This is a genomic window from Pantoea sp. Morm, from assembly GCF_016643525.1.
Classification (GTDB): domain Bacteria; phylum Pseudomonadota; class Gammaproteobacteria; order Enterobacterales; family Enterobacteriaceae; genus Pantoea; species Pantoea dispersa.
The window spans coordinates 1-57085 of record NZ_VOQX01000026.1 but is presented as its reverse complement, the minus strand read 5'-3'; the positions used below and the strand labels follow the sequence as shown (position 1 = coordinate 57085).

The following is a 57085-nucleotide window of genomic DNA, read 5'->3' as shown; positions in this document are numbered from 1 at the left end:
CAGCCTGTGCTTCATTGGCGCAGTAAGCTATGCCGCAGTGCAGGAGGCGTTTGACGAGGCGTTAGCTGTGCGCATGATGGCGCTGATGGCTAACGTGGCGCTGCTGGCACCGCTGGCGGGTCCGCTGGCCGGTGCCGCCTGGCTAACGGTGGGCGAATGGCGCAGCATGTTCTGGCTGTTTGCGGTTTGCAGCCTGCTGGCGTTTGTGGTGCTGTGGCGCATCATGCCGGAAACCGCCGGCGATCGCAGCCACTCCATTGCGTTACCGAACCTGGCGCGCGGCTACGGACGGCTGGCGCGCGATAAGCAGGTGATGTACGGCTCCTTCGCTATCGGCCTGGTGTTCATCCCGATTCTTACCTGGGTGGCGCTGTCGCCGGTTATTCTGATGCATGAAGAGGGCTTATCCCGCCTGCAGTATGCATTGCTGCAATTACCGGTGTTTCTGGCGATGATCGCCGGTAACCTGACGCTGGGCAAACTGGCGGGACGCGTGGCCATCGAGCAACCGGTGAAATTTGCCGCCTGGCCGATTCTGCTCGGCCTGAGCATCGCGCTGGTGGCGAACCTACTCAACAGCCACAGTTACCTGCTGCTCACCGCCGGTCTTAGCCTGTATGCGTTTGGTGCCGGGATGGTCAACGCCGGGCTGTACCGGTTGACGCTCTATTCCAGCAGCGAAGGCAAAGGCAGCATCGCCGCCATGCTGGGGATGATCAGCATTCTGACGCTGGCGGCAGGGATTGAAGTGGCGAAAAACGGTTATTTCAGCGGCGGTACGCCGTGGTTCAGCGCGATCAACTTCGTCGCCGGCGTGTTGTGGTTTGGCCTGGTGACGCTGTTCCTGCGCGAGCGCAAGCGGCGCAGTCGCCTGACAAGCGTCGAATGAATGATGACGAACCGTGCCGGGCGGCACGGTTCAGCGCGCGTTAGCTATTTACGCGGGTACAAATCCTTTCGCGCGTAAGGCTCAATATCCCCTTCCTTACGCGTCTTCAGCAGTTTGAGAATCCATGTGTACTGCTCCGGATGCGGACGCACGAAGATTTCCACCTCTTCGTTCATGCGCCGCGCCAGCGTGGTGTCATCGGCATCCAGCAAATCGTCCATCGGCGGGCGCACATAAATCTCCAGCTTGTGCGTCGCGCTGTTATACACCGGGAACAGCGGCACGACGCGCGCACGGCACACTTTCATCAGACGCCCGACCGCCGGTAATGTCGCTTTATAGGTAGCAAAGAAATCGACAAACTCGCTGTGCTCAGCACCGTGATCCTGGTCCGGCAGATAGTAGCCGTAATAGCCCTGACGCACCGAGGCGATAAACGGTTTGATGCCGTCGTTGCGCGCATGCATGCGGCCACCAAAACGGCGACGGACAGTATTCCAGATATAATCCATCAGCGGATCGCTTTGATTGTGGAACATCGCCGCCATCATCTGACCTTCCGAGGCCAGCAGCATCGCCGGAATATCCACGCCCCAGCCGTGCGGCACGAGGAAAATCACGTTCTCATGATTCTCCTGCAGCGCCGTGATGATCTCGCGGCCGTGCCACTCAACGCGCTGGCGCACGCGTTCAGGATTACGCATCCCCAGCTCGGCCATCATCACCATCGCCTGCGGCGCGGTGGCAAACATACGATCAGCAATCTCTTCGCGCTGCGCTTCGCTGAGCTCCGGCAGGCAATAGTAGAGATTGATCAGCGCACGGCGGCGCGCACTTTTCGCCAGCTTGCCGGCAAACTTACCCAGCCCGCCCAGCACCGGATCGCGCACCCTGGCCGGCAGCATCGCCATACCGGCCAGCGCACCAATCGCCAGCCAGCTGCCCCAGTATTTCGGCTTTAAAAAAGAACGTTGAAAAACGGGAATAAACTCACTGTTATTTTTTTTTCGGGTTTCCATGCACTCGCCTCTGACAATGACGGCTCAATAATAGTGACGGCAGGTAATTTTGCAATCTTCACAGGCCAGATAGCAAAAAACCGACGAAGAATCCGTCGGTTTTTGCGCGTTTGCCCGGAAATTAACGTTATTTCAGCGTCAGCTGTGGCAGATAACTCTTCACCTGCGCCAGATAGGTGCTGCGATCTTTACCGGTCAGCCCTTCCATGCGCGGCAATTTCGCCGTCAGCGGGTTGACCGCCTGGTTGTTGATCCACACTTCATAATGCAGATGCGGTCCGGTAGAGCGACCGGTGTTACCGGAAAGCGCGATGCGATCGCCGCGTTTCACTTTCTGTCCCGGTTTCACCAGCGCTTTGCTCAGATGCATGTAGCGGGTCATGTACTGGCGACCGTGACGGATCGCGACGTAGTTACCGGCGGCTCCGCCGTTTTTCGCGATCACCACTTCGCCATCGCCGACAGCCAGCACAGGCGTACCAATCGGCAGCGCAAAATCGACGCCTTTGTGCGGCGCGATGCGCCCGGTCACCGGATTGAGGCGGCGCGGATTGAAGTTTGACGAGACGCGGTACTGTTTCACCGTCGGGAAGCGCATGAAGCCCCGCGCAAGACCGGAGCCGTTGCGGTCGTAGAACTTGCCGTCTTCCGCGCGGAACGCGTAGTAATCTTTACCGCCGGTGCGCAAACGCACGCCGAGCAGCTGGCTCTGCGCACTCTTGCCGTCCAGCATCTCGCGCGACATCAGTACGCTAAAGTCATCGCCGGCGCGCAGTTTGCGGAAATCCATCTGCCACTGCATCGCTTTAATCACGCTGCTGGTTTCGGCGCTGGTCAGGCCGGCGCGCTGGGCGCTGGCGGCGAAACTGCCGCGCACTTCGCCTTTCAGGACGCTGTTCTGCCATTCACCCTTCTGCATCTCCTGCTGCATCTTAAAGCTGCCATTCGGCTGACGCGCATAGGTGCGGGTTTCACGCCGATCGATCTCCCAGGTGAAATCCTGCAGCGCGCCATCAGCATCCAGCGTCCACCTCAGCTGCTGTCCCACGCGCAGATTACGCAAACTCTTGTCGCTGCTGACCAGCGCGTTGATGTCACCGAGATCGATACCGTACTGATTAAGCGCGCTGCTCAGCGTATCGCCTGAGGAAACGGTGTAGTCATGCTGATCGGGATTGACCGGTACGTCTTTGTCGATGTCATCCGACGGGATCTCGTCTTCCGGTTCCGCCGTGGTTTGATCGATCGGTTCACTGGCTTCCGGCAGCAGCGTGCGCAGCTCGTTTTTGTCCAGCGTGATGTCTTTCACGATGGGCGCAACATCGCGGGGATGATAGACGTAAGGCCGCCAGACAGCGACGGCCAGTGTAACAACGGTGAGTGACCCCAGCATAACGCGGTGGGGGCGCGGCAAATTATTAAATGCGAGGGCGACAGAGCGGGCTATCTGCTGCACTTTTACATATTCCTCTATGCTCCATTCAGGCAGCTCGCATACTGGCTTGACAGCTGTGAGAGGAATTTCACGTAGCTGTCTTTGGTTAAGCTGATTCCCATGCCTAACGGGTCGAGGGTGCCTTTACGCACGCTGGTTCCGCGAGACACGGCATCGATGACCGCCGGCCTGAATTGTGGTTCAGCAAAAACGCAGACTGCTTTCTGCTCAACCAACTGTGTTCGTATTTGATGTAAACGCTGGGCGCCCGGCTGGATCTCAGGATTGACGGTAAAATGACCTAATGGTGATAAACCGTAATGTTTCTCAAAGTAGCTGTAAGCGTCGTGAAAAACGAAATAACCCTTGTTCCGTACCGGCGCGAGTTGTGCGCCAATCCGTTTGTCTGTGTCCGCCAATTGTGCCTCAAACTGCTGCAGGTTGGCGTCAAGTTTGGCTTTGCTTTGCGGCATAAGTTCCAATAATTTTCCGTGGATTGCAACAGCAGATTGTTTCGCAATCTCCGGCGACATCCACAGGTGCATATTAAACTCGCCGTGGTGGTGATGAGTATGAGACGGGTCTTGCTTCTCAGAATTGTCTGAGTCATGGTCGTGATCGTGACCGTGCTCATGTTCGTCCTCATCTTCACCGCCGCTAATCAATAGCGGTTTTACGCCAGGCAAGGCGGCAATTTCGAGGTTCTTACTGGCCGGTAACTCCCCGGCGGACTTCGTCAGAAAGGCTTCCATCTCCGGACCGGTCCATACTACTAAGTCAGCGTTTTTAATACGTTTTACATCGGATGGCCGTAAGGCATAATCGTGCTCTGAGGCACCGTCCGGCAGCAATACTTCAACCGGCGTAATGCCATCGGCAATGGCGGCTGCGATAAATCCGAGAGGCTTGATTGAAGCCACCACCGCAGACTGCGCGGAAAACGTGGTGGCGAGGCTTAACGTCGCCGCAGAAAGGGTAAAAGCCAGGCGCTTTTTATTGTGTAACATAATGCGTCATTCCATCGTGACCATGTGATGGAATGTGATATTATAACATTCGAAATTCAATGCAACCCGTAAATATCATGTCGTCACTTGTTACACTCGAAAACATTTCGGTGAAATTTGGCCAGCGCGCGGTGCTGGCAGGCATCAGCCTGTCGCTGCAGCCGGGCAAAATTCTCACTCTGCTGGGCCCCAACGGAGCCGGCAAGTCCACGCTGGTGCGCACGGTACTCGGCCTGCTCACGCCAGACAGCGGCAGCGTCCGCCGCGCGCCGGGGCTGCGTATTGGCTATGTGCCGCAAAAGCTGCACATTGATCCGACGCTGCCGATCAGCGTTGAGCGCTTTATGCGTCTGACGCGCGGCAGTCGCCGTGACGATATTCTGCCGGCGCTGAAGCGGGTGCAGGCCGGCCATCTGCTGCAGTCACCGCTGCAAAAACTGTCTGGCGGCGAAACGCAGCGCGTGCTGCTGGCGCGCGCCCTGCTCAACCAGCCGCAGCTGCTGGTGCTGGACGAACCGACGCAGGGCGTGGATGTTAACGGTCAGGTGGCGCTATACGATTTGATCGATCAACTGCGACGCGAGCTCAACTGCGGCGTGCTGATGGTGTCGCACGACCTGCATCTGGTGATGGCAAAGACCGACGAAGTGCTGTGCCTCAACCATCACATCTGCTGTTCCGGCACGCCGGAAGCCGTTTCGCAGCATCCGGAATTTATCGCCATGTTTGGCCCGCGCGGCGCACAGCAGCTGGCGATTTACCGCCATCACCATAATCACCGTCACGATTTACAGGGACGCATTGTTCTGCGCAAAGGAAACGGCCCGTCATGATTGAACTGTTATTACCCGGCTGGCTGGGCGGCGTATTGCTGGCCCTGGCGGCCGGTCCGCTCGGCTCTTTTGTCGTCTGGCGCCGCATGTCCTATTTTGGCGACACGCTCGCCCACGCCTCTCTGCTCGGCGTGGCGTTTGGTCTGCTGCTCAACGTCAACCCTTATTATGCGGTGATTCTGGTCACCGTCTGTCTGGCGCTCGGGCTGGTGTGGCTGGAGCGACGCCCGCATCTGGCGATCGATACGCTGTTAGGGATTATGGCGCACAGCGCGCTGTCGCTGGGTCTGGTGGTGGTCAGTCTGATGCAGGGCGTGCGCGTTGATTTGATGGCCTATCTGTTTGGCGATTTGCTGGCGATCACCCCGGATGATTTGTCGCTGATGGCGGGCGGCGTGGCAATCGTGCTGGTGGTGATGGCGTGGCAATGGCGTTCGCTGCTGTCGATGACCATCAGTCCGGAGCTGGCGCAGGTGGACGGCGTAAACATTCAGCGTACCCGCCTGATGCTGATGCTGGTAACCGCGCTGACCATTGGTGTGGCGATGAAATTTGTTGGCGCGCTGATCATTACTTCACTGCTGATCATTCCGGCCGCCACGGCGCGACGCTTCTCGCGTTCGCCAGAACAGATGGCCGGCTTTGCGGTGCTCATCGGCATCATAGCCGTCACCGGTGGCCTGACCTTCTCTGCCAGCTACGACACCCCGGCCGGTCCGTCGGTGGTGCTGTGTGCTGCGGTACTGTTCATTATCAGCATGGCAAAAAAACCGGCGGCGTGACGCCGGTTACTCTTCGCGGCTGATGCCGAAATGCTTATAGGCGTGCTGCGTGGCCATCCGGCCGCGCGGCGTGCGCTGAATAAAGCCCTGCTGGATCAGGAAGGGTTCGATAACGTCCTCGATGGTTTCACGCTCCTCACCAATCGCCGCCGCCAGATTATCCAGCCCCACCGGACCGCCCATGAACTTGTCGATGATCGCCAGCAGCAGCTTGCGGTCCATATAGTCGAAGCCCTGATTGTCCACATTGAGCATATCCAATGCGCTGGCGGCCACTTCGCCGCTCATGTTGCCGCTGGCGCGCACTTCGGCAAAGTCACGTACACGGCGCAGCAGGCGGTTAGCGATACGCGGTGTGCCGCGCGCGCGACGCGCCACTTCCAGCGCGCCCTCTTCGCTCAGCGTTAGTCCCAGGCAGGCGGCGCTGCGTCCGACGATGTGCTGCAGATCCGGCACATTGTAGAACTCCAGGCGCTGCACAATCCCAAAGCGATCGCGCAGCGGTGAGGTGAGCGAGCCTGCGCGGGTGGTAGCGCCAATCAGGGTGAACGGCGGCAAATCCAGTTTGATCGAGCGCGCTGCAGGTCCGTCACCGATCATGATATCCAGCTGATAATCTTCCATCGCCGGATACAGCACCTCTTCCACTACCGGCGACAGGCGATGAATTTCATCGATAAACAAGACGTCGTGCGGTTCAAGGTTGGTGAGCATCGCCGCCAGGTCACCGGCCTTCTCCAGCACCGGACCGGACGTGGTGCGCAGATTGACGCCCATCTCATTAGCCACGATGTTGGCCAGCGTGGTTTTGCCCAGCCCGGGCGGACCAAAGATCAGCAGGTGGTCCAGCGCATCGCCGCGCAGTTTGGCGGCCTGGATGAAAATCTCCATCTGCTCGCGCACCTGCGGCTGCCCGACATATTCCGTCAGCATTTTGGGGCGAATAGCGCGGTCGAGACTCTCTTCCTCAGTGAAAGAACTGCCCGAGACCAGGCGGTCGGCTTCAATCATGCATTACCTCAAATAGCAGCGCGCAGGGCTTCGCGAATCAGGGTTTCACAATCCGCATCTGGTTTGCCAACCTTGCTGACCATACGGCTGGCTTCCTGCGGTTTATAACCCAGCGCTACCAGCGCCGCAACTGCTTCAGCCTCGGCGTCGTTGTTATCCTGCTGTGCCGACGGCGTGGTCAGGGTAAACGCCGAGTCCCCGCCAAACAGGTCGCCGTGCATGCCTTTGAAGCGATCTTTCATCTCAACCACCAGACGCTCAGCGGTTTTCTTGCCCACGCCCGGCAGCTTCACCAGCGAGGCGATCTCTTCGCGCTCCACCGCCGTGACAAACTGCTGCGCTGACATGCCGGAAAGAATCGCCAGCGCCAGTTTGGGCCCGACGCCGTTGACTTTGATCAGCTCACGGAACAGCGCCCGCTCCTGCTTGCTGTTAAACCCGAACAGCAGCTGCGCGTCTTCCCGCACCACAAACTGGGTGAAGATAATTGCTTCCTGGTTGATGTCCGGCAGCTCGTAAAAGCAGGTCATTGGCAGGTGCACTTCGTAACCCACACCGTGCGCCTCAATCAGCACTAGCGGCGGCTGTTTTTCCAGAATAATGCCTCGTAAACGACCAATCACCTGAGCAATTCCTTAGTGTATGTGTAAGCGTCTGAATCATCGGCCTCCTGCCACACCGCGCTCAACCGCGCGCCTGCTGGAGGTAAAATGTCGGCTATGTATATCATAAAAAAGGCTGGATGCATATCCAGCCTATTGAATGGCCACGCTTTTGCTAACCGGATCGCAAACGTCCGCGCGTCAGCACCAGTTTGCTGTCGCTCATGCGCGCCGCATTCTGGCTGACGTGGCAATGGGTGATGGCGATGGCCAGCGCATCGGCGGCATCCGCCTGCGGATTGGCCGGTAGTTTGAGCAGCGTGCGCACCATGTGCTGCACCTGGCTTTTTTCCGCGCTGCCGATGCCGGTTACCGTCTGCTTCACCTGACGGGCCGCATACTCAAACACCGGCAGATCAAGGTTGACTGCTGCGACAATTGCCGCGCCACGCGCCTGCCCCAGCTTGAGCGCCGAATCCGCGTTCTTCGCCATAAACACCTGCTCAATGGCGAAGTAATCCGGCGCGAACTGGGTGATGATTTCGCTGACGCCAGCGTAAATCAGTTTGAGGCGGGAAGGCAGATCGGTGACGTTAGTGCGGATACAGCCGCTGCCCAGATAGCTGAGCTGGCGGCCGGTCTGGCGGATGACACCGTAGCCGGTGACGCGCGAGCCGGGGTCAATCCCGAGTATTATCGCCATAGCGCGTCTCCGTATTGCAGGGATTTGCGTAACGCCATTACAGCGTTTCCGCTACCTCATCAGAAATTTCACCGTTATGGTAAACTTCCTGCACATCATCACAATCTTCCAGCATGTCGATCAGACGCAGCAGTTTAGGTGCCGTCTCGGCATCCAGTTCCGCTTTGGTTGATGGAATCATCGACACTTCAGCACTGTCGGCTTTCAGACCGGTGGCTTCCAGTGCATCGCGCACGCTGCCCAGCTCTTCCCACGCGGTAAAGACGTCAATCGCGCCATCGTCATAGCTCACGACATCTTCTGCACCGGCTTCCAGCGCCGCTTCCATCACAGCATCTTCGTCCTGGCCTGGCGCGAAGGAGATCACGCCTTTCTTGCTGAACAGGTAAGATACCGAACCGTCGGTGCCGAGGTTACCGCCGGTTTTGCTGAAGGCGTGACGCACTTCGCCCACGGTACGGTTACGGTTATCACTCAGACACTCTACCATGACCGCAGAGCCGCCCGGACCGTAACCTTCATAGATGATGGTTTCCATGTTGCTGTCATCTTCACCGCCGACGCCGCGCGCGATCGCACGGTTCATGGTGTCACGCGTCATGTTGTTGGACAGGGCTTTGTCCATCGCTGCGCGCAGACGCGGGTTGGAGCCGGCATCGCCACCGCCCAGCTTGGCCGCTGTCACCAGTTCGCGAATGATTTTGGTGAAGATTTTACCGCGCTTGGCGTCCTGTGCCGCTTTGCGGTGCTTCGTGTTTGCCCATTTACTGTGTCCAGCCATCTTACATATTCTCCGATCTTTAACAGGGTGCAGGCTATCTTGCTGGCAATCTTGTTCCCCGGCAGTGCGCGCAATCCTCACGTACTCATGTACGCTCCGGTTGCTGTGCGCTGGCGGTGAACAACCTTGCTGCGCCGATGACGCCTGACTGTTCTATTTTAGCGGTGCAAATCTTTCGATTTACACCGTATGTCTGTAATTTAACGATAAAACCACCGGAAAAACGCGCGGTGGCGGGCATTCAGATAAATTCGTCGATTGCCTGACGATTACTCCACGAGCGGGTTAGTGCGGCGGCGGCGGCCGGTGTCAGCCACTGGGCGGCGAGGTGCTCGCTCAGCAGTGGCTGGCGTTCGGCGGGCAACGCCAGCCGGAACCAGTGTTCCCGGTTATGCGTGATGCCCGGCGCATAGCGATGGCGGTAGTGCGGAAAGATCTCAAACTCAATCTGTTTGTGGCAATCTTCCAGCACCAGCCCCTCTGCGGCGATATCAATCGCCAGCTCTTCAGCCACTTCGCGCTGCGCCGTTTGCGCCGGCGTTTCGCCCGGCTCCAGGCTGCCGGTAACCGACTGCCAGAAGCTGGGGTCATCGCGCCGCTGCAGCATTAACACCCGGCCGGTATCTTGCGCAAAAATCACCACCAGCACCGATACCGGGTGTTTATAGCCCATTATTTCGTCTCTGGAGTGACTTTCTTCGGCGCGATCTGGATACCGAGGTCCGCCAGCGCCGCCGGGTTGGCTTCGCTTGGTGCTTCGGTCATCAGACAGGCCGCCGCGGTGGTTTTCGGGAACGCAATCACATCACGGATATTGTCGGTGCCGGTCAGCAGCATGGTCAGACGGTCAAGACCGAATGCCAGACCTGCGTGCGGCGGGGTACCGAACTTCAGCGCATCCAGCAGGAAGCCAAACTTCTCACGCTGCTCTTCTTCGCTGATGCCCAGAATGCTAAACACCGTCTGCTGCATATTGCCGCTGTGGATACGCACTGAACCGCCGCCCACTTCATAACCGTTGATCACCATATCGTAGGCGTTAGCCACCGCCTGCGTCGGATCGGCCGCCAGCTGTTCCGCCGTCAGCGCTTTTGGCGAGGTGAACGGATGGTGCATCGCCGCCAGGCCGCCCTCGTCGTCCTCTTCGAACATCGGGAAGTCGACCACCCACAGTGGAGCCCAGGCTTTATCATTGGTGATTTGCAGGTCACGGCCCACTTTCAGGCGCAGTGCACCCAGCGCATCCGCCACCACTTTGGCACGGTCGGCGCCGAAGAAGATCAGGTCGCCGTCCTGCGCGTCGGTACGCTGCAGAATAGCTTCAACGATCTCCGGCGTCAGGAATTTGGCCACCGGGCTCTGCACGCCGTCGAAACCGCTGGCGCGCGCATTGATCTTCATCCACGCCAGACCTTTGGCACCGTAAATGCCAACAAAGCTGCCGTATTCGTCGATTTGCTTACGCGTCAGCGCGGCACCGCCCGGCACGCGCAGCGCCGCGACGCGACCTTTCGGGTCGTTTGCCGGGCCGGCGAACACCTGGAATTCGACGTTTTTCAGCAGGTCAGCAACGTCTACCAGCTCCATCGGGTTACGCAGGTCTGGCTTATCCGAACCATAGCGGTTCATCGCTTCGGCGAAGGTCATCTGCGGGAAGTCACCGAGGTCGACGCCTTTGATGTCCAGCCACAGTTCACGGATCATCCGCTCCATCACGCTGCGCACCTGCTCCGCGCTCATGAACGAGGTTTCCACGTCGATCTGGGTAAACTCCGGCTGACGGTCAGCACGCAGGTCTTCATCACGGAAGCATTTGACGATCTGATAGTAGCGGTCAAAACCAGACATCATCAGCAGCTGTTTGAACAGCTGCGGTGACTGCGGCAGCGCGTAGAATTTACCTTTGTGCACCCGGCTCGGCACCAGGTAGTCACGCGCGCCTTCCGGCGTGGCTTTGGTCAGCATCGGGGTTTCGATGTCGAGGAAGCCTTCACCGTCCATAAAGCGGCGCACGAAGCTGGTAATTCTGGCACGGGTTTTCAGACGCTGCGCCATTTCCGGACGACGCAGGTCGAGGTAGCGATAGGTCAGACGCGCTTCTTCGCTGTTGGTCTGGTTAGAGTCCAGCGGCAGCGGTTCTGCGCGGTTGATGATGTTCAGCTCATGGGCGAACACTTCGATGTCACCGGTGGCCATGTCGCTGTTGCGGTTTTTCTCTTCACGCGCACGCACAGTACCGGTGATCTGGATACAGAATTCATTACGCAGTTCAGACGCCAGCTGGAAAGCCTGCTGATGATCGGCATCGAAAAACACCTGCGCGATGCCTTCGCGGTCACGCATATCGATAAAAATCAGGCTGCCGAGATCGCGACGGCGATTGACCCAGCCGCAGAGTGTAACTTGCTGACCCACATGAGACAGATTGAGCTGTCCGCAATATTCTGTACGCATAACGTATCCTTTTAACTTCGCCGCTGCTGCCAGACAGCATCAGGCCGCGTAACCTTCTGAGATGCTGCCGCAAAAAAGGCGGCTATTATAATGGAAAATGGCAGGCAGGATAAGCAGATCCCGCGCAAAGCGGACAAATCGTCAGCGTTTGCCGCGCGATCGGTTCCTGCCCGTGGCAAAACCAGGTAACGTACGGCGCATTTTCCGCGCCACAGCAGGCAGGAGCAGTTTTGACACTTCGTATTGGATTACCGCAATGGCAGCACGCCAACTGGAAAGTATTGGGTATCGAAACCCTGGCGGATTACGCCCGGCTGTTTGGCTGCGTCGAAGGCAACACCACGCTTTACGCGCTGCCCAAACCGGAAGTGGTGCAGCGCTGGTATGACATGACTGACGACGCCTTTCGCTTTTGCTTTAAATTTCCTGACACAATCAGCCACAAAGCGGCGCTGAAGAACTGCGATGAGCTGGTGAATGAATTTCTGCGCCTGCTGGATCCGCTCAGCCAGCGCATCGGCCAGTACTGGCTGCAGCTGCCCGCCGCCTTTTCACCGGCGCAGCTGACAGATTTGTGGGCGTTTCTCGATCGCCTGCCGCGCAGCTTTCACTATGGCGTGGAAGTGCGCCATGCGGCCTTTTTTGCCAAAGGCGAGGCCGAGCGCGCGCTGAATCGCGGCCTGCATCAGCGCGGGGTTAATCGGGTGATACTCGACAGCCGTCCGGTGCACGCCTCTGCCTCGCTCAGCCCGGCCGCCGTGCATGCGCGCGCGCAAAAGCCGCGCGTGCCGACGCACGCGGTGCGCACTGCCGGACAGCCGATGGTGCGCTTTATCGGCAGCGATAGCGTGGAGGAGAGCCTGCCACTGTTTGATGTCTGGCAGCAAAAACTGGCGGACTGGCAGCACGACAGCGACCCGCTGCTGTTCATCCACACGCCGGATATGGGCGCGGTGTTTCCGCTGCTGCAGGCGCTGTGGCCACAGCTGCAACAGCTGGAGCCGACGCTGCGCCCGCTGCCCGCCTGGCCACAGCAATCCAGCCTGTTCTAAACGCAGGGAAACGGGTGCAGCCTGCGGCAGTTTCTGCCAGAATAGCGCCCTTTCCGTTTTCTCTCCGGATAATTCATTATGTCTGACCGCGATACGCTATTCTCCGCGCCCATCGATAAACTGGGCGACTGGACCTTTGACGAGCGCGTGGCTGAAGTCTTTCCCGATATGATTCAGCGCTCGGTGCCGGGTTACTCCAACATCATTTCGATGATTGGCATGCTGGCAGAACGCTTTGTACAGCCCAACAGCCAGGTTTACGATCTCGGCTGCTCGCTGGGCGCGGCCACGCTGGCGGTGCGCCGCAATATTCAGGCACCGGGTTGCCAGATTATTGCCGTCGATAATTCACCGGCGATGGTGGAACGCTGCCGCCGTCACATCGACGCCTTCCGCGCCGCTACGCCGGTGCAGGTGCTGGAAGCGGATATCCGCGATATCCACATCGAAAACGCCTCACTGGTGGTGCTCAACTTTACCCTGCAGTTCCTCGAGCCGGACGCGCGCCTGACGCTGCTGCAGAAAATCGCTGCCGGCCTCAATCCGGGCGGTGCGCTGGTGCTGTCGGAAAAGTTCAGCTTTGAAGATGCCGACGTCGGCGAACTGCTGTTCAACATGCACCACGACTTTAAGCGCGCCAACGGCTATAGCGAGCTGGAGATCAGCCAGAAGCGCAGCATGCTGGAGAACGTGATGCTGACGGACAGCGTGGAAACGCATAAAGCCCGTCTGAAAAGCGCTGGCTTTGCCCACGCCGAGCTGTGGTTCCAGTGCTTTAACTTTGGCTCACTGGTGGCGTTGAAATGATTGATTTTGGCCGTTTTTATCAGCAAATCGCCACCGGCCCGCTCGCCAGCTGGCTGGAAGTGTTGCCGGCGCAGGTCGCCGCCTGGCAGCGTGAAAACCTGCACGGACATTTTCGCAACTGGGAGAAGTCGGTCGACAATCTGCCGCTGCTGGTGCCGCAGCAGCTCGATCTGCTACACAGCGTCAGCGCGCAGCATGACGCGTTAACCGATCGCCAGCGCGCCGGCATCGAAAAGCTGCTGCGTAACCTGATGCCGTGGCGCAAAGGGCCGTTTTCGCTCTATGGCTGCGACATCGAAACCGAATGGCGCTCCGACTGGAAGTGGGACCGCGTGCTGCCGCATATCTCTTCGCTGGCGGGTCGAACCGTGCTGGATGTGGGCTGCGGCAGCGGTTATCACATGTGGCGCATGATTGGTGCCGGCGCGCAGCTGGTGGTCGGCATCGATCCGATGCAGCTGTTCCTGTGCCAGTTCGAAGCGGTGCGTAAGCTGCTGGGTGATGATCGCCGTGCGCATCTGCTGCCGCTGGGCATTGAGCAGCTGCCGGCGCTGCAGGCGTTCGATACCGTGTTCTCCATGGGCGTGCTCTATCACCGGCGTTCGCCGCTCGACCATCTGTTGCAGCTGAAAAATCAGCTGGTCAGCGACGGCGAACTGGTACTGGAAACGCTGGTGATTGAAGGCGATGAAAACGCGGTGCTGGTACCGGGTGAACGCTATGCGCAGATGCGCAACGTTTACTTTATTCCGTCTGCGGCGGCGCTGAAAAACTGGCTGGAGAAGTGCGGTTTTGTCGATGTGCGCATCGCCGATTACGCCATCACCTCGGTGGAAGAGCAGCGTCGCACCGACTGGATGACCAGCGAATCGCTGGCGGAGTTCCTCGATCCGCACGACAGCAGCAAAACGATTGAAGGCTATCCCGCCCCGCTGCGTGCCGTGCTGGTGGCGCGCAAACCGTAACGCTTAACGCCGCGACAGCGCCAGCTTCGCGGCGAAACCAATAAACACGCAGCCGGTCAGGCGATCCATCACTTTTAACACTGCCGGACGGCGCAGATGACCGGCAAAGTACTGGCTGCCGCTAATCAATACCGCGTTCCACACTAAGCCAATCACCATGTGGGTGAGCGCCATCAGCGTGCACCACAGCGCCACCGATCCGCCGGCCGGGATAAACTGCGGCAGGAAAGTGACGTAAAAGACCCCGACTTTGGGATTGAGCAGGTTACCGGTCAGGCCACGCGCAAAGCAGGTCAGATAGCGCTCTTCCCGCTTTTGCCCCTCCTGCCCGCTGGCCACCGTGCTGCGCGGGTTAAGCAGCAGTCTGACGCCGAGATACAGCAGGTACACGGCACCGATGCCTTTCAGCAGGTTATAAGTCATTTCCGAAGCCAGCAGCAGCGCGCCTAAGCCCAGCCCGACCGCCACGCCCCACACCAGACAGCCGAGCGTAACGCCCAATGCCGTCGCCGAGGCACGCTGCCAGCCCTGCGCAGCCGCTGAACGCAGCACCAGCGCGGTATCGAAGCCGGGCGTCAGCGTAAGCAGGGTAATGGCGAAAAGGAATGAAATAATCAGTGTCATAATGGGCTCCCGGGTTGTGCACAGAACAGCATACGCGACGGCGCATCAATTGTCCGTCGCCGGACGATCCCAGTACTGATATTTGTAGGCCGAACTCAGATGCCGCTCAATGGTGCCTTTGGCAAACACTTCGGTCTCATGCAAATAGCTCAGCGTGCAATTGCCTACCTCATCCCACAGCTGACACTCATCCACCGATCGCAAAGTGCTGACCGGCGTGGTCGAGGTGCCGTGCAGCCGCAGTTCGCGCCACTGATTATCGTAGCTGTAGGTCTCTTTGCTGCGCGCGCTGGTGGATGCCACCACCAGCCCCTGCGGATTCCAGCGCCAGGTATTCTCGCCGTTGGTCAGCGCATCACTGCCGCGCGCGATACTTTTTTCCAGCCGGAAGTGTTTATCGTAGCGGTAAGTGGTATCGGTAAAGCCCTCTTTTCCCATGCTGGTAAATTTGTCCGAGGCGCTGATGATGTTGCCGTGTTGCCCCATCTGCCAGCTGATGGTGCCCTGCCGGTTATCTACCACTTCCTCTTTGCCCGCGCGGGTCACTTTAACCAGATAAGCATAGTCAGCCACCCAGCCGCGCTGCACGCGCGCGATATGCTGCTCCATGCTCAGCACCACGTTGCCTTCGCTTTTGTCATAGGTGATGTCAGCCACCATCAGATCGCCGCACTGGTCAAACTGCCCGAGCACGCGCTTCTGCGAGTTGACGTCTTTACCAAACTCCCCGGCCACCACCTGGCGCACCGCGCCTTTGGCATCGCCGCCCAGCATAATCCAGTTGTTGCTGCTGGTGATGTTTTTGCTCAGCGGCGGGCAGGTGCTGCTGGCGGCCAGCGCCGCGCCGGCAACGGGGAACAGCAGAATCACAACAGCATAAGGGAGGGATTTCATCAGCGTTATCCGCGCGTTAAGCCATAGAGTAATCAAAGCATCTTTTTCACCAATGCGCTATTCATGGCGAAGCGGCAGACAAAAAGAACCCCAGCAAGGAACTGGGGTTTGGTACTTGCAAACATCACGTCAGGTTTTCGGCGTGCTGCGCGGCAAAATTGGTACGGGTCAGGCGACCCGGTCAACGCTCATCTGCATCATGCTCTTCATGGCTTCGACGACATCGCCATCGACACAGGAGCGGCTGAATTCATCGGTTTCCGCTTCAGAACACATCGAGACACCGGCTTTACGGTAGCGCATCGGTGACGCGACGGCACGGCTGGCGGAGCTGTGGACTTCCTGCAATCCGCTGTCGAGGAACTTTTGCAGATTGCTGAGGCGCACGCCTGCCCCTGCCATAATGATTGGACCGGTGCTGTATTCATTTAGTTCCCGTAATAATGCAATTCCGGTTTCAGCGCTCTGCTGCTGACCGGAAGTCAGAATGCGGGCGATCCCTAAATCAGTCAGCACCTCCAGCGAACGCTTCGGGCTGTGGCACAAATCAAAGGCGCGATGGAAGGTCACCGCCATGCCGTCGCACAGCGCCATAATCTGCTGCATGCGAACCGTGTCGACGTGCGCATCTTCGTCCAGCATGCCAATCACCAGGCCAGGAAAACCCAGCTCGCGAATGCGCGCCACGTCCGATTTCATCACCTCAAATTCGCGTGCGGTGTAACAAAAATCGCCGCCGCGCGGCCGCACGATCGGGTGGACCGGAATGGTCAGTTCACGTTGTGCGGCTTCCAGCATACCCGCCGAAGGTGTCAGTCCGCCTTCACGCGGAGCACTGCACAGCTCCACGCGATCGGCACCGGACGCCTGCGCAGTCATTGCGCAGTCGATGCCATAGCAACAAATTTCCAGTTTCGTCATACCTTGCTCCTTTTCATGACTGCTGGCTCGGGAGGAGTGCATCAGTTAGTCTGCTCATTCAGACAGTTTACGTGGAAAGCGCACTATGGCATTCGATTTTGATCAAGGGATAGACCGTCGTCACAGCGATAGTTTGAAATGGCACAAATATGGTGATCGCGATGTGTTGCCTTTGTGGGTTGCCGACACCGATTTTCGCTCGCCGCCGTGCATCATTGAGGCCATTAAACAGCGTGCTGATCACGGTGTATTCGGCTACGGCGCGACGCCGCACGGTTTGATTGATATCACTATTTCCCGCTTAGCCCAGCGCTATGGCTGGCAGATTGAGCCGGAATGGATTGTGTTGCTGCCGGGCGTGGTAAGCGGACTGAATTTATCGGTCCGGGCATTTACCGAGTCGTCGCAGAGCACCGTGGCACCGACGCCAATTTATCCGCCGTTTCGCGCGGCGGCGCGGCTGGCGCAGCGCGCTCAGGTCAATCTGCCATTGCAATTGCAGCAGGATCGCTGGGTGATGCAGCTGGATGACAGCCAGATGCAGGGCAACGAGCGCCTGCTCATGCTGTGCAATCCGCAGAATCCGGGCGGCACCGTCTACCGCCGTGATGAGCTGGAGGCGCAGCTGGCCTTTGCCCAACGCCACGATTTGCTGGTGTGCTCCGATGAAATCCATTGTGACCTGCTGTTAACGCCCGGCGTACAGCACATTCCGTTTGCCTCGCTGAGCGAAGATGCCGCCCAGCGCAGCATTACCCTGATTTCGCCGTCTAAAACCTTCAACATCGCCGGGCTGGGTGCGTCCATGGCCATTATCCCTCATCCCGAACTGCGGAAACGCTTTAAGCAGGTGCGTGAAGGCATCGTACCGGGTGTGGATATTCTGGCGCTGGTAGCAGCGGAAGCCGCATGGCGCGGCGGTGATGCATGGCTGGCGGACCAGCTGGTTTACCTGCGCACCAATCGTGACTGGCTGGTGCAGCAGGTGAATGCGCTGCCGGAACTCAGCATGGTCGCGCCAGAGGCCAGCTACCTCGGCTGGATTGACGCCAGCCAGCTGGATGTCGCCAGCCCGGCGCTGTATTTCGAAAAACACGGTCTCGGTTTCTCGCCGGGCCGTGATTTCGGCGACGATCGCTTCGTGCGCTTCAACTTTGGCTGCACGCACGCCACCCTGCAGCAGGCGGTATCGCGCCTGCAGCAGGCGGTGGCAGCGCGGCGCTAGGCCTGTTCGCTGGCAACGATCTCCTCCAGCCGCCACGGATGAAACTTGATGGTAGTTTGCCCGTCCGTCACCGCTAAGGTCGGATTGGGCAAACGTTCATTTTCGCCCTGCGGCGTGCTGGTTTTAAACGCGATGCCCGGCTGCGTCAGCGCCTCGTCTGCCAGCAACGCCATCGCACGCATGCCCAGCGTTTCCGGCTCGCCGCGCAATACAATTTCCACATGCTCCCAGCCTTCATGGCGATACAGCTTCTCACCGGGCCACGGCAGCTCGATCACATCCACCTGCCAGCCCGCGATCCGCAGCGGCTGATGCAGCTTAAACAGGCAGATCGGCCGTCCATTAATCATCGCTTCGGAAAACTGATCGCCGATTTGCAGTAACCCGGCTTTCCAGCGTTCTGCCGTGGCGAACTGGTGACAGCGCACCGCCACGTGGTCCGCCTCATGCTGCGTGAGGTCAAGACCGAGGCGTGCCGCAAAGTGTTGCAAAGCCTGTTCAAATCGGGACAGGTCTTGTTTTAAGTCACTCAGTTCTGAAGGAAAATCCAGATTCATACGTTAAATACCTCAAACTCAGTTCAGATCTTTTAATCAATAAAAAAACAGGGCTGCCGCAGCTTTCGCTTGACAAAATGCTCGGATTCATCCGATTTCACGCCAAAAACCTTCAAAAACCGCATAAATCGCCCCTCTCTTTCGGATTAATCGCGTAATCAGGTCCACACGTTACTTTATAAAAGCGCCTTAACCAACTGTTATTATTAACAATAGTTAATACAATGAGATAACTCTTATTTACCCGTCAATCAATTGCAGTAGCTGACCCTTTCTTATAAATTTGGGTTTCACAACTACAAGGAATGGCCCTATGTCTATGCTCATTGTTGTCGCGGTCCTGATAGCCTTGATGGGATTTGCAATTTCCCGCCACTGGAAGGTGCGTGAAGACAAAAGCGTTAAAAATCCCCGTCGCCACCCGCGCCGCCGTTAACCGGCGCGCGGGCCTGCGTCCAACGGCAGCCATAACCGATTGCTGACGCACCCCAACATTTCACGTATACTTCCCCTCTTATTTTTTCCGTCCCGACACGCACGCGGGATGACGACATCGGCTCGCCCTCAGCTGGCGGGCCTTTTCAGCATATGAAGGTAACGCGGTGAATATTCAGGCTCTTCTTTCCGATAAAGTCAGTCAGGCGATGGTGGCGGCAGGCGCACCGGCCGATTGCGAACCGCAGGTTCGTCAGTCTGCAAAAGTGCAGTTCGGCGATTACCAGGCGAACGGTATCATGGCCGTGGCGAAAAAGCTCGGTCAGGTGCCGCGCCAGCTGGCTGAGCAGGTAGTTCAGCATCTGGATCTGGCTGGCATCGCCAGCAAAGTCGACATCGCCGGTCCCGGCTTTATCAACATCTTCCTCGACCGCCAGTGGCTGGCACAGCAGGCCGCGCAGGCGCTGCAGCTGCCACGCCTGGGCGTCAGCGAAGTGACACCTCAGACTATCGTAATTGACTACTCGGCGCCCAACGTGGCGAAAGAGATGCATGTCGGTCACGTGCGATCCACCATCATCGGTGATGCCGCAGTGCGCACCCAGGAGTTCCTCGGCCATCACGTCATCCGCGCTAACCACGTCGGTGACTGGGGCACACAGTTTGGCATGCTGATCGCCTATCTGGAGAAGCAGCAGAACGAGCATCATGAAGATATCGCGCTGGCTGATCTGGAAGCCTTCTACCGCGAAGCGAAACGCACCTATGACGAAGACGAAGCCTTCGCCGAGCGCGCCCGCGGTTACGTGGTGAAACTGCAGGGTGGCGACGAATATTGCCGCGCCATGTGGAAGAAGCTGGTGGATATCACCATGAGTCAGAACCAGCAGGTGTATGACCGCCTTAACGTCACCCTGACGCGTAAGGATGTGATGGGTGAAAGCCTGTATAACGACATGCTGCCGGGCATCGTCACCGATCTGCGCGAAAAAGGGCTGGCGGTGACCAGCGAAGGCGCCACCGTGGTTTTCCTTGATGAGTTCAAAAACAAGGAAGGTGAACCGATGGGCGTGATCATCCAGAAGAAGGATGGCGGCTATCTCTACACCACCACCGATATCGCCTGCGCCAAATATCGCTATGAAACGCTGCATGCCGATCGCGTGCTGTACTACATCGATTCCCGCCAGCATCAGCATCTGCAGCAGGCGTGGACCATCGTGCGCAAAGCGGGCTATGTGCCGGAGTCAGTGCCGCTGGAGCACCATGCGTTCGGCATGATGCTGGGCAAAGATGGCCGTCCGTTCAAGACGCGCAGCGGTGGCACCATCAAACTCTCCGATCTGCTGGATGAAGCCGTTGAGCGCGCCCATGCGCTGGTGAGCGAGAAAAATCCGGAGATGAGCGCGGCAGAGCTGAAAGAACTGGCGGAAGTGGTCGGCATTGGCGCGGTGAAATACGCCGACCTGTCGAAAAGCCGCACCACCGATTACATCTTTGACTGGGACAACATGCTGGCGTTTGAAGGCAACACCGCGCCGTACATGCAGTATGCCTACACGCGTGTGCTCTCGGTATTCCGTAAAGCGGGCATTGAGGCAGACAGCCTGCACGGTGATATCATCCTGACTGACGAGCGCGAAGCGCTGCTGGCGACCCGTCTGCTGCAGTTTGAAGAGACGATCACCCAGGTCGCGCGCGATGGCACCCCGCACGTGATGTGTGCTTATCTGTACGATCTGGCCGGTCTGTTCTCGGGCTTCTATGAGCACTGCCCGATTCTCTCCGCCGAAGAGGAAAACGTACGCAACAGCCGCCTGCAGCTGGCGGCGCTGACGGCGAAAACCCTGAAGCAGGGGCTGGATACGCTGGGCATCAAAACCGTCGAGCGAATGTAAGCTTAAAAAAACCCGCTGCGGCGGGTTTTTTATTGGCTATTGGCGATTTGCTATTGGTAATTGACCATCACTTCACTGCTCACCACCCGCAGGCCGGGCGGCAACGCGCCCTGCCCCTGAAATCCGAAAGCCAGATGCAGCGTTTCATCGGCTGCCACGTTGGCGAGGCCGCGCGTGCTGCCACTGGCGCCGTCCAGCTCCACGCAGCGCTGACTGGCGCACAGCCGCACCACCAGACCGGATGGCGCCGGTCGGCTCAGCGTGTAGCGCCAGTTCACCAGCGAAATAGTCCCTGCAGCCGCCGAGGGCGCTTTAAGCGCCGGCGACAGCAGCCAGTTGCCGCGCACGCCAAGGCTCGGGCCGCTGGCGCTGGCCTGCCACGCGCCGCTGGCGGCCTGGCCCGTTAGCGGCAGCGCCAGCAGCGCCGCCAGCAGCCATGAGAGCGTCACGCCGCGCATTATTTGCCGCCTATGGTTGCAGTCATGCGGATTTGCCGGTTATCGGTCAGCTCCATATTGGACAGCACCACCAGCTGCGGCAGGTTGCGGCGCAGGAAGCGCGCCAGCAGCGCCCGCAGCGGATGGTTAACCAGCAGCACCGGCGGCGCACCGGTCATCTCCTGCTGCTGCAGCGCGGCCTGCGCCTGCATCAGCAGTCGATCGGCAAGACCCGGTTCCAGACCGCCACCACCCTGCAGCGCCTGCAATAGCAGACGTTCCAGTGTGGCATCCAGTCCAATGACCTGCACTTCGCCGTTGCCCGGGAACCACTGCTGGGTAATCGCGCGGCCCAGCGCGACGCGCACCACGCTGGTCAGTTCCTGCGGATCGTTCTGCACCGGGGCATGTTCGGCCAGCGTTTCGATAATGGTGCGCATGTCGCGGATCGAAACGCGCTCGGTCAGCAGATTTTGCAGCACTTTGTGCAGCGTGGTCAGGGTGATCACGCCCGGCACCAGATCTTCCGTCAGCTTTGGCATCTCCTGGGTGACGCGGTCCAGCAGCTGCTGCGCTTCCTGACGCCCAAACAGCTCGCTGGCGTACTGGCCGATCAGGTGATTAAGGTGGGTCGCCACCACGGTACTGGCTTCCACTACGGTGTAGCCCTGAATCTGTGCCTGCTCTTTCAGCGCGCTGTCGATCCAGATGGCCGCGAGGCCAAACGCCGGGTCAACCGTCGCTTCACCCGGCAGCGTGCCCGCCGCCGTGCCCGGGTTGATCGCCATCCAGCGTCCCGGATAAGCATCGCCGCTGCCAATCTCCACGCCCTTCATCAGGATGCGATAACGCGCCGGCGGCAGCTCCATGTTGTCACGAATGTGCACCACCGGCGGCAGGAAGCCGACCTCCTGCGCCACCTTTTTACGGATACTGCGGATACGCCCGAGCAGCTCGCCGTTTTGCAGATGATCGACCATCGGAATCAGGCGATAGCCCACTTCCATGCCAAGCGAATCTTCCAGCTGGACGTCGGTCCACGAGGCTTCGACCGTGGCCGGCGTCTCCTGCGTTTTCACCACGCTGGAGGCTTCACTTTGCTTCTTCGGCTGCATTTCGCGGCCGCGCAGCCACCAGGCCAGGCCGAGCAGCGCCGCGGTGAACAGCAGGAACACAAAGTTCGGCATGCCGGGCACCAGGCCCAGCAGGCCAATCACGCCGGCGCTCAGCATCAGCACGCGCGGATTGTTAAACAGCTGGCCCACCATCTGTTCGCCGACGTCCTGATCGGTGCTGACGCGGGTAACGATGACACCGGCAGCGGTAGAGATCACCAGCGCCGGGATCTGCGCCACCAGGCCGTCACCGATGGTCAGCAGCGTATAGGTTTCCCCGGCATGGCCGAGATCCATACCGTGCTGCACCACGCCCACCAGCAGACCACCGATCACGTTGATCACCATGATCAGGATGCCGGCGATGGCGTCGCCGCGCACAAACTTACTGGCACCGTCCATCGAGCCGTAGAAATCCGCTTCCTGGGTCACCTCGGCGCGCCGGCGTTTGGCTTCGTCTTCACCAATCAGGCCAGCGTTCAAATCGGCATCGATCGCCATCTGCTTGCCGGGCATACCATCCAGCACGAAACGCGCGCCCACTTCGGCGATACGTCCGGCACCTTTGGTGATGACCATGAAGTTGATGATCACGAGGATGATGAATACCACGATACCAATGGCGAAATTACCGCCCACGAGGAAGTGACCAAAGGCTTCAACCACACGCCCGGCGGCATCAGCCCCCGTATGCCCTTCGAGCAGGATGATACGCGTTGAGGCGACGTTCAGCGCCAGACGCAGCAGCGTTGAAAACAGCAAAATGGTCGGGAAGGCAGCGAATTCCAGCGTGCGCTGGGTGAACATTGCCACCAGCAGCACCATGATGGACAGCGCAATGTTGAAGGTAAACAGCAGGTCAAGGATGAACGCCGGCAGCGGCAATACCATCATTGACAGGATCAGCATGATCAGCACCGGACCAGCCAGCACCTGCCATTGCGTGTCTTTAAAATTGCCCGGTAAACGCAGCTTTTCGGCCAGATTAGCCATGGTTGGTGTTCTCTCCTGCAAAGTCCATCTCTGCCGGGACCGGCAGATGTTTTGGTTTGTTTGGAATCAGGCCGCCTTCACGCTTCCAGCGTCGCAGCTGCCAGACCCACGCCAGCACTTCGGCCACGGCGGCATAGAGCGCGCCGGGAATAAACTGGCCAATTTCCGTATGACGATAGAGCGCACGCGCCAGCGGCGGTGCTTCCAGAATCGGTACGCGATGCTCTTTAGCGATTTCCCGAATGCGCAGGGCAATGTCACCGGCGCCTTTGGCAATCACTTTCGGCGCGCTCATCTTGCCTTCCTGATACTGCAGCGCCACCGAGTAGTGCGTCGGGTTAGTCACGATGACGTCCGCCTTCGGCACGTCGGCCATCATGCGGCGGCGGGCAGCGGCACGCATCGCCTGGCGGATACGCCCTTTAACGTGCGGGTCGCCTTCGTTCTGCTTGTGTTCATCGCGAATTTCCTGGCGCGTCATGCGCAGCTTTTTGAAGTAGCTGTAGAGCTGCCAGAACACGTCAAAGCCAACCATCGGGATTAGTCCCAGCATCACCAGCGCGCAGCTGATGGCGGTCATCGACAGGCCATGCTGCAGCGCATTCACCGGCGATTCGCTCATCAGGCGCAGCATCTCCTGCCAGTGACTCCACAGATACCAGCCAGCCACCAGCGCAACCAGCACCGCTTTGAGGATCGCCTTCACCAGTTCCGCCCACGTCTGACCGGAGAACATGCGCGCAATGCCCGGTAACGGGTTGAGCTTTTTGAAATCGAATTTGATGGATTTTCCGCTGATGTTGATTCCGCCCAGAATCATCGGCGCGGCGATGGCAACGATCACCAGCCCGGCCATCAGCGGCAGCAGCGCGATCACCGCCTGCATCACCAGGTTGCCGATGTGCGAGACGATAATTTTATCGTCGTTGACCATGCCGTGGTCAAAGCGGAAGCCGGTGGCCACCATGCTGGCCAGCCGTTGCGCCATATTGTGGCCGCCCAGCCAGATGATCAGCAGCCCGGCCAGCAGCATCAGTACCGAAGTCAGCTCGCGCGAACGCGGAATCTGCCCCTCCTGCCGTGCTTTCTCAAGTCGGTGGGGGGTGGGCGATTCTGTTTTGTCCTCGTTGCTCTCTTCAGCCACGACATACCTCAGCTGGCAGGAATTCTGAGCATAGGATGCCAAAACCCTTCGGGTCTAAAGCGCGGATTAAGCGAGAAAAAGATGGGTTTATTTAGCCATAAGTGAAATCAGGACCTGCGCTAACCTGGTGCGGGCCAATCACCAGCGAACGGTTCCGTGACCTTTGCTGCGCAATACGGGTTAAGTGGCGCAGCCAAGCAAAAGCCGTGCCGGACTGGCTGGGTTAATGACACGGCTGCGCCCGGAAATTCCGAAAATCATAAAATTGTTTCGCCGCGCAATCTTTTTTTATCTGAAAAAATAGATAAATCTTATTTACCAATTCCCCTAAGCACCATCAGGGGGCAAATGTCGCGCCGCACACCAGCCGCGCTTGCTTACGCAAATAAATTAATGCAGCTTATCTATCGTCCCAGCCAGAACGATCGCAGCGTGCCGTTAAGGCGTTTTTTCGCCCGGTAGCACGGGATTTGCCGCGGTGCAATGGTTTGAATTCTCAAAAGTCTTAGGTAGACTTAAGTCAGCACTATCTTTCTGTAATTTGACTGTTTTTTAGTGGCCTTCTCACTGCATAATCTGCCCGCCCGCTGAGTGCGTGCCGGATACAACTCTGCAGCGACACTGATGAAAATTTGAGGATCATGGTGAATAAGAGTCTCTTGCTAACGCTGCTGGCGGCTTTAACGCTGGCGGGATGTAAAGCGCCTCCACCGCCCGTGACGGATGACACCCTGGTCACCAGCGAAGTGAACGGCGTAAAACTGGTTCATCGTCATGCAGTGGCAGCACCCGGTGAATTTACCCCGGTGAATGAGAGCTTTCGCGCGCTGTATGCCGCCTCTGTGATGACCCTGCCGGATTACGGCGGCAAAGTGGTCCGTTATCTGGATAACGCCCAAACCTTTGAGGTGCTGGGTCGCGTCGAGCACAACTGGCTGGCGATTGCAGAAGAACCCAGCGGTCAGCTGATTGGCTACGTGCCCCCCAAAGCTGGCGTGGAGAGCAGCCGCTATGATGCCACGCTGCGCAGCGACCGGCCGCGTCCCCGTCGTACTAAACAGGTCTGCGTGGCCGTGGGCGGCGCCAGTAAAGCATGCCGCACCAATGATACCGCGACCTGGATCTTAGACTGATGATGCAATCCGGCGCATATTGCCCGCAGCACACCGCTGCTTTGCGGGCTAACCGTTCCGTTATTGCCAGGATAATCGAGATTTAATGACTCAGGACTCCCTTGCCCGCGATGGCATTGTCGCGGGCAACGATAACCTTTTGCTGAATGCCGCAGCCCCGATTCTGAATGCCGTCGTGCGTATACGGCAGGCGGCGACGCACGACGATCCCGCCGGCCTGCGTCAGCTGCTGATTGAAGAGATCCGCCAGTTCGAGCAACGCTGCAAGCAGGCGGGTTTACCGTTTGAGATGATCATCGGTGCACGCTACTGCCTGTGTAGCGTGCTGGACGAAGCGGCGGCGCAAACCCCCTGGGGCACGCGCGGCGTCTGGTCCGGCAACGGCATGCTGGTGACCTTTCATAACGAAAGCTGGGGCGGCGAAAAAGTGTTCCAGCTACTGTCGCGCGTGTCGCAAAGCCCGCAGCAGCATTTATGGCTGCTGGAAGTGATTCACTACTGCCTGCTGCTGGGCTACGAAGGGCGCTATCGCGGCAGCGACAGCGGACGCGCACAGTGTGAAGGCATCCGTAAACGGCTGGCGCAGCTGATTACGGAAACCCGCCCGGCGACACCACCGCGCGCGCCGCTGGTGGAAGTACATCCGCTGGTCAGCACCCTGACGCGACCGATGGTGCCATTGTGGGCCTGCGTCACGCTGGCTACGCTGATTGCCTGTCTGATCTACAGCGGACTCAACTGGCGGTTGGGCAATGCGGCCGAACCGCTGCTGCGCGCCATCTATCAGACCCCGCTGCCGCAAATCATGCCGGGCCGCCGCCCCACCTCACCGCAGGCGCTGCTCGATCTGCATCAGCGGCTTAACGACGTGATTGCCGCAGGCCAGCTGGAAGTGAGCGATGGTGCCTTTGGCAGCAAAGTGATCATCCCTGCGGACAAGCTGTTTGCGCCGGACGGTACGGTGGTAAACCAGGTTGGCCGCGCGCTGCTGGCGCACGTGGCCAGCGCGATGAAGACGGTAAAAGGCACGGTGCTGGTATCGGTCTATACCGATAATCGTCCGGTGGATGGCCGTTTCGCCTCCAGCTATGAATTCTCCTTCGCTCGTGCCCGTGCCGTTACGCAACTGCTGAATACGCAGCTGGCGGACGGTCACAGCGTTAAAGCCGAAGGCCGTGGCGACAGCAATCCGCTCTTACCCAACGACAGCAATGAAAACCGCGCCCGCAATCGCCGGGTGGAGATCACCCTGTTTGCGGCACCGGAAACCCTCGGCAATCATCAGGGAGGCCAGTGATGCGCGCATCACTCCAACATCTGTTAACCCATCGCCTGCTGTGGGGCCTGATTGGCGTTACGGCGCTGAGCTGCGTGCTGTGGATGCTCGGTCCGCTGTGGAGCTGGGGCGATACCCGTCCACTGGAGCCGGTATTCCCGCGCCAGCTGGCGGTAGGTCTGCTCTATTTCTGCTGGGTGCTGTTCCAGTTTATTCCCGCCATCTGGCGCGGCTGGTTTAACAGCAAACTGCTCAATCGCCTGCAGGAAATGAGCCACGAAGAAGCGTCCGATCGCCAGGCGACCGAGACGCTGCTGACCCAGCGCTTCAGCGAAGCGGCGCTGCGGCTGAAACGCACCCAGTTTGGTCGCCGGCATCAGAAAAGCTGGCTGGCGCGTTTTCAGAGTAACTATCTGTATCAGTTGCCGTGGTACGTGATGATAGGCGCGCCCGGCGCCGGTAAAACCACCGCGCTGCTGAATGCTGGCCTGGAGTTTCCGTTAACCGACAGCCTCGGCAAAGAGGCGGTACGCGGCGTCGGCGGCACGCGTCACTGCGACTGGTGGTTCACCGACAGCGCAGTCTTAATCGACACCGCGGGCCGTTACGCACTGCAGGAGAGCCAGCGCGCGCGCGACGGTGCCGAGTGGCATAACTTCATTAAATTGCTAAAGCGCTACCGCACGCGCCAGCCGATCAACGGCGTGATCATGACCATCAGCGTGGCCGACCTGCTGACCGACTCCGCTGAGGCACGTCACGCCCAGGCCAGCGCGCTGCGCAGCCGCATGGTTGAGCTGCATCAGCAAACCGGCATTCACTTCCCGGTGTATGTGATGGTCACCAAAACCGACCTGCTGAAAGGGTTTATGAGCTTTTACGGCAACCTGAGTAAGCCGCAGCGCGATGCCATCTGGGGCTTCACCTTCCCGTGGGAACCGGGCAAGCCGCACAAAGATGACTGGCACCGCAGCTTTAGCGAGCGCTTTCAGCAGCTGGAGCAGCGTCTGCAGCAGCAGCTGGCCGACGTGATGGCCGGCGAGCGCGATCTCACCCAGCGCGCCGACAGCTTTCTGTTCCCGCAGGAGTTCAGTTCGCTGCGTCCGTTACTCAACGAATATCTCGACGTGGTATTTTCCCGCCATCAGGATGAGATTGCCTGGTCGGCGCGCGGCCTGTTCTTCACCAGCGGTACCCAGGAAGGTCTGCCGTTTGACCGCATCATGGGCGAACTCAATCGTAAGCTACAGCTGCCACACACCGGCGAGTCGAGCCTTGCCGCGTGGGACAGCGTTAACCGCAGCAATCCGATTCCGGGTACCAAAGGCCAGAGCTTCTTTATTCGCGACCTGTTAAGCGACCTGGTGTTCCGCGAAAGCGGCCTCGCCGGCAGCAACCGCCACTGGGAGTATCGTAACCGGCTGCTGCACTGGATCGGTTACGGCGCGCTCACCGGCGCGCTGGTGCTGCTCTCCGGTTTATGGCTCACCAGCTACGTGCAGAACCAGCGTTATCTCGATCAGGTCGCGGCGCGTATCGGGCCGATTACCGCGCAAAGTCAGCAGGTTATTCATCAGCCAGCCGATAATATTTTTGATCTGCTACCCTTCTTAAATAACCTGGTGAAACTGCCGCTGTCGGCGCATTTTTCTCTCGACAATCCACCGCTTACCATGCGCGCTGGACTGTATCGCGGTAACCAGGTGAGCGATGCCGCATGGGTGCTTTATCAAAATGCGCTTAAGTCTTTACTGCTGCCGCGCGTGGCCCAGCAAATTACCAACCTGCTGCGTGACGATCCCGGCACCGACAATGACTACAGCCGCAATGCGCTGCGCGCTTATCAGATGCTGTATCAGCCGCGTAACTATGACGGCGAATTTCTGCGCGGCTGGCTGATGCAAAATCTGCAGCGCACGCTGCCGGACAATGTCAGCGCGCGCGATCTGCAGCAGCTTGACTGGCACCTTAGCCAGCTGCTCGATCAGCAGATTCAATCGTCACCTTATGCGCGCGACAATGCGCTGATGATGCGTAAGCTTGCGGAAAATCTGAAAAATGCCGGTCAGAATGGCCGTATGCTGGCGGTTGCGCCACACACCGTATCGCAGCGATTGACCGGACACAGTGAGTAATGGTGAGGTAACCATGGCGAGTTACACCGCGCCGGGCTGGTATGGCAAATTACCGGCCACCGGTGATTTTCTGCGCCAGCGGCTCAGTGAAGCCACGGTGACGCCGTGGAGCCACTGGTTTCAACAAGGCTTAATCCACTGGCATCAGCAGGAAGAGGCCAGTACGCAACAGTTTTTACGCGCGCCGGTATGGAATTTTGTCCTGCCGCTATCGCCGCTGCGCCAGCAGGTGCAGTTGGGCTGTCTGCTGCCCTCTTGCGATCGCGTTGGCCGTGCGTGGCCGCTGCTGGCGCTGCACAGCATTCCGCTCAGCGCGTGGCATGCTTCACAACTGGCGATCTCCGGCGACTGGTATCAGGAACTCGGCGCGCTGCTGTGGCAGGCGGTGCGCGATCGCCACAGCCCGGACGCGCTGGAGACGCAGATTCAGCAGCTGGCTCCGCTGCTGCTGCCGGATAAGCAGCGCAGCGACATCATGGATGTGATTGGTTTTGACGATTTGCCCTGCACCCTGAGCTGGCGTGAAGTGGCCGATCGTTTTGATCCCCAACAGCACATTAGCTACTGGTGGAGTAATCGCAGTGACGGCTTTGCCCACGCCACGCATAAACACAGTGGCCCGCTCACCGCGCAACTTTTTTCGTTATTGTTTAACCCGGCGGCGGGTGCCCAGCCGGGACGTAATGGCCTCTATCCACCGATGTTTGAGTAGGCCAGTGCGCTTGCCTTGTTAACGGGATGACTCATGCAATTTACCATTGTGCAGTGCAATACGGATGTGCCCGCCAAAACCGTCGCGTTTAGCCCGCCCGGCGGGACCATCGGCCGCAGCCAGGATAACGATCTGGTGCTGCCCGACGAATCGCGCGCTATCTCGCGCCTGCAGGCGCTGGTGCACCTGTCGCCAGACGGCGAGTGCCGCCTGACCAACCAGGGCAGCGTCACTTCAGTGGTGCTGAACGGCGTGGCGCTACAGCGCGGCTCGCAGGTGCGGCTGCGCCACGGCGATACGCTGCAGATTGGCGAATATGGCCTTGAAGTGTGTGACCCGGCGTGTCAGAACGCACCGCAGGATGATCCACTGGCGTTTTTTGCTGACAGCGCCGCCGATCCGCTGGGTATGCAGCAGGACGAAAGCGTGCCGGTACCGGAAGTCCTGCCGCAGAGTGACAGTCCGCGTCACGAACGCCGCCCGGACGCACGCCTGGCGATCGATCCGCAAAGCGATGCGCCCGTAGTGCCAGCCGTGCTGCCGGGCGCCGATCAGGACAAACTGATCGCCGCGCTGCTGGAAGGTATGGGCCTGAATAATGGTCACCAGACGCCGATCACCGAAGAGCAGATGCGCGTCACCGGCCGTATGCTCAGCCTGTTTTCGCAGGGTACGGTTGCCCTGCTCTCTTCGCGCTCCATCCTCAAGCGCGGCGTGAAAGCCGACATGACGATGATCCTTAACGAAGCCAATAACCCGTTTAAAATTCTGCCTTCCGGCAAAACCGTGCTGATGCAGATGTACCAGAGCCAGATGCCTGGCTTTATGCCACCGGAAGCAGCGGTGCGCGATGCGCTGGTGGATTTACAGGCGCATCAGCTGGGGATGATTGCCGGCATTCGCGCCATCATTGCCGCGATGCTGCAGTCGTTTAATCCGCAGCGTCTGGAAGAGGAAGCGCGCAAAGACGGCGTGCTGCCTAAGATGCCGTTCAGCGGCGGACGTAAAGCGGCGCTGTGGGACTATTTTCTCCGTCACTATCAGCGCACTGCGGGCGAGATTGAAGATGACTTCCACACCCTGTTTGGTGAAGCCTTTCTGCATGCCTACGACATGGAAGTGAATCAGTACAAAGATTCCCAGACGCGGACCGAAGACGCATGAAGATGAAGTTTGCCAGCCGCTGCCAGCAGGGTATGCGTGACGAAAACCAGGATCGCACCGGTGCCGAAGTCGATGAACAGAAAGCCTGTTTTCTGGTGTGCGACGGCGTGGCTGGTCTGCCCGGCGGCGATTATGCGGCCCAGCTGGTGCGCGATACCCTGTTGACGCAGCTGCAGCAAAGTGAAACGTTCACGCCGGAGAGTACATGCGCGGCGATAGAAAAGTGTCAGCAAACGCTGGTCAGCGCCCAGGGGAACAATCCGAATTTTTCGCGCATGAGCACCACCCTTGCCGCCCTGTTTATTGACCGCACAACGCAGCGCGCATGGTGGGCGCACGCCGGTGATAGCCGGGTTTATCACTTCCGCCACGGGGTGCTGCATCAGGTGACGCGTGACCACAGTCTGGCGCAGCAGCTGCGCGAAGCCGGCTATGAAAATACCGGCATTAACAGTAATTTACTTTATAATGCGCTGGGTATTGAGCCGGCCCGACCGGCCACCTTCAGCGAGGTGATTGAGCTGACCGATGGTGACGCATTTCTGGTCTGTACCGACGGCTTCTGGCTCAACCTCACCACCGACGAAATGGAACAGGCACTGCGCATGGTAAACGCCTGCGAAGAGTGGCTGGCATTGATGGAACAGGCCGTAAACCGCAGTGTTAAAAGCGACAATCTCAGCGCTCTGGCAATCTGGATTGGCGAACCGCAGGACGCGACGCTGCTTTATTCCCAGGCTGATGCGGCACGTTTTCTGCCGTCACGTTATTGATTGCAAGGATCATTATGAAACTGTGGTTGCCGGGCGTTGCCGCCCTGTTACTGGCCCTGAATGCGCAGGCGGAAGATTACCGGGTGGTCTACTCGCCCAGCCTGTCGCTGGAAGTCTATATCGATAACGTTGCCAGTAATGCGCCCGACGACTGGTGTAAAGAGACGCTGCCGCTGCGCATCGTGTCCGGTAAAAGTAGCGACACCAGCATTCTTACCAGCTTCCTGCCGCGCGTCGGTACGCTGCTGGCGAACCAGTGCGGCCTGCTGGATGAGATCCCCTGGCAGATGACCAGCAAAGAGGGCAGCGTGCTGGCTAACGGCAGCGCGGCAAAACTGCAGAACTGGCGGCCAATCATCCTTAATGACGCGACCGCCAGCGCCAGCGCCAATACCGCAGCGCCGCTGGATTTATCGCGTCCGGCCGACAGCACGCCGCTGCAGCACTTCGCCCTGCCCGGCGGCTGCCATTTCCGTACCTGGTGGGATGAAAACGGCGGTTCGCTGTTTATCCCTGAGAACCCGCAGCAGCATTGCTCAACCGAGGGCTGGCTGGAAGGTCCGGCGGCGATGACGCTGCTGAGTGACGGCAAAACGCGCAGCCAGACGGTAACCTTCCTGCAGGGTTATCCCATCGCCGATCTTACGCTGACCCGCACGCCGCTGGAGGTGGTAGCGGTGAACAAACAGCGCATGATTGTCACGCGGCCCGATGCCAGTGATAGCTGGCTGGTGCTGCCGTTTGATGCTCAGCAGCACGTCTGGCGTTTCAGCGGCACGCTGCTGATTAAAATGGATAAAAACACCGGCACGGATAGCGAAGCGGTGAAATCGCGGGTTGATAGCTTACGCGGCATCTGGTCGCCGCAGTTTATGCCACAGCAAAAAGTGACTGTGTTACTGATTGACACCCTGCACGCCGATCTGGCCGATCCGGCAATTGGTGCCTGGCGTAACATTAATTAATTAGCGGTTGTTGCCCGCCGTCACCGGCGTGACGGGGCGCTACAGGACGTGTTCAGAGAGCTCACTATGTCGGCAAACGAAAATCATACCCCCAATGCCCTGCCTGCGGGCTACCGGTTTAACGAGTTTGAAATCAAGGAAGTGATCGGCGGCGGCGGCTTTGGCATTGTCTATCGCGCCTGGGATCATCAGCTGGAACGCACCATCGCCATCAAAGAGTACATGCCGGTGTCGCTGGCGGTACGCGGTGCGGATCTGGCGCTGGAACTGCGCGGCGAGCGCTTCCAGAAACTGTTTAATGCCGGACGCAACAGCTTTATTCAGGAGGCACGGCTGCTGGCGCGTTTCAATCATCCCGGTCTGCTGCACGTCCTGCGCTTCTGGGAAGAGAACGGCACGGCTTACATGGGCACGCTCTATTACAGCGGCATGACGCTGAAAGAGTGGCAGCTCACCAGCCCGGACAGCATTGACGAAGCGTGGATTCGCCGTCTGTTACCGCCGCTGTTTGGTGCCATCAACACCATTCACACCGCCGGTTACCTGCATCGTGATATTTCGCTCGATAACATTCAGATTCAGGAAAATCAGCTGCCGGTGCTGCTCGACTTTGGCTCGGCGCGCAAAGAGATTGGCAACCTGTCGGATGAAACCGAGATCATGCTCAAGCCGGGCTTCGCGCCGATTGAGCAGTACAGCGAAGAGGGAGAAGTCGAACAGGGACCGTGGACCGATATCTACGCGCTGGGCGCGGTGCTGCATACGCTGATCACCGGCCACGCGCCGCCGGTCAGCGTGGTGCGCTGCATTGAAGATAACTACCAGCCGCTGGTGGAGCGCAAGCCTGAGGGGTATTCGCTGCCGCTGCTGCACGCGATCGACTGCGCGCTGGCGATGAGGCCGGAAGACCGGCCACAGAGTATTGATGCTTTTGCCCGGCTGATCGATCTGCCGGTGAGCGATGTCGAAGCGCTGGTGACGACCTTCCCGGTGGAGAGCCAGTCCGCGCCCGAGTCGGTAGCGGCCGTGCCGGAACCGCAGGTAATGGCGGTTAATCATGCTGCCGCCGCGATTGAACCGGTGACGCCACGCAATGTGCGCCGTCTGTCGCCCGCCCTGCTCGCTGCCGCTGCCGTGGCGTTGCTTGCCGTGATGGTCGTAGTGTGGAAAGCCAATCGCCCGAGCGACGCACCGCCGGTGGCGGCCAGCAGCGCCCCGGCGGCGACCCCATCAGCGGGCAGCGCGCCCGCCAGCAGCGCACCAACCATGGCGACGGTTTATCTGCAGTTGCAGGCAGGGGAAAATATCGTGCTGAACGGTGAAGCGAAGGATGTGAAACCCGCCAGCAGCGGTTTCGCCTCACTGAATCTGGCGGCAGGCAGCTATCGTATTGAAGTGCATCACGGCAGCCAGGTGCGCAGCCAGATGCTGACGATTAACCAGCCGGGCACCTGGCTGATTAATCCGGGTAATTGAGGTTAGCCGCGCGCGGCGCTCTGCTGCAGCGCGCGCACTTCGGCCGCAAGGCGCGTTAACGCCTCTTCCTGCATGCCGCGTTTGCCCAGCTCCTGTTCCAGCGAGAACAGATACTGCGCGTTGCTGCCAAGCGGACCACTGGCCTGAGCGATCAGCGGAGCAATGGTGCTGCGGCAGGAGTCGGCTTCATACAGCGGATGACGCGGATCCATGATAAACACCAGCGCCGTAACCGTGCGGCCATCCTCCAGCGTCAGTTCACACCAGGTGGGCAGATAGCAGCCGGTGATCATTTCCCGTTTCCACAGCAGCTCAAGCTCTTCATGCAGGCGCGCTTCCGGCAGGCGAAACGCCAGACCGCTGGTAGAACCGCCCTCTTTCAGCGCCAGCATCCGTCCCGGTGCGGCAACGGTGCCGCGTCCGGCGGTCAGCCGCAGGCAAAAAGCACGGTGCCAGCCCTCAAGCCGTCCGGTCGCCACCTCTTCCGCTTCAAAGACCGGGTTCCACATCAGGGAACCGTAGCCGAAGATCCACACCGGGCTTTGATCGGGACGACAGGCAAGTGTGGCGCAGAGCGACGCGGCGCGCTTCTCACAGCTCCACAGCAGCGCTTCGTCAATATCACCAAATGAAGTTTTGCAATCCGCTTTTAGTAAGAATTCCCGGGTTAACACTGCGATCTCCTCTACTGCGCTGACCTTCCTGTCGTTATGGCTCCCTGAATCTGCGATTTTACAGGCGGCGCCCGCGGCGTCGACTTAAGACAAGACAGTAATGCATTTGCCATAAACGTTTCAAGATTGACCCCGATCACAAAGGGGAAATTATCTGTAAATAGCATCGGCTGCCTGGCAGGATTCTTGAACGAAGCGCGGAGAAGTGTGAAGCGGGCCGCAGTGGCCCGCGCGGGAGCTAGTGTTTAGGATGCCACTTGTCGTCCTCGCCTTTGGCGTACTCTTTTTTGACCGCCGCCCAGGCGACTTTGTGTGCCACCTGCTCGCGCGATTCATCACCGCGACGATCGTCTTCATCTTTATACTGATCCCAGGCGCTGTTAAACGCCTTTTGGTAGATGGTTTGCGCATGGCCCGGCAGCACGTGGCGCACGCTGTCCGGCAGTTCCCGGTTCGATGAATAAGGCATAGTTCCTCCTGTTTCAGGTTCCCTGTATAAGTCTGGAAGAGAACGGCAAAAACGCAAACCTGCTATTTCATACTTCTGCCAGCAAATAAGGCGGGTAGTGAGGATAAGGCCAGATGATTCAGTTCTGTTCTTACTCCTTTCATGCAGGATAGATGAGAAACACGCACTCTTAACCTGCTGATGAAAAGGGTTAATTCGCTGATTAGCGCTAATTTCACTTCGTTCAGGTAAAAATGACAAAAAGTAAAAACGCGTAAAAAATCTGCGTGAGCAGTGGTGAAAAGTTACACTGCGCTTCGTCAGATGAGTCACTATATTTATCAGGCAGCAATTGCCTGTTTTTGTTCTTTTTGCCGAAGAGGATGGCGCATGGCTGGACATGAGAAGACCCGACACAGCGAGTATTCGCTGATTTTCCCGATTCTGGCGCTGGCGGTGCTGAGCTTTTTTGGCGGCCAGACAGCGCTTCTGCCGGTAATCGGCATCAATCTGCTGGCGCTGGTGGCGATTTTAAGCAGCGCCTTCAGCGTAGTACGTCACGCCGACGTTCTGGCGCACCGGTTAGGTGAACCTTACGGCTCGCTGATCCTCAGCCTGTCAGTGGTAATTCTGGAAGTGAGCCTGATTTCGGCGCTGATGGCGACCGGCGATGCAGCGCCCGCGCTGATGCGCGATACGCTCTACTCCATCATCATGATCGTTACCGCCGGACTGGTGGGCTGTGCCCTGCTGCTAGGCGGGCGTAAATTTGCCACCCAGTACGTTAACCTGGCCGGCGTGAAGCAGTACATGATCGCCATTTTCCCGCTGGCGATTCTGGTGCTGGTGTTTCCTAATGCCCTGCCCGGCGGCAATTTCACCACCGCGCAGGCGCTGATCATTGCGGCGATCTCTGCGGCGATGTACGGCGTGTTCCTGCTGATTCAGACCAAAACCCACCAGAGCCTGTTTGTTTACGAGCATGAAGACGAGAGCGATGATGGCGACCCGCATCACGGCAAACCTTCCGCGCACAGCTCGCTGTGGCACACCGCGTGGCTGATTGTGCATCTGATCGCGGTGATCAGCGTGACGAAGATGAACGCCAACTCGCTGGAAATGCTGCTCACTGAAATGAACGCGCCGGAGCAGTTTACCGGTTTCCTCGTCGCGCTGCTGATTCTGTCGCCGGAAGGTCTGGGCGCAATCAAGGCGGTGCTGATGAATCAGGTGCAGCGCGCGATGAACCTGTTTTTCGGTTCGGTGCTGGCCACCATTTCATTGACGGTGCCGACGGTGACCATTATCGCCACCCTGACCGGTCAGCAATTGATTTTCGGCCTTGAGCCGCCGCATATGGTGGTGATGAGCGCGGTGCTGATTCTGTGCCACATCTCGTTCTCCACTGGCCGCACCAACGTGCTCAACGGCGCAGCGCATCTGGCCCTGTTTGCCGGCTATCTGCTGACAATTATGCTGTGATGTTAAATGAAGTGGTCGCCATGAATGGCGACCCTACAGCGCAGGGTGCGCATTCATGTGCATCAGGTGAATCGGTCGTCATGAACGGCGACCGTACAATGTAGGGTGCGCATTTATGCGCACCTGGATAGAGATATCTTTACGGCTTAATAACAGCCGTTAGCACATCTGGCCCTGCCAGCTATTTGCTAAAAATTAAGCCTTAAATCGAATAGTTTATTGCTAATTTTCTGTTTACCCGAAGAAGTTAAAATGTTCACTGCATGCACTCTGGCTGCCAGTGATTATTTATGATTGCTTGTAAATAACCCATACGTCAATTGACTTACCTTCCTTTCAGCCCCGACACCGTATCAAAATGCTGCTTGAACATTAAAACTTTACCGCTTAGCGATGGACGCTATCAGCTTTAATGTTAACCATGAGAGAAAAGCAGATAATAAAATAGTTGCGATAATCAACGCATCAATGGTCGATAAAAAAACATGAAAAGGGTTCACTAATTTACCTAACAGCATATACGATGATTCGGAAAGGAATCTGAAAATGATCTCAGGAATAACAATTGCGTAGCCTAATGTTAAGACAATTAGTAATAGTATCCGTTTCATTTCCATGCATGCTCCTTGCAACAAGATGTGATGAGTATATAATCGTTTCTTAAGGATTTCTACAGTAAGGGATGATTAACCATGTCGTATCTGAAATTGAAGCTTCAGGCTGATCGTACAATTGCACTCAATTTTGAAAAAGCACTGGCGCAACTGCGTGAAGAAACGCGAACCGCCAGTACTACAGTTGCCTCGGGAATTGAAAGAGCTAGCTGGTATAGTTCCTGCGTTTTTGATGATTACAAAGATGTATGTAAACGACTGAGAAGTGAAGATGTTCGTATGTTTTCAGCTCTGCCACAGGTTTTTTCACGACATGATGTCATCCTTGATATGGTTGAAATCTACTTTAGAAAAAAACTTGCGCGTCTCAGTGAACATAATGTTCAAAATCTGGTGCGCCAACTTGCTGAAAAGGCGGCTAATTATACAAGCGGTAAAGCTTCAAAACTCACCATTTCATTTCTTATCGCGCGCATAGTTACCGAATCTAAAGTTTTTAAGAGCTCGCTGGTTGATGTGATTGACCGGACTTCGCTTTATAGTGTCACAGTTTTAAAATTTTATGGGAAAATACAAATCGCTGCAACAGCAGCTCAGCATTTGAAATTTGCGGATCCGGAGTATTATTTCGATCTGTATCAACAGAAATTAGAAATGCTTTATTATCTCATAGAACCTGAAATGTCTAAAATTATTTACTTAAACAAATCCGGCTCAACAAATGATGAGCAAATATTGGCATTAGTAGAACGGTTACTGACAAAATGAAACGAATCTTTTCCTGGTTCTATGCATGGTTAAGTCAGTCTTTTTTTTCACTAATACCGGTGATTGCGGCGGTAGCAGGTGGAATACTTTTGACAGCGCTTTTCCCTCATTATGGGCTGTTGTTGACCCTACTCTGGGTCATTGTCATGGGTGCTATCTACGTGAAATATTTTAGATGGTTTTAACGGTCAATTTCAGTTGATACTTTATGTAATCCCTTCGTTGTTAAGCGCCTGCGACAGAATTTACCATTCTATTACAAAGGCACCCGCGGGTGCCTTTGCTGTTGCTATGACAAATCAGTTACTGGTATCCAGCTCCGGGAAGCTTTTAACCAGATCGTCAATCGCTTTCATCTGCGCCAGGAACGGTTCCAGCTTATCGAGCGGCAGCGCGGACGGGCCGTCGCATTTGGCGCTGTTCGGTTCCGGGTGCGCTTCGATGAACAGACCGGCGATGCCTACCGCCATGCCCGCACGCGCCAGTTCGGCAACCTGCGCACGACGACCGCCAGAGGCCGCGCCAAACGGATCGCGCGTCTGCAGCGCATGGGTGACGTCAAAAATCACCGGGCTGTTGTTAGTGACTTTCTTCATCACGTTGAAACCGAGCATATCAACCACCAGGTTGTCATACCCGAAGTTGCTGCCGCGATCGCACAGAATCACCTTGTCGTTGCCGCCTTCGGCAAACTTATCGACGATATTGCCCATCTGGCCTGGGCTGACGAACTGCGGCTTCTTCACGTTAATCACGGCACCGGTTTTCGCCATCGCTTCCACCAGATCGGTCTGACGCGCCAGGAAGGCCGGCAGCTGAATCACATCCACCACGTCGGCAACCGGCTGCGCCTGCCAGCTTTCGTGCACGTCAGTGATAATTTTCACGCCGAACGCCTGCTTCAGCGCCTGGAAAATTTTCATGCCTTCGTCAAGGCCGGGACCACGGTAAGACTTGATGGAAGAGCGGTTGGCTTTGTCAAAAGAGGCTTTGAACACATACGGAATGCCGAGCTTGTCGGTTACCTTCACGTAATGTTCGCAGATGCGCATGGCGAGATCCTGGGATTCCAGCACGTTCATGCCGCCGAAGAGAACAAATGGCAGATCGTTTGCGACCTTGATATCGCCGATACTCACTACTTTCTGTGTCATGCCCTTTCCTTAAATGTCGGGGGACGCTTAGTGCAGCGTCACCTGTTTCTGTTCAATTGCGTGGATCTGCACTTTAATCATCTCGCTGACTGGGTCTTCAGGACACTGTTCAACGAAATAGGTCAAATCGGTCAGTGCGATATGCTCACACTCCAGCTGGGCGTAAATCAAACCGCGGTCGCGAATCTCATAGGGATCGTCCGGGTCGATTTGCAGCAGCACCTGGCTGACGTTGAGCGCCAGCTCCATCTGCTTCTCATCCATCAGCGCCGCTTTCAGCGTGTCGAGCATTTTGCGCATCACGCTGACGGTTTTCGCTTCATCGAGGTCGTCAGAATAGAGCTTTGCCGTCGGGCTGATATTGCCCTTCAGCCACACTTCCAGCGTATGGGTGTCGAGCGTTTCACCGTTAAACGGATTGATCAGCCACATTTCACCGTCGAGCCAGTCGGCACGCAGAATAAGCTGCGTCGGGAAAATCACCGGCATCAGCGGCAGCTCTAGCTCATCCGCAATGTGCAGCAGAATCACGCCGAGCGATACCGCCGTCCCCTGCCGGCTCTTCAGCACTTTATCGATCCACAGCGCGTCTGACAGATTGTAGACGCCGCTGGCACCGCCAAAGCCCCACTGCTGGTAAAACAGATCGAGCAGCTTCTCCAGCTGCAGATCCGCATCCTGTTCGCTACTGACATAGCGCCGCGCCTCTTCAACCAGGTCAGCCAGCTGCTGCTGGACGGAAGGCGCGGAAAAATCATTACGTATGGCGCAGGTCGCGCCGATCACCGCTTCACTTAACGGTGTTTCACTGTAATCAAGTTGCACTGGCGAGGTCATACTATCCCCAATAACGGCATTTTGGTCATCGCCAGTTTAATCACCAGCAATAATGCGACCACGGCGACTAAACAGGCGACCCAGCGGGTCGCCATGCTGCGCGGGCGACGACTCAATGCCACGGAACCTAAGGCGATGTAGATGATAACCGCTAACAGCTTCTCCGTCAGCCAGCTTCCTTGTGGGGTAAACGGATAAAAGTGGGTAATCTGCACCAGCAGTGCACCGCTGAGCAGCAGGAATGTATCGTTGACGTGCGGCGCAATGCGCACCCAGCGGCGCTGCAGCAGGGCAGATCCGGTGGTCAGCCAGTAAAAACGCAGCAGAAACAGCGTGATGGTGATCGCGACTGTCAGCAGATGGAAATTTTTTATCAGCGGATACCAGCTGGCCATAGTGCTTCCTTAAGTAAGTTGTCCAAGCGTGACGCGCGGATTGCCGCCGTAATCCTCAACGGTGGTGACCGCCAGGAAACCGTGATGGGTCAGCAGCGCGCGTACAGCCTCGCCCTGCTGCCAGCCGTGTTCCAGCAGCAGCCAACCCTGCGGCTGCAACCAGTGCGGCGCGCGTTCAATGATTAATCGTAAATCGGCCAGCCCGGCCTCCTCCGCCACCAGCGCGCTGAGCGGCTCAAAACGCACGTCGCCCTGCTGCAGATGTTCATCGGCGGCATCAATGTAAGGCGGATTGCTGACAATCAGATCGAAACGTTGGGCGGGCAGATCGTCGAACCAGTGGCTGAGCACAAATCCGGCGTTGGTGAGGTGCAGGCGCTGGGCGTTGTCCTGCGCCAGCGCAACCGCAGCGGCGATGCGGTCGCAGCCGGTAATCTGACAATCGGGCCGCTCGCTGGCCAGCGCCAGCGCAATGGCGCCGGTACCGGTGCCGAGATCGAGCACCGCGGAGGGCGTCGCGGGCAGCCGCAGCAGCGCCTGCTCCACCAGCACTTCGGTATCCGGACGCGGAATCAGCGTGGCATCACTGACGCGTAGCGGCAGCGACCAGAACTCGCGTTCGCCCACCAGATGCGCAATCGGCTCACCGCGCACGCGGCGTGCCAGTAACGTCTCCAGCTGCGCCAGTTGCGCATCATCGAGCGGGCTGTCATCAAACGCAACCAGCCAGCTGCGCGACTTGCCGGTGACAAAACCCAGCAGAATCTCCGCGTCGCGCTTCGGGCTATCGCCTCCGCACAACGCAGCCTGCGCCTGCTGCAGCCAGCGCCGGACGTTCATCACTCCTGCCCGGCCAGTGCGGCCAGCTGGTCAGCCTGATACTCCTGCACAATCGGCTCGATCAGCGTATCCAGCTTGCCTTCCATGGTTTCGTCGAGGCGGTAGAGCGTCAGGTTAATGCGGTGATCGGTGACGCGCCCCTGCGGGAAGTTATAGGTACGGATTCGGTCGGAACGGTCGCCGCTGCCCAGCAGGTTACGCCGCGTTGAGGCTTCCGCCGCCTGGCGCTTCGCCATTTCCGCCGCGTGAATACGTGCGCCCAGCACCGCCAGCGCTTTGGCTTTGTTTTTGTGCTGCGAGCGCTCATCCTGGCACTCCACCACGATGCCGGTTGGCAGGTGGGTGATACGGATCGCCGAATCGGTGGTGTTAACGTGCTGACCGCCCGCGCCGGAAGAGCGGAAGGTATCAATTTTCAGATCGCCCGGATTGATGTCCGGCAGTTCGGCTTCCGGCAGCTCCGGCATCACCGCCACGGTACAGGCGGAGGTGTGAATGCGCCCCTGCGATTCGGTTTCCGGCACGCGCTGCACGCGATGGCCGCCGGATTCAAACTTCATGCGGCCATAGGCGCCATCACCGGTGATACGCGCAATGACTTCTTTGTAGCCGCCATGCTCGCCATCGTTGGCGCTCATGATCTCCACCTGCCAGCGACGCGCTTCGGCATAGCGACTGTACATGCGGAACAGATCGCCGGCGAAAATCGCCGCTTCGTCGCCACCGGTACCGGCACGCACTTCGATAAAACACGGACGTTCATCGTCGGGATCTTTCGGCAGCAGCAGCACCTGAAGCTGCTGTTCCAGCACCTCGCGCTTGTCGCGCGACAGCTTTAACTCTTCCTGCGCCATGTCGCGCATTTCCGCATCGTCGAGCAGCATTTCAGCCGTTTCGACATCTTCCTGCACCTGCTGCCATTCGCGGAAACAACGGGTGACGTCGCTCAGCTGGGCATATTCACGTGATAACGCGCGGAAACGGTCCTGATCGCCAATTACGCCGGCATCGCCCAGTAACGCTTCAACTTCTTCATGGCGTTCCTGCAGCGCTTCCAGCTTGGCAACAATCGAGCTCTTCATCTAATAGAGGGTATCCCAGTGATAGGTCGTGACAGACCAGATTACTCTAAACCGAGGCTGTCACGTAAGATCTGCAGGCGTTCGCTGTCGCCGTCGCGCGCGGCCTGCTGCAGTGATTTGGTTGGTGCATGAATTAAACGGTTGGTGAGCTTGTGTGCCAGCTCCTGCAAGACTTTTTCGGCATCAGCACCCTGACGCAATGCCGCCAGCGCACGATCCTGCAGCTCGGCGCGCACGTCGTCAGCCTGCGCGCGGTATTCGCGGATGGTCTCACCGGCGCTTTGCGCGCGCAGCCAGGCCATGAATTCACCGCTCTCCTGCACCACAATGCTTTCCGCCTGCACCGCCGCCGCTTTGCGCTGCGCCATGTTCTGCTCGATGATCGCCTGCAGATCATCCACGCTGTACAGATAAGCGTTGGCCAGCTTGCCCACTTCCGGCTCAACATCGCGCGGCACGGCGATATCCACCAGCAGCATAGGCTGATTGCGGCGCGCCTTCAGCGCCCGTTCCACCATGCCTTTGCCAATAATCGGCAGCGGACTGGCGGTGGAGGAGATAATGATATCGGCATCGGCCAGGCGGGTTTCGATATCGGCAAGGCCAATCACTTCGGCGCCGACTTCGTCCGCCAGCAGCTGTGCGCGTTCACGCGTGCGGTTGGCGATCATCAGTTTGCGCACGCTGTGTTCGCGCAGGTGGCGCGCCACCAGTTCGATGGTTTCACCGGCACCAACCAGCAGCACGTTAACGCTGCTAAGTGATTCGAAAATCTGACGGGCTAAGGAGCAGGCAGCAAAGGCGACCGACACCGCGCTGGCGCCGATTTCGGTTTCGGTGCGCACGCGCTTGGCCACCGAGAAGGTTTTCTGGAACATGCGTTCCAGCTCGCTGCTCAGCGCATGGTCGCGCGAGGAGTCAGCATGGGCTTTTTTGACCTGACCGAGAATCTGTGGCTCGCCCAGCACCAGCGAGTCGAGTCCGCTGGCCACGCGCATCAGGTGGCTGACCGCCGCGTTATCCTGATGCCAGTACAGGCTGTTGCGCACGTCCTCTTCACGTAAGTCGTGATACTCGCACAACCAGCGCACCAGCTGCTCCTGCAGATCGGTCTGCTGCTCTACGCTGAGGTAGAGTTCCGTCCGGTTACAGGTAGAAAGCACCACCCCGCTCTGCACCATCGGCTGAGACAGCAAGCTGTTCAGCGCCTGGTCCAGCGTGTCTGGCGTGAACGAAACACGTTCGCGCAGCGCAACAGGTGCGGTTTTGTGGTTGATTCCGAGAGCAAGCAGCGTCATGGTGATTCGGGTTGGGAAGTCCCAATAATTGTCAGGTTTTGTGCTGCGCATTCTACAAGATGCAACAGATCAAGAAAAGCCATACAAAGCCTATGACTGTAATAAGATTAAACTGATCGTGCGCAATTATCCTGACATCGCCATTGACGGCACAGAGACGGATGGTTAGCGTTACCGGTTACGACGTAAAAACGTGTCTGAGGAGACGACCACGTGATGCATTTGCCCCCGCGCCAGCTGTTGCGCCTTTTGCCCCTTGCCAGCGTGTTGCTGGCTGCCTGTAGCATCAACAAACCCCAGCAAGGTCCCGGTCCCAGCACGACATCGCCGCAGTGGCAGCAACACCAGCAGGCGGTAGCGAAAATTACCCAGTACCAGACGCGCGGCGCTTTTGCCTATCTGTCGGATAAGCAGAAGGTTTATGCCCGCTTCAACTGGCAGCAAACTGCTGCAGACCGTTACCGTCTGCTGCTGACTAACCCGCTCGGCAGCACAGAACTGCAGCTCGACGCGCAGGGTTCGGTGGTGCAGATTGTCGATAACAAAGGCAAACGCTACGTCAGCAACGACGCGGAGAAGATGATTTCCCAGCTCACCGGCATGGATATTCCGCTGGCGAACCTGCGTCAGTGGATGATGGGTCTGCCTGGCGACGCCAGCGACTATCAGCTGAACAACAACTATCAGCTGCAAAGCCTGACCTACAGCCGCAACGGCCAGCAGTGGAAGGTGAATATCAGCGATTACGACAGCAAGGTGAACCCGCCGCTGCCGGCCAACCTCGAACTGACCGAAGGCGGTCAGCGCATCAAACTGCGCATGGATAGCTGGACCACACAATGATCACCACCTGGCCCGCGCCGGCAAAGCTCAACCTGTTTCTCTACATTACCGGCCGTCGTGCAGACGGCTACCACAATTTGCAGACGCTGTTTCAGTTTCTCGATGTTGGCGACACCCTGGAGATTACCCCGGATAACAGCGGCAATATCACCCTGCTGACGCCGCTCGACGGCGTGGCCGATGAAGACAACCTGATCGTGCGGGCGGCGCTGGCGCTACGTGCCGCAGCGGCGGACAAAGGCACCCTGCCGCCGCAGGCCGGTGCCCGGATCGCGCTGGAGAAGCGCCTGCCGATGGGCGGTGGTCTGGGCGGTGGCTCGTCTGATGCCCTGACGGTGCTGGTGGCGCTGAACCATCTGTGGCGCACCCAGCTCAGCGTGGATGAGCTGGCTACGCTTGGCGTGCGCCTCGGTGCCGATGTGCCGGTATTCGTGCGCGGCCATGCGGCGTTTGCCGAAGGGGTCGGCGAGCAATTGCAGCCCGCGTTTCCGGCGGAAAAATGGTATCTGGTGGCCCATCCTGGCGTCAGCATCGCCACCCCGGATCTGTTTCGCGATCCTGAACTGACGCGCGATTCACCAATACGCACATTAGATGAACTGTTGCAGCGTCCTTTTCACAATGATTGTGAAGCGGTAGCAAGAAAACGTTTTCGTGAGGTTGATGCGCTGCTTTCCTGGCTGCTAGAATACGCGCCGTCGCGCCTGACAGGGACCGGCGCTTGCGTGTTTGCTGAATTTGACACCGAGTCCGCTGCTCGTCAGGTGCTGGAGCTTGCCCCGAAATGGATGTGCGGATTTGTGGCGCGTGGGCTTAATCTCTCGCCGTTACAGCGTACCCTTTCCGGGCTCTAAGCGTAAACGTGACAGTGTCACCCTGTTCCAGACACTGCACGTGACGCATTAACACACCCGTATGAACAGGCTCAAATGTATTCGCCGGTTATTTTTGAGCGGTTCATTCTCTGGACGCCAAGCCTGAGGTTCTTCTCGTGCCTGATATGAAGCTATTTGCTGGTAACGCCACCCCGGAACTAGCACAACGTATTGCCAACCGCCTTTACACCAGCCTCGGAGACGCCGCTGTCGGCCGTTTCAGCGATGGCGAAGTAAGTGTACAGATTAATGAAAATGTACGCGGTGGTGATATTTTCATCATCCAGTCCACCTGTGCCCCCACCAATGATAACTTGATGGAGCTGGTTGTGATGGTCGACGCACTGCGTCGGGCTTCTGCTGGTCGTATTACTGCTGTAATCCCTTACTTTGGCTATGCCCGTCAGGACCGCCGCGTGCGTTCTGCCCGCGTGCCAATTACCGCCAAAGTTGTGGCTGATTTCCTCTCCAGCGTCGGCGTGGACCGTGTACTGACGGTTGACCTGCACGCTGAACAGATCCAGGGCTTTTTTGATGTCCCGGTGGATAACGTGTTCGGTAGCCCGATTCTGCTGGAAGATATGCTGCAGATTGGTCTGGAAAACCCAATTGTGGTTTCGCCGGACATCGGTGGCGTAGTGCGCGCTCGCGCTATCGCCAAACTGCTCAACGACACCGACATGGCCATCATCGACAAACGTCGCCCGCGTGCGAACGTGTCGCAGGTGATGCACATCATCGGTGACGTTGCCGGTCGTGACTGCGTACTGGTCGACGATATGATCGACACCGGCGGTACGCTGTGCAAAGCGGCTGAAGCACTGAAAGAGCGCGGCGCGAAACGCGTGTTCGCTTACGCCACCCATCCAATCTTCTCTGGCAACGCGGTGGAAAATCTGCGCAAATCAGTGATTGATCAGGTGATTGTTTGCGACACTATTCCGCTGTCGGAAGAGATGAAGTCACTGCCAAACGTGCGTACGCTGACGCTGTCTGGCATGCTGGCCGAAGCCATTCGTCGTATCAGCAACGAAGAATCGATTTCGGCGATGTTCGAACATTAATTGTTCGCGAAAAACCGGGCGCCCTGCCCGGTTTTTTATTGCCTGTGGGCGGAGTAACATCCCGATAAAGCCGCTTCCGCCGCCACTATTTGCGCGATAAATGGCCTCAAAATCCACCAATCTCCCCGCCTTCCACTCTTTTTATCAGACAAGCGCATCCGGGCTTTAGCGGTCCAGTGATTAGTGATATTTTTCACCACACTTTTGCTGAGAACTCCGACCACCATGCCACTCGACATTTATACGTTGTTTATTTGCGAGCTCTACGTGCTGGGGTTTCTGAGCATTATTTTGATTTTTGCCTGGGTCGGGGCGCAGTACGACCGGGTGCTGGGTTTTACCACACTGACGCTAATACTGACGCTTGCCGCCGTGCTGCTCAGCAGCCTGCGCAGCGCCGGTTTACACTTTTTGCCGGTGGCGGTCGGGAATGTCATCATGCTGCTGGCCTACGGCACCCTGCTCAACGCCTTTCGTACTTTTTGCCGCCTTCCGCTCGGTTTTTGCTGGATCACTGGCGCGCTGTTGTGGGCGCTGCTTTGTGCCTTTCCGCAGTTCTATCACGGCCAGCCGAAACGCGTGCTGGTCATGTGCCTGCTGTGCATCATCTTTACCGCCGCGCTGATTCGTCTGCAGTGGCAGGCACGCGCCTCGCTGACCGTCACTTTCTGGCCCGCGCAGATACTGCTGTGGATCCACTTACTGTTCCATCTGGCGCGCATTTTCCTTGACGATGCGGTAGCCCCCCCCGTACCGGGCGCCATTGGCGGGTCCGGCTTTTCGGTGTATGTGATTCTGGAGTCGATCCTCTTCGTCATCGGCCTGACATTCACTATCCTGGCGATGGTCAATGAGCGTACGCAGATCGCCCATAAGCTGGCGTCGCTGCACGATCCGCTTACCGGCGTCTGGAACCGGCGCGCATTGTTTGAGGCCGCAGAAAAACTGCTGCTGCGCCACGCACGTTTGCCGCAGCCCTATATTTACAGTGCAGTGCTGTTCGACCTCGATCATTTCAAAAGCATTAACGATCGCTATGGCCATCAGCAGGGGGATCGGGTGCTGGTGGATTTTTGTCAGGTGGTAAAAGCGTTAATGCCGGTTGAGGGTCAGTTTGCCCGGCTGGGCGGTGAGGAGTTTGCCGCGTTGCTTCCTGGCGACAGTGAGCAGGCGCAGCGCATCTGTGAGCGTATCCGGCTGGCGACACAGCTGTCGCTACCCAACGACATCGGTTATACAGTGAGCATTGGCTTTGCCACTGCCAGCCAGCGTCATCAGGCGTTTCCCTCCCTGCTGGCGCTGGCTGATGAAGCCTTGTATCGCGCTAAAGCCGCCGGACGTAACCGCGTCGAAGGTTATCAGACGCCGCAGGCGGCAATGGCGGAAGCCGGTTAGTGCGTTGAGTGGTGATCGCGACGGCAGCGTTTATCACCGTAGTGACGCAACCAGTAATAGCGGTCTTCCACCCTCTCCCGCCCGCTGACGCGTGCGCCGACCAGCCACAGTAGCGCACCCACGAAAATACTGAACATCGCTCCATGCGCGAGGAACTGTGGCAGGTTGACCGACGGCAGCTGGTTAATGATGGAATAACCCACCCCGAGTACCATGGTTAACAAGCCGAGACACATCAAACCATTACCGACGGTGCGGCAGTGTTGACGTTTCATGATTCACCTCCATCCTTTTCAGCAACGCAGAAAACAGCACGTTTGGTTAACTGGCCATAAGTTTAGGCAATGGCTGGCGGTTAAGATGCGTACAGGATCACACATCCTTCACAATGTCTGACAAAACTTTACCGCCAGCACATTGATTTCGATAGAAATTGATTAGTCACCTTTGGTCATTAATCTGTCATTGCGCCCTTTGTCATCCCCGCCGGCAGGCAGTAAACTATCGCCCTTTCGCAGCGAGACAGGATAAACATCGTGAGCAGCATTAAACTGATTGTGGGGCTGGCCAATCCCGGCGCTGAATACGCGGCAACGCGCCATAACGCTGGTGCCTGGTATGTGGATTTACTTTGCTCGCGCCATAATCAGTCTCTCAAAGAGGAGCCGAAGTTTTTCGGCTACACCGCGCGCCTGTCGCTGGCCGGCGAGGATGTGCGCCTGCTGGTGCCTACCACCTTTATGAACCTGAGCGGCAAAGCGGTGGCGGCGATGGCGACGTTCTATCGCATTACGCCGGAAGAGATTCTGGTGGCACACGATGAAATGGACCTGCCGCCAGGCGTGGCGAAATTCAAACAGGGCGGCGGCCATGGCGGTCATAATGGCCTGAAAGACATCATCAGCAAGCTCGGTAATAACAACAATTTTCATCGCCTGCGCGTCGGTATCGGCCATCCGGGCGATCGTAACAAGGTCACCGGATTTGTGCTCGGCAAGGCACCGGCCAGCGAGCAGAAGCTGATTGACGAGGCGGTCGACGAAGCGGTGCGCTGCACCGAACTGTGGCTAAAAGAAGATAAGATTAAGGCGATGAACCGTCTGCACGCCTTCAAAGCCAGCTAAGCCAATTCCCGCGCCGCCGCAGGGAATTCTGTGTATAATGCGCGAAAATTTTTGAATCAGTCGGCGCTGTCTGCCAGCGCTGCACACTCAGTGAGAAAGGTAAGATCATGGGATTTAAATGCGGTATTGTGGGCCTGCCGAACGTCGGTAAATCCACCCTGTTCAACGCGCTGACCAAAGCGGGTATCGAAGCAGCCAACTTTCCGTTCTGCACCATCGAACCCAACACCGGCGTGGTGCCGATGCCTGACCTGCGCCTCGATCAGCTGAGCGAGATTGTTAAGCCACAGCGCGTGGTGCCAACCACCATGGAGTTCGTGGACATCGCCGGTCTGGTAAAAGGCGCGTCGAAAGGTGAAGGCCTGGGCAACCAGTTCCTGACCAACATCCGCGAAACTGAAGCCATCGGCCACGTAGTGCGCTGCTTTGAAAACGACAACATCATCCACGTCTCCGGTAAAGTAAACCCGGCAGAAGATATTGATGTCATCAACACCGAGCTGGCGCTGTCGGATCTCGACACCTGCGAACGTGCCATTCAGCGCTGCCAGAAGAAAGCCAAAGGCGGCGACAAAGATGCTAAGGCGGAACTGGCCGCGCTGGAGAAGTGCCTGCCGCATCTGGAAAACGCCGGTATGCTGCGCTCGCTGTCGCTGGACGCCGATGAGAAAGCAGCGATCCGCTATCTCAGCTTCCTGACGCTGAAGCCGACCATGTACATCGCCAACGTTAATGAAGACGGTTTCGAGAACAACCCGTATCTCGACCAGGTGCGCGCGATTGCTGAAGCCGAAGGCTCAGTGGTGGTGCCGGTCTGTGCGGCAGTGGAATCGGACATCGCCGAGCTGGAAGATGAAGAGCGCGACGAATTCATGGCCGAACTGGGCCTGGAAGAGCCGGGCCTCAACCGCGTGATCCGCGCCGGTTACGCCCTGCTCAACCTGCAGACTTACTTCACCGCAGGCGTGAAAGAAGTACGTGCCTGGACCATCCCGGTTGGCGCCACCGCACCGCAGGCAGCCGGTAAAATCCACACCGACTTCGAGAAAGGCTTTATCCGCGCTCAGACCATCGCGTTCGAAGATTTCATCACATACAAAGGTGAACAGGGTGCGAAAGAAGCCGGCAAAATGCGTTCAGAAGGTAAAGAGTACATCGTGAAAGATGGCGATGTGATGAACTTCCTGTTTAACGTTTAAATAAAATGTGCCGTCTCATGAGGTTTCACCGAGCCTCATAGAGAGCGCAATAACTATAAAATCCACGCAATTGCTTGGATTTTTTATTACATGCTTTTTACGGGCGGGGATAAATTGCCAGCGCCAGTCACATCGCACTCTTTACGGCGGCTGGTCAAAATCTCGGCTGCAGCGCTACTTATAGCTCCCCTTACCGAACCACATTACCTGTTTGATCGAAACGGGCAACCGGGCTGATGCTATTGAGGTACAGCCTGGCTGCAACCAACGGTACTCCCTGGATATACAGCAATTTAACTTATCCTGATGAACGAAAGGTTTCGGGGCAGGATTGGCTGATAAACCTGATGGACCTAAATATACTTACGCTTCGTTTGTCATTATTACAGAGCGCACTCATGAGCCGATACCATGTTGCTGGCAGTGAAGGTAAGTTTGAAAAAGACTCAGGCGAGCAGGTCATGGCCAATAAGCTGGGGCTCACCGATTCCACTGAGATGAACGAGGCAGAACTTGTTCTGTTAGAACAACTCTACCAGTCAGTTTTTGAAGAAAACTTTCCCGAAGGGAAACTTAACGTCGCGCTACTAAAAAGCTGGCATCGCCGCTGGCTGGGTAACATCTACGAATGGGCTGGACAAGAGAGAACGGTCAATATTAGCAAGGGTGGTTTTATGTTTGCGCCTTCAGCACAATTGCCAAAACTGCTGAACGAATACAACAAGTATCTTGCGCATTACACGCCCTGTAACGTCATGGAAGAAGAAGAACTCATCATTGCTATCGCCGTTACCCATGTCGAGCTGATACTTATACATCCCTTCAGAGAAGGAAACGGACGTTTGTCGCGGCTGTTAGCGGATGTCATGGCGGTTCAGGGAGGATACAAACCGCTGGATTATCAAAGCTGGGAGCAGAATAAAACCCAGTATATTTCGGCTATTCATGCTGGTATGTCAATGGACTACGCGCCAATGAAATACTGGGTCAGTCGGGCACTGAGAAGGCACTAAGCCAGTCGAAGATGCGCGAATTTTTTGCGCGCGGCTTCCAGTGAAGCCTCGACGCTAGCTGAAGACTGGCCAGTTTCAACAGCCGTTGACGTCGCTACTGAGCGAATGATGTCGGAGCGAGAAGGTTTAGCATAACCTGAATGCGCTTTTTTTCTGTTGTTGCTCATTAAGCCCTCTCTACATCAGTGCAGTTGCGTAAGACACTATAGCCTCAAGAGTATATCAAAGCTTTGAAACAACATCACGTCCCCTTCTGGCTCGGCAATCTGATGTGCCATCAGGCTTCACACAATCTCATGAGCCCGGTAAATAAACTCCACACAAGGCGATAAATCGCGCCGCTCCGGCTATTGTGCGAATTGCGGTTTCATTGACTGAATGGCAGCAACGCGGCCGCGCGAATGATTACTGAAGCAGCTACGCCAGGCTAATTATCCGATCCGTTAGTGGCATACAGCGGCCATGACTCAAACAGATAGCCGTCGAAATCGATGTCGTCCACATCGGAGAACTCCAGCAGCAGTTGCTTGACGTTTTCCAGGTGCTGCCACATCGCCTGTTTCGCGGCGCGCGCGTCTTTCTTGATTAAGGCGGCGAGGATCTTTTTATGATCGTCGAGCCACTTTTTGCGGTAGTTGGTGTTGATCAGATGTCGATGCAGCTGGCTCCACATCACGTTGTCTTCGCGCCACTGCCAGGATTGTTTGAACAGCTCCACCAGCATGCTGTTGTGCGTGGCTTCGGCTATCGCCAGATGGAAATTGCGGTCGCCGTTTTCGCTGTCGTTCACTGCGCCTGACGCCAGCTCACGCTCTTCCAGCGCCAGCGCCTGGCGCATTTTGATGATGTCTTCACGCGTCGCCTGTAACGCAGCGAATTCGGCGATATTGCTCTCCAGCAGCTGACGGGCCTGCAGCATCTCAAACGGACCGGCCGCATTGCAGGCGGTTTGCGCAGCGGCACGCGGTGCCGGCGTGTCGTTGATCACGTAAATGCCTGCACCACGCCGCACTTCAATCAACCCTTCCAGCTCCAGCATAATCAGCGCCTCACGCACCAGCGTGCGCGTGACGTTCAGCAGCATCGCCAGTTCACGCTCCGGCGGCAACCGCTCGCCAATCGCGTACTGTTTCTGCGTAATCATATTGCGAAGCATCTCGCCCACTTCCTGATAGGGTCGCTGTGCTGAAGCTTGTGGTTTCATAACGCTCTTTTCTGCTGGTTCAGACATTAGGCCGCCAAATTTTCTACCCTGCACTATAACACAGGGCGTGATTTTCACCGTGGGTTAAGGGTGAAGTAGCGTCGGGCGTTATGGAAGCAAATATCCTGCAACATCGCGCCCAGCGCGGCTTCATCGTGCGGCACAATGCCGTCACGCACCCACTCGCCAAACAGATTGCACAGAATGCGGCGGAAGTATTCGTGCCGCGTATATGAGAGAAAACTGCGCGAATCGGTCAGCATGCCAACGAACTGGCTGAGCAGCCCCATCTGCGCCAGCTGCTCCAGTTGCCGCAGCATCCCGTCACGCTGATCGTTGAACCACCAGCCAGAGCCGAACTGCATCTTGCCCGCCATGCCTGCGCCCTGAAAGTTACCCGCCATGGTAGCCAGCACTTCGTTGTCACGCGGATTGAGGCAGTAAAGAATGGTTTTTGGCAGCTGGTCATTGGTGTCCATCGCGTCCAGCAGGCGCGCCAGCGGCCAGGCAACAGGATGATCGCCGATGGAGTCGAAACCGCTGTCCGGGCCGAGCTGACGGAACATGCGCGTGCTGTTATTGCGGATCGCACCGATATGTAACTGCATCGCCCAGCCACGACGGGCATATTCCGCGCCCAGCCACACCAGCACAGCGGTACTGAACTGCGCAATCTCCAGCTCGCTCAGCGCCGCCCCGCTGCGGCGTCTGGCGAGAATGCCATCCAGCACGCTGTCGGCTGGCACCGCAGCATAGCGTAGCGTTTCAATGCCGTGGTCGGCAGCGCGGCAGTCATGGGCGGAAAAGTGGTCCAGACGGCGCAGTAACGCCACACGCAGCGCATCAAAGCTGTCGATACTGACATCCGCGGCGGCTTCCAGCCGGGTCAGGTAATTGCTGAATCCTTCCAGCTCAATCTTGAACACCCGGTCCGGACGCCAGCTCGGTGCCACCTCAATATCAAAGCTGCTGTCTTCAGCTATCTGACGATGGTACTGCAGGGAGTCGATCGGATCGTCGGTGGTGCCCACCATGCGTACGTTCATCTGGCGCATGATGCCGCGCGCGGAAAATTCAGGCGTGGCCAGCTTCTCCGCACACTCATGCCAGATGCGCGGTGCGGTTTCCGGTCCAAACAGCGTGTCAGTGATACCGAACGGCCGGCGCAGCTCCAGATGCGTCCAGTGATAGAGCGGATTGCCGAGCGTTTTCGGCACGGTCTGCGCCCAGGCCAGGTATTTATCGTAATCGCTGGTGGTGTTGCCGGTGATCAATGATTCCTCTACGCCCGCCGCGCGCAATGCGCGCCATTTGTAGTGATCGCCCTCCAGCCAGATTTGCCCGAGGTTGGCAAACTGCCGGTCTTCTGCAATCTCCTGCGGATTGAGGTGGCAGTGGTAATCATAGATCGGCATCTCCGCCGCCACGTCGTGATACAGGCGACGCGCCACCTCGCTGTGCAGCAGAAAATCATCATCCATAAAGCGCTTCATTTGGCCTCCGGATTGAGGGATGCAACCGCGACTCTGGCACCCTGCTGGCACAGGCGGTCATAGGTGTGTTGCAGGGCGGCAACAAAGGCCGGATTGGCGGGTAAATCGTCCGCAAAGATCTCGTTAATGCCCAGCAGCGCCTGCACGCGCGCGGGGCCTGAAGGAAACTGCTGATTAATCCGCTCAAACTTCGCGACCAGCGGATCAGCCACCGGGTAGCGCTCGCCCTTCTCGTCTTCGCCGAGGATATAACGCATCCAGCCCGCGATGCCGAGCAGCAGATGCCGGCAGTCACTGCCGTGGTGCAGATGATAACGCAGCGAATCCAGCATGCGCTGTGGCAGTTTCTGACTGCCATCGCTGGCAATTTGCGCCGTGCGATGGCGCAGCGACGGATTACTGAAGCGCTCAAGCAGTTGATGCGCATACGCGTTCAGATCGCTGCCTGCCGGCATCGTCAGCGTGGCCCGCTGTTCAGTCAGCATCAGCGACAGCGCGGCCTGACGGTAAGCGGGCAGCTGCATGGTCTCAGCGATAGTTTCACAACCGCCGAGGTAGCCAAGATATGCCAGAAACGAGTGTGTGCCATTCAGCAGACGCAGTTTCATCAACTCGTAGGGGGCGACATCCGGAACAAATTGCGCACCAACGCGCTGCCAGTCGGGACGTCCCGCCACGAAGTTATCTTCAATCACCCACTGACGAAACGGTTCGCAGGCGACACCGCAGGGATCGGCGATGCCCAGCAGCCCGGTAATCTCGCGCTGCGTCTCTTCCGTCACGGCCGGCACGATGCGGTCAACCATGGTGCAGGGAAATGTAACCTGTTGCTCAATCCATGCCGCCAGCGCCGCATCCTGCCGTTGTGCCAGACCGATGACCGCAGCCCGCGCGACGTGGCCGTTATCACGCAGATTGTCGCATGACAGCACGGTAAAAGGCGCTAACCCGGCTTCACGCCGCAAGCGCAGCGCCTCAACGATAAAGCCAATGGCGGATTTCGGCTGCCGGGGATGGGCCAGATCGTGCACGATCAGCGGATGAGTACTGTCCAGTTCGCCGGTTGCGCCATGAGTGCAATAGCCTTTTTCGGTTACCGTCAGCGAGACGATGGCGGTTTCCGCGCGGGCAAGCGCGTTAAGAATGCCGTCACAACCGTCCAGCGCCGGGTGCAGCGCGGAGTGTACGGAACCAATGATTTTGACGTCATGACGCGTCGCGCCTTGCTCGGTGACGCTGTAGAGCAAATTCTGCGCGCGCAATTGTTCCACCAGCTGTCTGCCGCTGGCCGACATCAGGTTGACCTCGCAAATGCCCCAGTCGCTGTCGCTTATCTTCAGCAGATGGTGCTGATAGAGCGCCTGATGCGCGCGATGAAACGCGCCGCAGCCAATATGCACGATGCGCGGCACCAGCCGCTGCTGCTGCCATGCGGGCCGCGCCACCTTAATGCTGGCGTCGGCAAGGTTGTGTTGCATGTGAACTCCTCAGTGTCCGGCGCGACTGCGCGTCCGCCGGGCAAGCGGTACAGGGCGACCGGCGTCAGAAAAAGGCGCGGTGTATCGCCAGCTCAACGCCACGAATCTCAGCCAGACCTTTCAGCCGGCCAATCGCGGAATAACCCGGGTTAGTTTTCTTATGCAGATCGTCCAGCATCTGATGCCCGTGGTCGGGCCGCATCGGGATCAGGTCTTCCTGCCCCGCATTACGACGGCGCTGCTCCTCTTCGGCAATCGCTTTGATCACCGCAAACATATCGACATCGCCGCCAAGGTGCGCGGCTTCGTGGAAAGTTTTGGGGTTGGCTTCACGTCGGGTTGAGCGCAGATGGGCAAAATAGATGCGCGGCCCAAAACGTTTCACCATGCCGGCTAAATCATTTTCCGCCAGTACGCCGTAGGAGCCGGTACACATCGTAAAGCCGTTGGCCGGACTGTCGATGGTGTCGATCATCCACTGCAGATCGTCGGCATTGGAGACGATACGCGGCAGGCCGAGGATCGGGCGCGGCGGATCGTCCGGATGTACCGCCATACGAATACCGACCTCTTCAGCGACCGGGATAATGCCGCGCAGAAACGTGGCGAAGTTTTCGCGCAGCCGGGCTTTGTCGATGCCGTCATAGCGCGCCAGCTGAGCACGGAACTGCGCCAGCGTGTAGCCCTCTTCCGCGCCAGGTAATCCGGCGATGATGTTACGCGTCAGCCGCAGCTTGTGCTCTTCGCTCATGCTGGCGAAGCGCGCAGCGGCCTGGGCTATCTCGTCAGCGCTGTAATCATTTTCTGCGCCCTGACGCTGCAGGATATGCAGCTCAAATACCGCAAATTCAATCTGATCGAAGCGCAGCGCTTTCGCGCCATCCGGCAGCTCGAACGCCAGATCGGTGCGCGTCCAGTCCAGAATCGGCATGAAGTTGTAGCACACGGTGTGGATGCCGCACTGCGCCAGATTGCGCAGCGACTGCTGATAATTGCTGATCCACTTTTGGCATTGCCCGCTGCCGGTTTTGATCTCCTCATGGATCGGCACACTCTCCACCACCGACCAGACCAGCCCGGCCGCCTCAATCATCGCTTTGCGCTGCCAAATCTCCTCCACCGGCCACACTTCGCCGTTAGGAATGTGATGCAGGGCAGTCACAATGCCGGTAGCGCCCGCCTGTCGGGCATCGGCAAGTGAAACGGGATCGTCAGGGCCATACCAGCGCCAGGTCTGCTTCATGTCGTTTTCTCCTGCGGGCCTGAGCATCATCCTCAAAGCCCCTCCATTTTGGTTGACCAATTTTACAAGCGAAGCGCTTCATGAGTCATAAAAAGTGCCTGCGCAGCGTCAAATTCGGCTTTTCACTGCCGGAAGTCAACCTGATAAATGATTTTGGTTAACCAGATCACAAATACCGCATCAGGCTGGCGACCACCTGGCCTAACTGTGGTTCACTCCCGGCGGATAGTTAAAACAGGACGCATCACACCACGCCCGGCAATCAAGGGCCAGGGGTTATGCGCTGGCCGGTATGGACTCCACCTCCGGCCAGGCAGTCACAGACGTTGCTCACACATGCTGTTA

The 57085-nt window shown here is 57.8% G+C and carries 56 protein-coding genes (1 of these 56 cut by a window edge); 27 read left to right on the top strand and 29 right to left on the bottom strand.

The genetic code is table 11. The features are described from left to right. Nucleotides 1-889, top strand: the 3' portion of a protein-coding gene (locus FT726_RS11570) for an MFS transporter (protein WP_346302822.1). 347 nt of this gene lie to the left of the window's left edge; only the last 889 of its 1236 coding nucleotides appear in the window; its start codon lies beyond the left edge, outside the window; it ends in the stop codon at nt 887-889. A 44-nt stretch (nt 890-933) separates the two neighbouring features. On the opposite strand, the gene lpxM is transcribed toward FT726_RS11570, so the two are convergent. From lpxM to znuA, 3 genes are all read right to left on the bottom strand, one after another. Then, a complete protein-coding gene (gene lpxM / locus FT726_RS11565) occupies nt 934-1908 on the bottom strand; it encodes a lauroyl-Kdo(2)-lipid IV(A) myristoyltransferase (protein ID WP_058757512.1) in 975 nt (324 codons plus the stop codon). Between the two features lie 127 nt (nt 1909-2035). Continuing rightward, nucleotides 2036-3364 (bottom strand): murein DD-endopeptidase MepM, encoded by a 1329-nt coding sequence (gene mepM / locus FT726_RS11560; protein WP_282995925.1) that lies wholly within the window; start codon nt 3362-3364, stop codon nt 2036-2038. Nucleotides 3365-3378: 14 nt separating this feature from the next. After that, nucleotides 3379-4350 (bottom strand): zinc ABC transporter substrate-binding protein ZnuA, encoded by a 972-nt coding sequence (znuA, locus tag FT726_RS11555; RefSeq protein ID WP_282995924.1) that lies wholly within the window; start codon nt 4348-4350, stop codon nt 3379-3381. Between the two features lie 77 nt (nt 4351-4427). Here znuA and znuC point away from each other — a divergent pair, with 77 nt between their 5' ends. Both znuC and znuB read left to right on the top strand, forming a co-directional pair. Beyond that, nucleotides 4428-5183, top strand: coding sequence for a zinc ABC transporter ATP-binding protein ZnuC (gene znuC, locus FT726_RS11550; RefSeq protein ID WP_058774752.1), 756 nt, complete (start codon nt 4428-4430; stop codon nt 5181-5183). Then, entirely contained in the window at nt 5180-5965 is a 786-nt protein-coding gene (gene znuB, locus FT726_RS11545) for a zinc ABC transporter permease subunit ZnuB (protein WP_021509971.1), read from the top strand. Before znuC ends, znuB begins: the two co-directional genes overlap by 4 nt. 6 nt (nt 5966-5971) lie before the next feature. Here the strand turns inward: znuB and ruvB are convergent, their stop codons facing one another. The 6 genes from ruvB to aspS all read right to left on the bottom strand — a co-directional run bounded on the left by ruvB (nt 5972) and on the right by aspS (nt 11516). Beyond that, the gene (gene ruvB / locus FT726_RS11540) at nt 5972-6976 is read right to left on the bottom strand and encodes a Holliday junction branch migration DNA helicase RuvB (RefSeq protein ID WP_288423852.1); all 1005 of its coding nucleotides are present in this window, start codon (nt 6974-6976) and stop codon (nt 5972-5974) included. Between the two features lie 8 nt (nt 6977-6984). After that, nucleotides 6985-7599 (bottom strand): Holliday junction branch migration protein RuvA, encoded by a 615-nt coding sequence (gene ruvA / locus FT726_RS11535; RefSeq protein WP_021509969.1) that lies wholly within the window; start codon nt 7597-7599, stop codon nt 6985-6987. A gap of 154 nt (nt 7600-7753) precedes the next feature. Next, nucleotides 7754-8281: a crossover junction endodeoxyribonuclease RuvC gene (gene ruvC / locus FT726_RS11530; RefSeq protein ID WP_021509968.1), complete on the bottom strand. Its 528-nt coding sequence runs from the start codon at nt 8279-8281 to the stop codon at nt 7754-7756. 37 nt (nt 8282-8318) lie between these two features. Next, complete coding sequence (locus FT726_RS11525; RefSeq protein ID WP_021509967.1) at nt 8319-9062, bottom strand: YebC/PmpR family DNA-binding transcriptional regulator; 744 nt, start codon at nt 9060-9062, stop codon at nt 8319-8321. Between the two features lie 241 nt (nt 9063-9303). Further along, nucleotides 9304-9735, bottom strand: coding sequence for a dihydroneopterin triphosphate diphosphatase (gene nudB, locus FT726_RS11520; RefSeq protein WP_058771222.1), 432 nt, complete (start codon nt 9733-9735; stop codon nt 9304-9306). Next, the gene (gene aspS / locus FT726_RS11515) at nt 9735-11516 is read right to left on the bottom strand and encodes an aspartate--tRNA ligase (protein ID WP_288423856.1); all 1782 of its coding nucleotides are present in this window, start codon (nt 11514-11516) and stop codon (nt 9735-9737) included. Before aspS ends, nudB begins: the two co-directional genes overlap by 1 nt. Before the next feature lie 230 nt (nt 11517-11746). Between aspS and FT726_RS11510 the strand changes: the two genes are divergently transcribed. From FT726_RS11510 to cmoB, 3 genes are all read left to right on the top strand, one after another. Next, complete coding sequence (locus tag FT726_RS11510) at nt 11747-12568, top strand: DUF72 domain-containing protein (protein ID WP_058757508.1); 822 nt, start codon at nt 11747-11749, stop codon at nt 12566-12568. Between the two features lie 78 nt (nt 12569-12646). Then, entirely contained in the window at nt 12647-13375 is a 729-nt protein-coding gene (gene cmoA / locus FT726_RS11505) for a carboxy-S-adenosyl-L-methionine synthase CmoA (protein WP_058757507.1), read from the top strand. Continuing rightward, entirely contained in the window at nt 13372-14340 is a 969-nt protein-coding gene (gene cmoB, locus FT726_RS11500) for a tRNA 5-methoxyuridine(34)/uridine 5-oxyacetic acid(34) synthase CmoB (protein ID WP_288423861.1), read from the top strand. Before cmoA ends, cmoB begins: the two co-directional genes overlap by 4 nt. Nucleotides 14341-14343: 3 nt before the next feature. On the opposite strand, the gene FT726_RS11495 is transcribed toward cmoB, so the two are convergent. The 3 genes from FT726_RS11495 to cutC form a co-directional block, all read right to left on the bottom strand. Continuing rightward, complete coding sequence (locus FT726_RS11495; protein WP_288423864.1) at nt 14344-14964, bottom strand: LysE family translocator; 621 nt, start codon at nt 14962-14964, stop codon at nt 14344-14346. A 45-nt stretch (nt 14965-15009) separates the two neighbouring features. Next, nucleotides 15010-15858 carry a hypothetical protein gene (locus tag FT726_RS11490; RefSeq protein WP_058757505.1) on the bottom strand — a complete coding sequence of 283 codons (849 nt, stop codon included), beginning with the start codon at nt 15856-15858 and terminating at the stop codon, nt 15010-15012. A gap of 168 nt (nt 15859-16026) precedes the next feature. Then, the gene (gene cutC / locus FT726_RS11485; protein ID WP_021509959.1) at nt 16027-16779 is read right to left on the bottom strand and encodes a copper homeostasis protein CutC; all 753 of its coding nucleotides are present in this window, start codon (nt 16777-16779) and stop codon (nt 16027-16029) included. Between the two features lie 85 nt (nt 16780-16864). Here cutC and FT726_RS11480 point away from each other — a divergent pair, with 85 nt between their 5' ends. Then, the gene (locus FT726_RS11480) at nt 16865-18004 is read left to right on the top strand and encodes a MalY/PatB family protein (RefSeq protein ID WP_150057871.1); all 1140 of its coding nucleotides are present in this window, start codon (nt 16865-16867) and stop codon (nt 18002-18004) included. Here FT726_RS11480 and FT726_RS11475 read toward each other — a convergent pair. After that, nucleotides 18001-18561, bottom strand: a complete 561-nt coding sequence (locus FT726_RS11475) for a VOC family protein (protein WP_058774574.1) — start codon at nt 18559-18561, stop codon at nt 18001-18003. The two genes, FT726_RS11480 and FT726_RS11475, sit on opposite strands and share 4 nt — an antisense overlap. Before the next feature lie 313 nt (nt 18562-18874). Between FT726_RS11475 and FT726_RS11470 the strand changes: the two genes are divergently transcribed. After that, nucleotides 18875-18997, top strand: a complete 123-nt coding sequence (locus tag FT726_RS11470) for a hypothetical protein (RefSeq protein WP_007889544.1) — start codon at nt 18875-18877, stop codon at nt 18995-18997. 166 nt (nt 18998-19163) lie between these two features. Beyond that, nucleotides 19164-20894, top strand: a complete 1731-nt coding sequence (gene argS / locus FT726_RS11465; RefSeq protein ID WP_241798679.1) for an arginine--tRNA ligase — start codon at nt 19164-19166, stop codon at nt 20892-20894. 50 nt (nt 20895-20944) lie between these two features. Here argS and FT726_RS11460 read toward each other — a convergent pair whose 3' ends face one another. Genes FT726_RS11460 through flhB form a run of 3 tightly spaced genes read right to left on the bottom strand, consistent with a single transcriptional unit; the run spans nt 20945 to nt 24583 of the window. Beyond that, nucleotides 20945-21352, bottom strand: a complete 408-nt coding sequence (locus FT726_RS11460) for a flagellar protein FlhE (RefSeq protein ID WP_288423875.1) — start codon at nt 21350-21352, stop codon at nt 20945-20947. Beyond that, the gene (gene flhA / locus FT726_RS11455; protein WP_125310400.1) at nt 21352-23439 is read right to left on the bottom strand and encodes a flagellar biosynthesis protein FlhA; all 2088 of its coding nucleotides are present in this window, start codon (nt 23437-23439) and stop codon (nt 21352-21354) included. The genes FT726_RS11460 and flhA overlap by 1 nt, the downstream gene beginning before the upstream one ends. Continuing rightward, the gene (gene flhB, locus FT726_RS11450) at nt 23432-24583 is read right to left on the bottom strand and encodes a flagellar biosynthesis protein FlhB (RefSeq protein ID WP_021509953.1); all 1152 of its coding nucleotides are present in this window, start codon (nt 24581-24583) and stop codon (nt 23432-23434) included. Before flhB ends, flhA begins: the two co-directional genes overlap by 8 nt. Before the next feature lie 156 nt (nt 24584-24739). Here flhB and FT726_RS11445 point away from each other — a divergent pair, with 156 nt between their 5' ends. The 9 genes from FT726_RS11445 to FT726_RS11405 all read left to right on the top strand — a co-directional run bounded on the left by FT726_RS11445 (nt 24740) and on the right by FT726_RS11405 (nt 34217). Beyond that, the gene (locus FT726_RS11445) at nt 24740-25045 is read left to right on the top strand and encodes a hypothetical protein (protein WP_288423881.1); all 306 of its coding nucleotides are present in this window, start codon (nt 24740-24742) and stop codon (nt 25043-25045) included. A gap of 179 nt (nt 25046-25224) precedes the next feature. Next, the gene (locus tag FT726_RS11440; protein WP_021509952.1) at nt 25225-25716 is read left to right on the top strand and encodes a hypothetical protein; all 492 of its coding nucleotides are present in this window, start codon (nt 25225-25227) and stop codon (nt 25714-25716) included. Between the two features lie 85 nt (nt 25717-25801). Beyond that, entirely contained in the window at nt 25802-27013 is a 1212-nt protein-coding gene (icmH, locus tag FT726_RS11435) for a type IVB secretion system protein IcmH/DotU (RefSeq protein WP_058780675.1), read from the top strand. Continuing rightward, complete coding sequence (tssM, locus tag FT726_RS11430) at nt 27013-29127, top strand: type VI secretion system membrane subunit TssM (RefSeq protein WP_346302821.1); 2115 nt, start codon at nt 27013-27015, stop codon at nt 29125-29127. Before icmH ends, tssM begins: the two co-directional genes overlap by 1 nt. A gap of 13 nt (nt 29128-29140) precedes the next feature. Then, on the top strand, nt 29141-29839 hold the full coding sequence (gene tagF / locus FT726_RS11425) for a type VI secretion system-associated protein TagF (protein ID WP_058771215.1): 699 nt from the start codon (nt 29141-29143) through the stop codon (nt 29837-29839). 33 nt (nt 29840-29872) lie between these two features. After that, on the top strand, nt 29873-31003 hold the full coding sequence (gene tagH / locus FT726_RS11420; protein WP_346302820.1) for a type VI secretion system-associated FHA domain protein TagH: 1131 nt from the start codon (nt 29873-29875) through the stop codon (nt 31001-31003). Next, nucleotides 31000-31776 carry a PP2C family serine/threonine-protein phosphatase gene (locus tag FT726_RS11415; protein ID WP_288421827.1) on the top strand — a complete coding sequence of 259 codons (777 nt, stop codon included), beginning with the start codon at nt 31000-31002 and terminating at the stop codon, nt 31774-31776. The genes tagH and FT726_RS11415 overlap by 4 nt, the downstream gene beginning before the upstream one ends. A gap of 14 nt (nt 31777-31790) precedes the next feature. After that, nucleotides 31791-32741 (top strand): hypothetical protein, encoded by a 951-nt coding sequence (locus FT726_RS11410; protein ID WP_058757494.1) that lies wholly within the window; start codon nt 31791-31793, stop codon nt 32739-32741. A gap of 66 nt (nt 32742-32807) precedes the next feature. Beyond that, complete coding sequence (locus FT726_RS11405; RefSeq protein ID WP_346302819.1) at nt 32808-34217, top strand: serine/threonine-protein kinase; 1410 nt, start codon at nt 32808-32810, stop codon at nt 34215-34217. A gap of 2 nt (nt 34218-34219) precedes the next feature. Here the strand turns inward: FT726_RS11405 and FT726_RS11400 are convergent, their stop codons facing one another. Further along, complete coding sequence (locus FT726_RS11400; protein ID WP_021508695.1) at nt 34220-34891, bottom strand: gamma-glutamylcyclotransferase; 672 nt, start codon at nt 34889-34891, stop codon at nt 34220-34222. A gap of 238 nt (nt 34892-35129) precedes the next feature. Beyond that, nucleotides 35130-35360, bottom strand: coding sequence for a putative cation transport regulator ChaB (chaB, locus tag FT726_RS11395; protein ID WP_021313035.1), 231 nt, complete (start codon nt 35358-35360; stop codon nt 35130-35132). Nucleotides 35361-35729: 369 nt separating this feature from the next. Here chaB and chaA point away from each other — a divergent pair, with 369 nt between their 5' ends. Both chaA and FT726_RS11385 read left to right on the top strand, forming a co-directional pair. Continuing rightward, on the top strand, nt 35730-36821 hold the full coding sequence (chaA, locus tag FT726_RS11390; RefSeq protein WP_021508693.1) for a sodium-potassium/proton antiporter ChaA: 1092 nt from the start codon (nt 35730-35732) through the stop codon (nt 36819-36821). Nucleotides 36822-37513: 692 nt separating this feature from the next. After that, nucleotides 37514-38203 carry a hypothetical protein gene (locus tag FT726_RS11385; RefSeq protein WP_021312832.1) on the top strand — a complete coding sequence of 230 codons (690 nt, stop codon included), beginning with the start codon at nt 37514-37516 and terminating at the stop codon, nt 38201-38203. A gap of 299 nt (nt 38204-38502) precedes the next feature. On the opposite strand, the gene kdsA is transcribed toward FT726_RS11385, so the two are convergent. From kdsA to hemA, 6 genes are read right to left on the bottom strand one after another with little or no spacing between them, the layout of a single operon-like run. Continuing rightward, nucleotides 38503-39357 carry a 3-deoxy-8-phosphooctulonate synthase gene (gene kdsA / locus FT726_RS11380; protein WP_021509944.1) on the bottom strand — a complete coding sequence of 285 codons (855 nt, stop codon included), beginning with the start codon at nt 39355-39357 and terminating at the stop codon, nt 38503-38505. A 27-nt stretch (nt 39358-39384) separates the two neighbouring features. Further along, the gene (gene sirB1 / locus FT726_RS11375; protein ID WP_021509943.1) at nt 39385-40194 is read right to left on the bottom strand and encodes an invasion regulator SirB1; all 810 of its coding nucleotides are present in this window, start codon (nt 40192-40194) and stop codon (nt 39385-39387) included. Beyond that, entirely contained in the window at nt 40191-40589 is a 399-nt protein-coding gene (locus FT726_RS11370) for a SirB2 family protein (protein ID WP_288421823.1), read from the bottom strand. The genes sirB1 and FT726_RS11370 overlap by 4 nt, the downstream gene beginning before the upstream one ends. Nucleotides 40590-40598: 9 nt before the next feature. After that, entirely contained in the window at nt 40599-41429 is an 831-nt protein-coding gene (gene prmC, locus FT726_RS11365; protein WP_058774566.1) for a peptide chain release factor N(5)-glutamine methyltransferase, read from the bottom strand. Further along, nucleotides 41429-42511: a peptide chain release factor 1 gene (prfA, locus tag FT726_RS11360; RefSeq protein ID WP_058780680.1), complete on the bottom strand. Its 1083-nt coding sequence runs from the start codon at nt 42509-42511 to the stop codon at nt 41429-41431. The genes prmC and prfA overlap by 1 nt, the downstream gene beginning before the upstream one ends. A 41-nt stretch (nt 42512-42552) precedes the next feature. After that, nucleotides 42553-43809: a glutamyl-tRNA reductase gene (gene hemA / locus FT726_RS11355; RefSeq protein ID WP_021509939.1), complete on the bottom strand. Its 1257-nt coding sequence runs from the start codon at nt 43807-43809 to the stop codon at nt 42553-42555. A gap of 216 nt (nt 43810-44025) precedes the next feature. Here hemA and lolB point away from each other — a divergent pair, with 216 nt between their 5' ends. The 4 genes from lolB (at nt 44026) to FT726_RS11335 (ending at nt 47986) form a co-directional block, all read left to right on the top strand. After that, complete coding sequence (gene lolB, locus FT726_RS11350) at nt 44026-44652, top strand: lipoprotein insertase outer membrane protein LolB (protein ID WP_021509937.1); 627 nt, start codon at nt 44026-44028, stop codon at nt 44650-44652. Next, nucleotides 44649-45506, top strand: a complete 858-nt coding sequence (gene ispE, locus FT726_RS11345) for a 4-(cytidine 5'-diphospho)-2-C-methyl-D-erythritol kinase (protein ID WP_346302818.1) — start codon at nt 44649-44651, stop codon at nt 45504-45506. The genes lolB and ispE overlap by 4 nt, the downstream gene beginning before the upstream one ends. A 137-nt stretch (nt 45507-45643) precedes the next feature. Beyond that, a complete protein-coding gene (prs, locus tag FT726_RS11340) occupies nt 45644-46591 on the top strand; it encodes a ribose-phosphate diphosphokinase (protein ID WP_006118899.1) in 948 nt (315 codons plus the stop codon). Between the two features lie 225 nt (nt 46592-46816). Next, nucleotides 46817-47986, top strand: a complete 1170-nt coding sequence (locus tag FT726_RS11335) for a GGDEF domain-containing protein (RefSeq protein WP_288421820.1) — start codon at nt 46817-46819, stop codon at nt 47984-47986. Here FT726_RS11335 and ychH read toward each other — a convergent pair. Beyond that, complete coding sequence (gene ychH, locus FT726_RS11330) at nt 47983-48261, bottom strand: stress-induced protein YchH (protein WP_021509933.1); 279 nt, start codon at nt 48259-48261, stop codon at nt 47983-47985. The genes FT726_RS11335 and ychH overlap by 4 nt on opposite strands. A 261-nt stretch (nt 48262-48522) precedes the next feature. On the opposite strand from ychH, the gene pth reads away from it, so the two are divergent. The 3 genes from pth to FT726_RS11315 all read left to right on the top strand — a co-directional run bounded on the left by pth (nt 48523) and on the right by FT726_RS11315 (nt 51322). Then, the gene (pth, locus tag FT726_RS11325; RefSeq protein WP_021509932.1) at nt 48523-49110 is read left to right on the top strand and encodes an aminoacyl-tRNA hydrolase; all 588 of its coding nucleotides are present in this window, start codon (nt 48523-48525) and stop codon (nt 49108-49110) included. 107 nt (nt 49111-49217) lie between these two features. Next, nucleotides 49218-50309, top strand: coding sequence for a redox-regulated ATPase YchF (ychF, locus tag FT726_RS11320; RefSeq protein ID WP_288421818.1), 1092 nt, complete (start codon nt 49218-49220; stop codon nt 50307-50309). A 398-nt stretch (nt 50310-50707) separates the two neighbouring features. Further along, nucleotides 50708-51322: a Fic family protein gene (locus tag FT726_RS11315; protein WP_058757532.1), complete on the top strand. Its 615-nt coding sequence runs from the start codon at nt 50708-50710 to the stop codon at nt 51320-51322. Nucleotides 51323-51749: 427 nt separating this feature from the next. Here FT726_RS11315 and uxuR read toward each other — a convergent pair whose 3' ends face one another. The 4 genes from uxuR to uxuA all read right to left on the bottom strand — a co-directional run bounded on the left by uxuR (nt 51750) and on the right by uxuA (nt 56740). Next, on the bottom strand, nt 51750-52526 hold the full coding sequence (gene uxuR / locus FT726_RS11310) for a Uxu operon transcriptional regulator (RefSeq protein WP_031280188.1): 777 nt from the start codon (nt 52524-52526) through the stop codon (nt 51750-51752). A 74-nt stretch (nt 52527-52600) separates the two neighbouring features. Beyond that, nucleotides 52601-54019 carry a glucuronate isomerase gene (gene uxaC, locus FT726_RS11305; RefSeq protein ID WP_288421815.1) on the bottom strand — a complete coding sequence of 473 codons (1419 nt, stop codon included), beginning with the start codon at nt 54017-54019 and terminating at the stop codon, nt 52601-52603. Further along, the gene (locus tag FT726_RS11300) at nt 54016-55497 is read right to left on the bottom strand and encodes a fructuronate reductase (RefSeq protein ID WP_346302817.1); all 1482 of its coding nucleotides are present in this window, start codon (nt 55495-55497) and stop codon (nt 54016-54018) included. Before FT726_RS11300 ends, uxaC begins: the two co-directional genes overlap by 4 nt. Before the next feature lie 64 nt (nt 55498-55561). Then, on the bottom strand, nt 55562-56740 hold the full coding sequence (uxuA, locus tag FT726_RS11295; protein WP_288421812.1) for a mannonate dehydratase: 1179 nt from the start codon (nt 56738-56740) through the stop codon (nt 55562-55564). Nucleotides 56741-57085: the final 345 nt, after the last annotated feature.

Bases quoted from the DNA above. Each gene is read 5' to 3' on its own strand.
- lpxM (WP_058757512.1), bottom strand. From the start codon at position 1,908: ATGGAAACCCGAAAAAAAAATAACAGTGAGTTTATTCCCGTTTTTCAA.
- znuA (WP_282995924.1), bottom strand. From the start codon at position 4,350: ATGTTACACAATAAAAAGCGCCTGGCTTTTACCCTTTCTGCGGCGACG.
- znuC (WP_058774752.1), top strand. From the start codon at position 4,428: ATGTCGTCACTTGTTACACTCGAAAACATTTCGGTGAAATTTGGCCAG.
- znuB (WP_021509971.1), top strand. From the start codon at position 5,180: ATGATTGAACTGTTATTACCCGGCTGGCTGGGCGGCGTATTGCTGGCC.
- ruvB (WP_288423852.1), bottom strand. From the start codon at position 6,976: ATGATTGAAGCCGACCGCCTGGTCTCGGGCAGTTCTTTCACTGAGGAA.
- ruvC (WP_021509968.1), bottom strand. From the start codon at position 8,281: ATGGCGATAATACTCGGGATTGACCCCGGCTCGCGCGTCACCGGCTAC.
- FT726_RS11525 (WP_021509967.1), bottom strand. From the start codon at position 9,062: ATGGCTGGACACAGTAAATGGGCAAACACGAAGCACCGCAAAGCGGCA.
- nudB (WP_058771222.1), bottom strand. From the start codon at position 9,735: ATGGGCTATAAACACCCGGTATCGGTGCTGGTGGTGATTTTTGCGCAA.
- aspS (WP_288423856.1), bottom strand. From the start codon at position 11,516: ATGCGTACAGAATATTGCGGACAGCTCAATCTGTCTCATGTGGGTCAG.
- cmoA (WP_058757507.1), top strand. From the start codon at position 12,647: ATGTCTGACCGCGATACGCTATTCTCCGCGCCCATCGATAAACTGGGC.
- cmoB (WP_288423861.1), top strand. From the start codon at position 13,372: ATGATTGATTTTGGCCGTTTTTATCAGCAAATCGCCACCGGCCCGCTC.
- FT726_RS11495 (WP_288423864.1), bottom strand. From the start codon at position 14,964: ATGACACTGATTATTTCATTCCTTTTCGCCATTACCCTGCTTACGCTG.
- FT726_RS11490 (WP_058757505.1), bottom strand. From the start codon at position 15,858: ATGAAATCCCTCCCTTATGCTGTTGTGATTCTGCTGTTCCCCGTTGCC.
- cutC (WP_021509959.1), bottom strand. From the start codon at position 16,779: ATGACGAAACTGGAAATTTGTTGCTATGGCATCGACTGCGCAATGACT.
- FT726_RS11480 (WP_150057871.1), top strand. From the start codon at position 16,865: ATGGCATTCGATTTTGATCAAGGGATAGACCGTCGTCACAGCGATAGT.
- FT726_RS11475 (WP_058774574.1), bottom strand. From the start codon at position 18,561: ATGAATCTGGATTTTCCTTCAGAACTGAGTGACTTAAAACAAGACCTG.
- FT726_RS11470 (WP_007889544.1), top strand. From the start codon at position 18,875: ATGTCTATGCTCATTGTTGTCGCGGTCCTGATAGCCTTGATGGGATTT.
- FT726_RS11460 (WP_288423875.1), bottom strand. From the start codon at position 21,352: ATGCGCGGCGTGACGCTCTCATGGCTGCTGGCGGCGCTGCTGGCGCTG.
- flhA (WP_125310400.1), bottom strand. From the start codon at position 23,439: ATGGCTAATCTGGCCGAAAAGCTGCGTTTACCGGGCAATTTTAAAGAC.
- FT726_RS11440 (WP_021509952.1), top strand. From the start codon at position 25,225: ATGGTGAATAAGAGTCTCTTGCTAACGCTGCTGGCGGCTTTAACGCTG.
- icmH (WP_058780675.1), top strand. From the start codon at position 25,802: ATGACTCAGGACTCCCTTGCCCGCGATGGCATTGTCGCGGGCAACGAT.
- tssM (WP_346302821.1), top strand. From the start codon at position 27,013: ATGCGCGCATCACTCCAACATCTGTTAACCCATCGCCTGCTGTGGGGC.
- tagF (WP_058771215.1), top strand. From the start codon at position 29,141: ATGGCGAGTTACACCGCGCCGGGCTGGTATGGCAAATTACCGGCCACC.
- tagH (WP_346302820.1), top strand. From the start codon at position 29,873: ATGCAATTTACCATTGTGCAGTGCAATACGGATGTGCCCGCCAAAACC.
- FT726_RS11415 (WP_288421827.1), top strand. From the start codon at position 31,000: ATGAAGATGAAGTTTGCCAGCCGCTGCCAGCAGGGTATGCGTGACGAA.
- FT726_RS11410 (WP_058757494.1), top strand. From the start codon at position 31,791: ATGAAACTGTGGTTGCCGGGCGTTGCCGCCCTGTTACTGGCCCTGAAT.
- FT726_RS11405 (WP_346302819.1), top strand. From the start codon at position 32,808: ATGTCGGCAAACGAAAATCATACCCCCAATGCCCTGCCTGCGGGCTAC.
- chaB (WP_021313035.1), bottom strand. From the start codon at position 35,360: ATGCCTTATTCATCGAACCGGGAACTGCCGGACAGCGTGCGCCACGTG.
- chaA (WP_021508693.1), top strand. From the start codon at position 35,730: ATGGCTGGACATGAGAAGACCCGACACAGCGAGTATTCGCTGATTTTC.
- FT726_RS11385 (WP_021312832.1), top strand. From the start codon at position 37,514: ATGTCGTATCTGAAATTGAAGCTTCAGGCTGATCGTACAATTGCACTC.
- kdsA (WP_021509944.1), bottom strand. From the start codon at position 39,357: ATGACACAGAAAGTAGTGAGTATCGGCGATATCAAGGTCGCAAACGAT.
- sirB1 (WP_021509943.1), bottom strand. From the start codon at position 40,194: ATGACCTCGCCAGTGCAACTTGATTACAGTGAAACACCGTTAAGTGAA.
- FT726_RS11370 (WP_288421823.1), bottom strand. From the start codon at position 40,589: ATGGCCAGCTGGTATCCGCTGATAAAAAATTTCCATCTGCTGACAGTC.
- prmC (WP_058774566.1), bottom strand. From the start codon at position 41,429: ATGAACGTCCGGCGCTGGCTGCAGCAGGCGCAGGCTGCGTTGTGCGGA.
- prfA (WP_058780680.1), bottom strand. From the start codon at position 42,511: ATGAAGAGCTCGATTGTTGCCAAGCTGGAAGCGCTGCAGGAACGCCAT.
- hemA (WP_021509939.1), bottom strand. From the start codon at position 43,809: ATGACGCTGCTTGCTCTCGGAATCAACCACAAAACCGCACCTGTTGCG.
- lolB (WP_021509937.1), top strand. From the start codon at position 44,026: ATGCATTTGCCCCCGCGCCAGCTGTTGCGCCTTTTGCCCCTTGCCAGC.
- ispE (WP_346302818.1), top strand. From the start codon at position 44,649: ATGATCACCACCTGGCCCGCGCCGGCAAAGCTCAACCTGTTTCTCTAC.
- FT726_RS11335 (WP_288421820.1), top strand. From the start codon at position 46,817: ATGCCACTCGACATTTATACGTTGTTTATTTGCGAGCTCTACGTGCTG.
- ychH (WP_021509933.1), bottom strand. From the start codon at position 48,261: ATGAAACGTCAACACTGCCGCACCGTCGGTAATGGTTTGATGTGTCTC.
- ychF (WP_288421818.1), top strand. From the start codon at position 49,218: ATGGGATTTAAATGCGGTATTGTGGGCCTGCCGAACGTCGGTAAATCC.
- FT726_RS11315 (WP_058757532.1), top strand. From the start codon at position 50,708: ATGAGCCGATACCATGTTGCTGGCAGTGAAGGTAAGTTTGAAAAAGAC.
- uxuR (WP_031280188.1), bottom strand. From the start codon at position 52,526: ATGAAACCACAAGCTTCAGCACAGCGACCCTATCAGGAAGTGGGCGAG.
- uxaC (WP_288421815.1), bottom strand. From the start codon at position 54,019: ATGAAGCGCTTTATGGATGATGATTTTCTGCTGCACAGCGAGGTGGCG.
- FT726_RS11300 (WP_346302817.1), bottom strand. From the start codon at position 55,497: ATGCAACACAACCTTGCCGACGCCAGCATTAAGGTGGCGCGGCCCGCA.
- uxuA (WP_288421812.1), bottom strand. From the start codon at position 56,740: ATGAAGCAGACCTGGCGCTGGTATGGCCCTGACGATCCCGTTTCACTT.